General features: G+C 65.0%; 48 protein-coding genes (1 of these 48 running past the window's edge). 26 read left to right on the forward strand and 22 right to left on the reverse strand.

Annotated features, from left to right (window positions below):
- Window positions 1-334: 334 nt before the first annotated feature.
- Entirely contained in the window at window positions 335-1615 is a 1281-nt protein-coding gene (serS, locus tag HSDC_RS00005) for a serine--tRNA ligase (RefSeq protein ID WP_064698594.1), read from the forward strand.
- A 61-nt stretch (window positions 1616-1676) separates the two neighbouring features.
- Here the strand turns inward: serS and queG are convergent, their stop codons facing one another.
- Complete coding sequence (queG, locus tag HSDC_RS00010) at window positions 1677-2786, reverse strand: tRNA epoxyqueuosine(34) reductase QueG (protein ID WP_064697886.1); 1110 nt, start codon at window positions 2784-2786, stop codon at window positions 1677-1679.
- A 105-nt stretch (window positions 2787-2891) separates the two neighbouring features.
- Between queG and HSDC_RS00015 the strand changes: the two genes are divergently transcribed.
- From HSDC_RS00015 to HSDC_RS00065, 11 genes are all read left to right on the forward strand, one after another.
- Window positions 2892-4403: a bifunctional ADP-dependent NAD(P)H-hydrate dehydratase/NAD(P)H-hydrate epimerase gene (locus HSDC_RS00015; protein WP_064697887.1), complete on the forward strand. Its 1512-nt coding sequence runs from the start codon at window positions 2892-2894 to the stop codon at window positions 4401-4403.
- A gap of 2 nt (window positions 4404-4405) precedes the next feature.
- Window positions 4406-4909, forward strand: coding sequence for a tRNA (adenosine(37)-N6)-threonylcarbamoyltransferase complex ATPase subunit type 1 TsaE (gene tsaE / locus HSDC_RS00020; RefSeq protein WP_064698595.1), 504 nt, complete (start codon window positions 4406-4408; stop codon window positions 4907-4909).
- Window positions 4910-4932: 23 nt separating this feature from the next.
- Window positions 4933-6357, forward strand: coding sequence for an N-acetylmuramoyl-L-alanine amidase (locus tag HSDC_RS00025; RefSeq protein WP_064697888.1), 1425 nt, complete (start codon window positions 4933-4935; stop codon window positions 6355-6357).
- Between the two features lie 94 nt (window positions 6358-6451).
- Complete coding sequence (gene mutL / locus HSDC_RS00030) at window positions 6452-8437, forward strand: DNA mismatch repair endonuclease MutL (RefSeq protein WP_064697889.1); 1986 nt, start codon at window positions 6452-6454, stop codon at window positions 8435-8437.
- A 15-nt stretch (window positions 8438-8452) separates the two neighbouring features.
- Window positions 8453-9391: a tRNA (adenosine(37)-N6)-dimethylallyltransferase MiaA gene (gene miaA / locus HSDC_RS00035; protein WP_064697890.1), complete on the forward strand. Its 939-nt coding sequence runs from the start codon at window positions 8453-8455 to the stop codon at window positions 9389-9391.
- 125 nt (window positions 9392-9516) lie between these two features.
- Window positions 9517-9768: an RNA chaperone Hfq gene (gene hfq, locus HSDC_RS00040; protein ID WP_064697891.1), complete on the forward strand. Its 252-nt coding sequence runs from the start codon at window positions 9517-9519 to the stop codon at window positions 9766-9768.
- Between the two features lie 8 nt (window positions 9769-9776).
- Complete coding sequence (hflX, locus tag HSDC_RS00045; RefSeq protein ID WP_064697892.1) at window positions 9777-11093, forward strand: ribosome rescue GTPase HflX; 1317 nt, start codon at window positions 9777-9779, stop codon at window positions 11091-11093.
- 117 nt (window positions 11094-11210) lie between these two features.
- A complete protein-coding gene (gene hflK / locus HSDC_RS00050) occupies window positions 11211-12428 on the forward strand; it encodes an FtsH protease activity modulator HflK (RefSeq protein ID WP_064697893.1) in 1218 nt (405 codons plus the stop codon).
- 1 nt (window position 12429) lies between these two features.
- Window positions 12430-13311 (forward strand): protease modulator HflC, encoded by an 882-nt coding sequence (gene hflC / locus HSDC_RS00055; RefSeq protein ID WP_064697894.1) that lies wholly within the window; start codon window positions 12430-12432, stop codon window positions 13309-13311.
- 223 nt (window positions 13312-13534) lie between these two features.
- A complete protein-coding gene (locus HSDC_RS00060) occupies window positions 13535-14731 on the forward strand; it encodes an ATP phosphoribosyltransferase regulatory subunit (RefSeq protein ID WP_064697895.1) in 1197 nt (398 codons plus the stop codon).
- Between the two features lie 70 nt (window positions 14732-14801).
- Entirely contained in the window at window positions 14802-16097 is a 1296-nt protein-coding gene (locus HSDC_RS00065; RefSeq protein WP_064697896.1) for an adenylosuccinate synthase, read from the forward strand.
- Window positions 16098-16245: 148 nt separating this feature from the next.
- On the opposite strand, the gene HSDC_RS00070 is transcribed toward HSDC_RS00065, so the two are convergent.
- The 12 genes from HSDC_RS00070 to HSDC_RS00120 all read right to left on the reverse strand — a co-directional run bounded on the left by HSDC_RS00070 (window position 16246) and on the right by HSDC_RS00120 (window position 30348).
- On the reverse strand, window positions 16246-17907 hold the full coding sequence (locus HSDC_RS00070; protein WP_064697897.1) for a BCCT family transporter: 1662 nt from the start codon (window positions 17905-17907) through the stop codon (window positions 16246-16248).
- 45 nt (window positions 17908-17952) lie between these two features.
- Window positions 17953-18126, reverse strand: a complete 174-nt coding sequence (locus tag HSDC_RS16805; RefSeq protein ID WP_170862745.1) for a hypothetical protein — start codon at window positions 18124-18126, stop codon at window positions 17953-17955.
- 456 nt (window positions 18127-18582) lie between these two features.
- On the reverse strand, window positions 18583-19455 hold the full coding sequence (locus HSDC_RS00075; protein WP_064697898.1) for a glycine betaine ABC transporter substrate-binding protein: 873 nt from the start codon (window positions 19453-19455) through the stop codon (window positions 18583-18585).
- 84 nt (window positions 19456-19539) lie between these two features.
- Window positions 19540-20373: an ABC transporter permease gene (locus HSDC_RS00080; RefSeq protein WP_064698596.1), complete on the reverse strand. Its 834-nt coding sequence runs from the start codon at window positions 20371-20373 to the stop codon at window positions 19540-19542.
- Window positions 20374-20378: 5 nt separating this feature from the next.
- Window positions 20379-21581, reverse strand: a complete 1203-nt coding sequence (locus HSDC_RS00085) for a quaternary amine ABC transporter ATP-binding protein (RefSeq protein WP_064697899.1) — start codon at window positions 21579-21581, stop codon at window positions 20379-20381.
- Between the two features lie 167 nt (window positions 21582-21748).
- Window positions 21749-22906: a PQQ-dependent sugar dehydrogenase gene (locus HSDC_RS00090; RefSeq protein WP_064697900.1), complete on the reverse strand. Its 1158-nt coding sequence runs from the start codon at window positions 22904-22906 to the stop codon at window positions 21749-21751.
- 60 nt (window positions 22907-22966) lie between these two features.
- Complete coding sequence (locus HSDC_RS00095) at window positions 22967-23842, reverse strand: AEC family transporter (protein ID WP_064697901.1); 876 nt, start codon at window positions 23840-23842, stop codon at window positions 22967-22969.
- A gap of 49 nt (window positions 23843-23891) precedes the next feature.
- Window positions 23892-25943, reverse strand: a complete 2052-nt coding sequence (locus tag HSDC_RS00100; protein WP_064697902.1) for an FUSC family protein — start codon at window positions 25941-25943, stop codon at window positions 23892-23894.
- A 6-nt stretch (window positions 25944-25949) separates the two neighbouring features.
- Entirely contained in the window at window positions 25950-26813 is an 864-nt protein-coding gene (locus tag HSDC_RS00105) for an efflux RND transporter periplasmic adaptor subunit (RefSeq protein WP_064698597.1), read from the reverse strand.
- Window positions 26814-26818: 5 nt separating this feature from the next.
- On the reverse strand, window positions 26819-27037 hold the full coding sequence (locus HSDC_RS00110; RefSeq protein WP_064697903.1) for a DUF1656 domain-containing protein: 219 nt from the start codon (window positions 27035-27037) through the stop codon (window positions 26819-26821).
- 140 nt (window positions 27038-27177) lie between these two features.
- The gene (locus tag HSDC_RS00115; protein ID WP_064697904.1) at window positions 27178-28098 is read right to left on the reverse strand and encodes a LysR family transcriptional regulator; all 921 of its coding nucleotides are present in this window, start codon (window positions 28096-28098) and stop codon (window positions 27178-27180) included.
- A 201-nt stretch (window positions 28099-28299) separates the two neighbouring features.
- Window positions 28300-30348: a TonB-dependent receptor domain-containing protein gene (locus HSDC_RS00120; protein WP_064697905.1), complete on the reverse strand. Its 2049-nt coding sequence runs from the start codon at window positions 30346-30348 to the stop codon at window positions 28300-28302.
- 523 nt (window positions 30349-30871) lie between these two features.
- On the opposite strand from HSDC_RS00120, the gene HSDC_RS00125 reads away from it, so the two are divergent.
- From HSDC_RS00125 to HSDC_RS00145, 5 genes are all read left to right on the forward strand, one after another.
- Complete coding sequence (locus HSDC_RS00125; protein WP_064697906.1) at window positions 30872-31753, forward strand: ABC transporter substrate-binding protein; 882 nt, start codon at window positions 30872-30874, stop codon at window positions 31751-31753.
- Window positions 31754-31829: 76 nt separating this feature from the next.
- On the forward strand, window positions 31830-32765 hold the full coding sequence (locus tag HSDC_RS00130; protein ID WP_064697907.1) for an ABC transporter substrate-binding protein: 936 nt from the start codon (window positions 31830-31832) through the stop codon (window positions 32763-32765).
- Window positions 32762-33769, forward strand: a complete 1008-nt coding sequence (locus tag HSDC_RS00135) for a FecCD family ABC transporter permease (protein ID WP_064697908.1) — start codon at window positions 32762-32764, stop codon at window positions 33767-33769. Before HSDC_RS00130 ends, HSDC_RS00135 begins: the two co-directional genes overlap by 4 nt.
- Before the next feature lie 22 nt (window positions 33770-33791).
- On the forward strand, window positions 33792-34892 hold the full coding sequence (locus tag HSDC_RS00140) for a FecCD family ABC transporter permease (RefSeq protein ID WP_064697909.1): 1101 nt from the start codon (window positions 33792-33794) through the stop codon (window positions 34890-34892).
- 1 nt (window position 34893) lies between these two features.
- Complete coding sequence (locus HSDC_RS00145; protein ID WP_064697910.1) at window positions 34894-35688, forward strand: ABC transporter ATP-binding protein; 795 nt, start codon at window positions 34894-34896, stop codon at window positions 35686-35688.
- 232 nt (window positions 35689-35920) lie between these two features.
- Here the strand turns inward: HSDC_RS00145 and HSDC_RS00150 are convergent, their stop codons facing one another.
- The gene (locus HSDC_RS00150; protein WP_064697911.1) at window positions 35921-36481 is read right to left on the reverse strand and encodes a PRC-barrel domain-containing protein; all 561 of its coding nucleotides are present in this window, start codon (window positions 36479-36481) and stop codon (window positions 35921-35923) included.
- A gap of 181 nt (window positions 36482-36662) precedes the next feature.
- On the opposite strand from HSDC_RS00150, the gene HSDC_RS00155 reads away from it, so the two are divergent.
- Genes HSDC_RS00155 through HSDC_RS00170 form a run of 4 tightly spaced genes read left to right on the forward strand, consistent with a single transcriptional unit; the run spans window position 36663 to window position 40779 of the window.
- The gene (locus HSDC_RS00155) at window positions 36663-37643 is read left to right on the forward strand and encodes a metal ABC transporter solute-binding protein, Zn/Mn family (protein WP_064697912.1); all 981 of its coding nucleotides are present in this window, start codon (window positions 36663-36665) and stop codon (window positions 37641-37643) included.
- A gap of 42 nt (window positions 37644-37685) precedes the next feature.
- A complete protein-coding gene (locus tag HSDC_RS00160; RefSeq protein WP_064697913.1) occupies window positions 37686-38471 on the forward strand; it encodes a metal ABC transporter ATP-binding protein in 786 nt (261 codons plus the stop codon).
- A gap of 2 nt (window positions 38472-38473) precedes the next feature.
- Window positions 38474-39619, forward strand: a complete 1146-nt coding sequence (locus HSDC_RS00165) for a metal ABC transporter permease (RefSeq protein WP_064697914.1) — start codon at window positions 38474-38476, stop codon at window positions 39617-39619.
- Window positions 39619-40779 carry a metal ABC transporter permease gene (locus HSDC_RS00170; RefSeq protein ID WP_064697915.1) on the forward strand — a complete coding sequence of 387 codons (1161 nt, stop codon included), beginning with the start codon at window positions 39619-39621 and terminating at the stop codon, window positions 40777-40779. The genes HSDC_RS00165 and HSDC_RS00170 overlap by 1 nt, the downstream gene beginning before the upstream one ends.
- 12 nt (window positions 40780-40791) lie before the next feature.
- Here the strand turns inward: HSDC_RS00170 and HSDC_RS00175 are convergent, their stop codons facing one another.
- Window positions 40792-41715 (reverse strand): ferredoxin family protein, encoded by a 924-nt coding sequence (locus HSDC_RS00175; RefSeq protein ID WP_064697916.1) that lies wholly within the window; start codon window positions 41713-41715, stop codon window positions 40792-40794.
- On the reverse strand, window positions 41712-42560 hold the full coding sequence (locus tag HSDC_RS00180; RefSeq protein ID WP_064697917.1) for an ABC transporter ATP-binding protein: 849 nt from the start codon (window positions 42558-42560) through the stop codon (window positions 41712-41714). Before HSDC_RS00180 ends, HSDC_RS00175 begins: the two co-directional genes overlap by 4 nt.
- 491 nt (window positions 42561-43051) lie before the next feature.
- Here HSDC_RS00180 and HSDC_RS00185 point away from each other — a divergent pair, with 491 nt between their 5' ends.
- The 5 genes from HSDC_RS00185 (at window position 43052) to HSDC_RS00205 (ending at window position 50846) form a co-directional block, all read left to right on the forward strand.
- A complete protein-coding gene (locus tag HSDC_RS00185) occupies window positions 43052-44863 on the forward strand; it encodes an IucA/IucC family protein (protein WP_064697918.1) in 1812 nt (603 codons plus the stop codon).
- Entirely contained in the window at window positions 44856-46118 is a 1263-nt protein-coding gene (locus tag HSDC_RS00190; protein WP_064697919.1) for a type III PLP-dependent enzyme, read from the forward strand. Before HSDC_RS00185 ends, HSDC_RS00190 begins: the two co-directional genes overlap by 8 nt.
- 44 nt (window positions 46119-46162) lie before the next feature.
- A complete protein-coding gene (locus tag HSDC_RS00195; protein WP_064697920.1) occupies window positions 46163-48052 on the forward strand; it encodes an IucA/IucC family protein in 1890 nt (629 codons plus the stop codon).
- Window positions 48046-48837, forward strand: coding sequence for an HpcH/HpaI aldolase family protein (locus tag HSDC_RS00200; RefSeq protein WP_064697921.1), 792 nt, complete (start codon window positions 48046-48048; stop codon window positions 48835-48837). The genes HSDC_RS00195 and HSDC_RS00200 overlap by 7 nt, the downstream gene beginning before the upstream one ends.
- Before the next feature lie 92 nt (window positions 48838-48929).
- The gene (locus tag HSDC_RS00205) at window positions 48930-50846 is read left to right on the forward strand and encodes an IucA/IucC family protein (RefSeq protein WP_244534388.1); all 1917 of its coding nucleotides are present in this window, start codon (window positions 48930-48932) and stop codon (window positions 50844-50846) included.
- Between the two features lie 71 nt (window positions 50847-50917).
- Here the strand turns inward: HSDC_RS00205 and HSDC_RS00210 are convergent, their stop codons facing one another.
- The 6 genes from HSDC_RS00210 to HSDC_RS00235 form a co-directional block, all read right to left on the reverse strand.
- Window positions 50918-51541, reverse strand: a complete 624-nt coding sequence (locus tag HSDC_RS00210; protein ID WP_064697923.1) for an RraA family protein — start codon at window positions 51539-51541, stop codon at window positions 50918-50920.
- A gap of 53 nt (window positions 51542-51594) precedes the next feature.
- Window positions 51595-52641 (reverse strand): FecCD family ABC transporter permease, encoded by a 1047-nt coding sequence (locus tag HSDC_RS00215; RefSeq protein ID WP_064698598.1) that lies wholly within the window; start codon window positions 52639-52641, stop codon window positions 51595-51597.
- A gap of 5 nt (window positions 52642-52646) precedes the next feature.
- Complete coding sequence (locus HSDC_RS00220) at window positions 52647-53645, reverse strand: FecCD family ABC transporter permease (RefSeq protein ID WP_064697924.1); 999 nt, start codon at window positions 53643-53645, stop codon at window positions 52647-52649.
- Window positions 53639-54703 carry an ABC transporter substrate-binding protein gene (locus HSDC_RS00225; RefSeq protein ID WP_064697925.1) on the reverse strand — a complete coding sequence of 355 codons (1065 nt, stop codon included), beginning with the start codon at window positions 54701-54703 and terminating at the stop codon, window positions 53639-53641. The genes HSDC_RS00220 and HSDC_RS00225 overlap by 7 nt, the downstream gene beginning before the upstream one ends.
- Window positions 54700-56181 (reverse strand): DHA2 family efflux MFS transporter permease subunit, encoded by a 1482-nt coding sequence (locus HSDC_RS00230; protein ID WP_064697926.1) that lies wholly within the window; start codon window positions 56179-56181, stop codon window positions 54700-54702. Before HSDC_RS00230 ends, HSDC_RS00225 begins: the two co-directional genes overlap by 4 nt.
- A gap of 232 nt (window positions 56182-56413) precedes the next feature.
- On the reverse strand, window positions 56414-57671 hold the 3' portion of the coding sequence (locus tag HSDC_RS00235) for a TonB-dependent receptor (RefSeq protein WP_064697927.1). Its footprint extends 914 nt past the window's final position; the window shows 1258 of its 2172 coding nt (coding positions 915-2172); the start codon falls outside the window, past its right edge — the gene reads right to left on this strand; the stop codon is at window positions 56414-56416.

The raw sequence follows: 57671 nt of genomic DNA on the forward strand, positions 1-57671 counted from the left end.
GGAGAGGGGTATAAGAGACAGGGCGTAGTCCGGGGCGATCTCGCCGGCAAAGCCGGCCTCGCGCAGGGCCTCGAGGAAGGCCCGGTAGCGGGCGGCGGCCGGGCCGAGGGAAGCCTCACTGGTGTCCAGTCTTGCGATCATGATGTCGGTATCGGTATTGGCGTCGTTCTGCTGCATCGGCTGGCTTGCCGGGCAGGACGAACGGGGAAGAGGTGGCGCCTACTGTACCGCGACAGGCCCATGAGGCGCATCCCGGGTCGTGGCGCGAGACGGGGCTTTTGCCTACAATGGGCGCCTTGCGTTTGCCGCTTTTTTCATCGACGGACAGGATTCCATGCTCGATCCCAAACTGCTGCGCAGCGACCTCGAGGGCGTCGCTCAACGCCTGGCCAAGCGAGGTTTCGCTCTCGATACCGAACGACTTGCCGCGCTGGAGTCCCGGCGCCGTGAACTGCAGGCCGAGACAGAGCGGTTGCAGAACGAGCGCAACACGCGCTCCAAGTCGATCGGCAAGGCCAAGGCCAATGGAGAGGACATCCAGCCGCTGCTCGCCGAGGTGAGTGACCTCGGCGATCGTCTCGATGCGGCCAAGTCCCGTCTCGCCGAGGTGCAGGCGGAGTGGGACGAGCAGGTCAGCGGCCTGCCCAACCTGCCCCACGAGAGCGTGCCGGAAGGGCAGAGCGAGGACGACAACGTCGAGCTGCATCGCTGGGGGACACCGCGTGCGCTCGATTTCACGGCCCGCGACCATGTCGATCTCGGTGCCCTCAAGGGGGAGCTGGATTTCGATCTGGCGGCCAAGCTCACCGGGGCGCGCTTCGCCGTGATGCGTGGCGCTATCGCACGCCTGCATCGGGCGCTGGTCCAGTTCATGCTGGACAAGCAGACCCTCGAGCACGGCTACGAGGAGTGCTATGTCCCCTACATGGTCAACCGCGACTCGCTCTACGGCACCGGGCAACTGCCCAAGTTCGGCGAGGACCTGTTCCGGCTGGAAGATGAGCGTGGCTATTACCTCATCCCTACGGCCGAGGTGCCGCTGACCAACTTCGCGCGTGACGAGATCATCGAGCACAAGTCGCTGCCGGTGCGCTTGACCGCCCATACGCCGTGCTTTCGCAGCGAGGCGGGCTCGCACGGTCGCGACACCCGCGGGATGATCCGCCAGCATCAGTTCGACAAGGTCGAGATGGTGCAACTGGTCGAGCCATCGACCAGCTATGACGCTCTCGAGGAGATGCGTGGCCACGCCGAGGCGATCCTCCAAGCCCTCGAGCTGCCCTACCGTGTCGTCACGCTCTGTACCGGCGACATGGGGGCCGGTGCCGCCAAGACCTACGACCTGGAAGTCTGGCTGCCGAGCCAGGAGACCTACCGGGAGATCTCCTCGGTGTCCAATTGCGAGGACTTTCAGGCTCGTCGCATGCAGGCGCGCTATCGCCACCCGGACGAGAAGAAGCCGCAGTTGCTGCACACCCTGAATGGCTCCGGACTGGCGGTGGGACGTTGCCTGATCGCGGTGATGGAAAACCACCAGAACGCCGATGGCTCGATCACCATCCCCGAGGCGCTGCGCGCCTACATGGGGGGAATGGAAACGATCAATGTGGCGTAACGCGTAAGAGGCGCCTATCCAGAGCGCCTCGGTCTTGGACGAGGGATGGGGAAGGGCTTTCTCAGGCCTCGACGGCGATCATGTCCGTGCGCTTTGCCCGCTGGCGTGCCAGGGCCCAGCGGACGTGCTCGCGGACCAGGTCGGATGGGTAGGGCAGGCGAGCTCGCAAAGCGGACTCGACGCTCTCGCTCCAGGGCGCGTTGCCCAGCCCCACGGCCAGGTTGCGTAGCCAGCGTTCGTAGCCGATGCGTCGAATGGGGCTGCCCGCGGTCTTGTCGAGAAACTCTTCCTCGCTCCAGGCGAAAAGGCTGACCAGGTCGGCACGGTCAAGATCGTGGCGAGGGGCGAAGTCGCGCTCGCGGCTGGCTCGGGTGAAACGCGTGAAAGGGCAGACCAGCTGGCAGTCGTCGCAACCAAAGACGCGGTTGCCCATGGCGGCGCGGAATTCTTCGGGAATCGCCCCGTGCAGCTCGATGGTGAGATAGGAGATGCAGCGGCGCGAGTCGACGACGCGATCCTCGACGATGGCATCGGTGGGGCAGCCCGTGCGACAGGCGCTGCAGCTGCCGCAATGGGCACCTTCATAGGGCGGGTCCACCGGCAGGGGCAGGTCGGTGTAGAGTTCGCCGAGAAAGAACAGCGAGCCCGCCTTGGGATTGAGGATCATGGCGTTCTTGCCGACCCAGCCAAGGCCCGCCTTGCGGGCCAGGGCACGTTCCATCACCGGCGCCGAGTCGACGAAGGCGCGATAGCCGAACGGGCCGATCTCGTCCTGGATCTGCTTGGCCAGCGTGGCCAGGCGCTTGCGCATCAGCTTGTGGTAGTCGCGGCCTACGGCGTAGCGCGAGACGTAGGCTTTCTCCGGACGGGCCAGCATCCGGGTCGTCTCGACCTCGGGCGGCAGGTAGTCGAGCCGCACGCTGATCACGCGCACCGTGCCGGGCACCAGCTCCTCGGGGCGGGTACGCTTCGTGCCGTGCTTGGCCATGAAGTGCATCTCGCCATGGTGGCCCAGGTCCAGCCAGCGCTGCAGTCGGGCCTCGTCCTCGGCCAGGTCGACATCGGTGATCCCGACTTGCTGGAAACCGAGTTCACGACCCCAGGTCTTGATCGAGTCGGCCAGGGCCTGGAGATCGGGAGATGCGTCGCCTTGAGCAGACGGCTGGGACATGATCGAGCAAACACCACGCAGAATGGCGCCACGACGCTTGGCGTCTGGCGGGGGAAAACGACACACTTCTACATGGTAAAGCATCGTGTGCTGGGGGAATAGCGAATGACACAGGCGCCACCGGAGGATCACAAGGGCCGAGCGCTGTATCGTGCCGAGCAGGTGCGCGAGCTGGACCGGCGCGTCATCGCTTCCGGCGTGGCGGGGTTCGCGCTGATGCAGCGTGCCGCGGCATCGGCCTGGCGATACCTGCGTGAGACCTGGCCGGAGGTGCGCCACCTGAGCGTGCTGTGCGGTGGCGGCAACAACGGGGGCGACGGCCATGTGCTGGCCGCTCTGGCAGCGGCTGAGGGGCTTTCGGTTCAGCGTATCCTCCTCAAGCCCGTGGAGGCGCTCAAGGGGGATGCGCGCCGAGCCGCCGAGATGGCCGATGCCGCCGGCGTCGGTCGTCAGCCATGGCAGGAAGGCATGGTGTTGACCGGCGAGCTGGTGGTGGATGCCGTGCTCGGCACGGGGCTTTCCGGCGAGGTGTGCGGGGCGTCTCGGTCGGCCATTGCGGCCATCAATGCCTGCGGCAAGCCGGTGCTGGCCATCGACATTCCCTCCGGGCTGCATGCCGATACCGGCGCCGAGCTGGGCGAGGCGGTGCACGCCTCCCGGACCGTCACGTTCATCGGCGACAAGCTGGGATTGCACACCGGGCGGGGACCGGCGCGGACCGGCGGTGTGGCCGTTTTTGACCTGGCCGCGCCCCGGGCAGCTTTCGATGGCATGACGCCGGCCGCATGGCGGCTCGATCGGTCGTTGATCGCGTCGAGACTGCTGCCCCGTGAGCGCGATGCCCATAAAGGCGCGGCGGGGCATGCGCTGATCCTGGGGGGCGCACCGGGCATGGGAGGTGCCGGCCTGCTGGCCGCCGAAGCGTGCGCGCGGCTCGGTGCCGGCAAGGTGAGCCTGGCCACCGACCCTGAGCATGTGGTCGCCAGCCTGATACGCCGGCCCGAGGTGATGGCACATGGCGTGCGCGGTCTCGCCGATCTCGGCGAGCTGCCTGGGGCGGCGAATGTTCTGGTCGTCGGGCCGGGACTCGGAAAAGGCAGTTGGGGGCAGGCCATGCTGCAGGGCGCCCTGGCCGCCGGAAAGCCCTTGGTGGTGGACGCCGATGGCCTCAACCTGCTCGCCGAGCGTTTCGCGGAGCAGCGGCGCGATGACTGGATCCTCACCCCGCATCCCGGTGAGGCGGCGCGCCTGCTGGGCATTGCGACCGCCGAGGTGGAGGCGGACCGCCCGGCGGCGGTGCTGGCCTTGCAGCAGCGTCTCGGCGGCGTGGTGGTGCTCAAGGGCGCCGGCAGTCTGGTGGCTGGTCCGGGCGGACTGGCCGTATGCCCCTACGGCAACCCGGGCATGGCGAGCGGCGGCATGGGAGACGCGCTTTCCGGCATGCTGGGGGCCTTGGTGGCCCAAGGGCTCCCGCTGGAGACGGCCGCGCGGCTCGGTGTGCTGGTGCATGCCCTGGCCGCCGACATGGCGGCCCGGCAGGATGGTGAGCGTGGCTTGCTGGCCGGCGATCTGGCATCCTGTGCGCGAATTCTGGTCAACCCAACGATGGACGAATGACGATGCGCTTGCGACTTGCTGACGAAGACCGACAGGTCGCGCTGGGCGAATGCCTCGGTCGGGCGCTGGCCGGCCAGGGGCGGGTTTATCTGGAAGGGGAGCTCGGTGCCGGCAAGACGACGCTGACTCGGGGCATCCTGCGTGCCTATGGTCACCAGGGAGCGGTCAAGAGCCCGACGTATACGCTGGTGGAGCCCTATGAACTGGCGCAGGCACGTGTGCATCATTTCGATCTCTATCGTCTGGGTGACCCGGAAGAGCTGGAATTTATCGGGGGGCGCGACCTGCTCGGCGAAGAGGCGCTTTGCGTGATCGAATGGCCCGCCCGGGGCGAGGGCTGGCTACCCAGGCCCGATCTGTGGGTGCGCCTGAGCCTTCAGCCGCCGGGGCGCCAGGCCTTGCTGTCGGCCGAGACGGCACGTGGCCGCGAGGTTCTCGAACGGTTGGCCGCGGAGTTGGCTCGGCCCGACAGCTGTCTCGCCGGTACGGACGAAGACGTTTCATGAGGAAAAGGATATTGCGTCGTAACATGGCTCGCTGGCTATTGCCGCTGGCGTTGTTGGTGCCGTTGTGTGCCGAGGCCGCCAGTGTCGATAACCTGCGCCTCTGGGCAGCGCCCGACCACTCGCGTCTGGTCTTCGACCTGTCGTCGCCGGCCACGGCGGAGGTCTTCACGCTGGAGGATCCGCGCCGGCTGGTGATCGACCTGCAGGACAGCGAATTCAATGCCGATGCCGATCGGCTGGATCTGTCCGGCAGCGCCATCCGCGAGGTGCGCACCGGCGTGCGCAATGGCGACGACCTGCGGGTGGTGCTGGAACTGTCGCGGGCGGTCGAGCCGCGCCATTTCACCCTGGAGCCCAACGAACAGTATGGCCACCGCCTGGTGGTGGATCTGGAGTATCCCGGCGAGAGTGCCGTGGAGGACCCCATCGATCCCATCGAGGCCAAGATTCGCGAACAGGAGATTGCCGCCGAGCGGGCCCAGGCCGAGGCGGTGGCCGAAGGGCGCGATCCCGACACCGTGACGCCGGCGGCCAAGCAGGCCCAGCCACATCCCAAGCGCGACATCATCATCGCCGTGGATGCCGGCCATGGCGGTGAGGACCCTGGCGCCACCGGTCCCGCCGGTACACGCGAGAAGGACGTCGTGCTGGAAATGGCCAAGCGCCTGTCGCGACTGATCAATGCCACCGAAGGCTTCAAGGCGGTGATGATCCGTGATGGCGACTATTATGTCGGGCTGCGTCAGCGCACGCGCATCGCCAGGGAGCAGAAGGCCGACTTCTTCGTCTCGCTCCACGCCGATGCCTTCAACAGCCCCCGACCACATGGCAGTTCGGTGTTCGCCCTTTCACAGAGCGGCGCGACCTCGGAGACCGCCAAGTGGCTGGCGGCGACGGAGAACCGCTCGGACCTGATCGGCGGCGTGGACGGCAACCTGTCACTGGACGACAAGGACGAGGTGCTGCGCGGCGTGCTGCTCGATCTGACCATGACCGCGACCCTCAACGATTCCTTGACCATCGGAGGGCGCGTGCTGGATCGCATGGGACGTGTCAACGACCTCCACAAGCCGCGAGTGGAGCAGGCGGGTTTCGTGGTGCTCAAGTCACCTGACATTCCCTCGCTGCTGGTGGAGACCGGGTTCATCTCCAATCCCCAGGAGGAACGGCGGCTTCGCGATGGCAGCTACCAGCAGCGCATGATGCAGGCTGTCTTCGGCGGTATTCGCGCCCACTTCGAGCGCAATCCGCCACCGGCCAGCCTGCTGGCCTGGCAGCGCGATCAGGGCCGCGGCGGTGCCGGTGACGAGTATCGTATCCAGCCGGGTGATACCCTGTCGGAGATCGCGGCTCGTCACAATGTGCCGGTCGGCCAGCTGCGGCAGGCCAATGAGCTCAACGGTGATGTCATCCGGGTCGGGCAAGTGCTGAGGATACCGAGTTCTTAAGCTGGAAGTTTAACGAGCGGCGCTTTGCGCCTGGAAGCGCTTCATCGCGATTGACGGGACGTCAAGCGTCCGACTTCCAGCGTCAGGGGGAGTTATGACAGACAGGCAGCATATCCAGGTTCTCGATCCTCGGCTGGCCAACCAGATCGCCGCGGGTGAGGTGGTCGAGCGACCGTCTTCGGTGGTCAAGGAGCTGGTCGAGAATGCCATCGATGCCGGTAGCCGGCGCATCGAGGTGGAGCTGGAGTCTGGTGGGGCACGCCTGATCCGGGTGCGCGATGATGGCGTCGGCATCGGCGAGGAGGATCTGCCGCTGGCCCTGTCGCGTCACGCCACCAGCAAGATCGCGTCGCTGGACGACCTCGAGGGCGTGGCGAGCCTGGGCTTTCGCGGCGAGGCGCTGGCCTCGATCAGTTCGGTGTCGCGCCTGGAGCTGATGTCCAACGTCGAGGACGACCCGACCAGCGGCTGGCGTGTGGTGGTGGAAGGGCGCCGCATGGAGCCTCGGGTCACGCCCTCGCCGCACCCGCGCGGTACCTCGGTGACGGTGCGCGACCTGTTCTTCAATACGCCGGCGCGTCGCAAGTTCCTGCGTACCGAGAAGACCGAGTTCGGTCACGTGGAAGAGGCCTTCCGTCGCCAGGCCCTGTCGCGACTGGATCTCGGCTGGGTGCTGCGACACAACCAGAAGACTATCCACCAGTTGAGTCCCGGCGGTGACCTGGTCGGCCACGAGCGTCGCCTGCAGGCCCTGCTCGGCAAGGCCTTCCTGGAAAACGCCCTGCACCTGGACATCGAAACCGGTGGCTTGCGCCTGTGGGGCTGGGTCGGCCTGCCGACCCATTCCCGGGCCCAGGCCGACCAGCAGTACTTCTTCGTCAATGGCCGGGTGGTCCGCGACCGGCTGGTGGCCCATGCCATTCGGCAGGCATATCGTGACGTCCTCTTCCACGGTCGCCATCCCGTGTTCGTGCTGTACCTGGAGGTCGACCCGGCGGTGGTGGATGTCAACGTGCATCCGACCAAGCATGAAGTGCGGTTCCGTGATGGCCGCATGGTGCACGACTTCTTGTTTTCCAGCCTGCACCGGGCGCTCGGCGAGGCGCGCGCCGGCCAACCGGGCGACGGGACGGTTGCGAAAGAGTCCCCGGCCGGGAAAGGCGCGTCAGACGCGGTGGCGCCATCGTCCAATGAAGTGGCCGAGCCTGCGGGGCGCTGGCAGCAGCAGCCCATGGCGCTGCATGGCCGCGACGAGGGAGGCGAACAGAAGGTGACTCCGGACCGGGTGCGCGCCTTCATGGAAGGCTATCGTGCCCTGCATCCGGAACACGAGGAAAGCCTGCTGACCCCTCAGGCATCCGCGCCGGGAGCAGGCGGCAATGCCGCCGAGGTGGCCCTGGCCGAACGCGAGGCATCGCCCGCGGCGGCGACATCCAGCCCGGCTCCCGCCCCGGCGATGCCGGAGGACGATGCCACCCGAGCGCCGCCCCTGGGCTATGCCGTGGCCCAGTTGCACGGCATCTACATTCTTTCTCAGACCGAGCGTGGCCTGGTGGTGGTGGACATGCATGCCGCCCATGAGCGTATCGTCTACGAGCGCATGAAGGCGCAGGTGCATGGAGACACCGGTGACGGGGGAGGCCTGCAGGCCCAACCGTTGCTGGTGCCGGTGTCCCTGGCGGCCAGTGCCGCCGAGGTGGCCACCGCCGAGGCCGAACGCGACGCCTTCTCGCGACTGGGCGTGGAACTCGACGTGGCCGGTCCGGAAACGTTGCTGGTACGTCAGGTGCCGGCCCTGCTGGTGGACGCCGATGTCGAGTTGCTGGTGCGCGACATGCTCGGCGACCTCGAGCGTTACGGACGTTCCGACCGGCTCGAGGCCCATATCAATGAATTGCTGTCGACCATGGCCTGCCACGGTAGCGTGCGGGCCAACCGCCAATTGACGACGGCGGAAATGAACGCGCTGCTGCGTGACATGGAACGTACCGAGCGCAGCGGCCAGTGCAACCATGGTCGTCCCACCTGGACCGAGATGAGCCTCAAGGAATTGGACCGCCTTTTCCTGCGAGGGCAGTGATCCGACGGAGTTTTCATGAGTGACACCCGCCCGCCGGCCATCTTCCTGATGGGGCCGACTGCCGTGGGCAAGACCGACATGGCCATCGCCCTGCATGAACGCTTGGGATGCGAGCTGATCAGCGTCGACTCGGCGATGGTCTATCGCGGCATGGACATCGGCAGTGCCAAACCGTCAGCCAGCGAACTGGCGCGGGCCCCGCACCGTCTGATCGATATCCGCGATCCCGCCGACCCCTATTCGGCGGCGGCGTTTCGCGAGGATGCGCGCCGCGAGATGCGTCGTATCACCGATGCCGGTCGCGTTCCCTTGCTGGTCGGTGGGACCATGATGTACTACCAGCGTCTCTGGGTCGGCGAGCCCAATCTGCCCTCCGGCGATCCGACGATTCGCGCTGAACTGGATCGGGAAGTCGAGCAGCGCGGGCTGGCCGAGCTGCATGAGGAGCTGGCGCGCATCGATCCGCGCGCGGCCCGGCGCATTCATCCCAACGACCCCCAGCGCCTGACCCGGGCACTTGAGGTCTATCGAATCAGTGGACGTTCGCTCACCGAGCACTGGGATGAGCAGCAACCGGAAACCTTCCCTTGGCGTGTGCTGTCGATAGGACTCGCTCCGGCCGATCGGAGTGTGCTGCACTCACGGATAGCGGCACGTTTCGATGCCATGCTCGAGGCAGGTTTTCTCGATGAGGTGGCTGGCCTGATGGCACGAGACGACCTGCATGCGAGACTACCCGCGATGAAGAGCGTGGGGTATCGTCAGGCTTGGGAGTACCTGCAAGGACAGGGCGACCGAGAGACGTTGCGACGCCGGGGCATTGTCGCCACGCGGCAGCTGGCCAAGCGCCAGTTGACCTGGATGCGTGGTTGGCCTGACCTGCATTGGGTTGACATTCTGGCCGGCGAGCCACTCGATCATGTCTTGAAATTGGTGCGCGAATTCAGCAGTTAGCGTAAGATGAGCGTTCCATGAGACCGGTTGATCGGGCTCCACCGGGCAAGAGTGCCACCTCGGGAAAAGAGGTGGGCACCCAATAACACTATCAATCCCATAAGAGACAATTTAGGGAGAGCAACATGTCCAAAGGACAGTCCCTTCAAGATCCATACCTGAACGTACTGCGCAAGGAGCGCATTCCGGTGTCGATCTTCCTGGTCAACGGCATCAAGCTGCAAGGCCAGATCGAGTCCTTCGACCAATTCGTCATCCTGCTGCGAAACACGGTCAGCCAGATGGTCTACAAGCATGCCATCTCCACGGTGGTGCCGTCGCGCAATGTGCGTCTGCCGGCGACTGACGTGCCCGCGCAGCCGGAAAGCAACGCGTGAGGTATTGATTGTTTTTCGAACGTCCCGACGCCGGTGAGACGGCGGTACTCGTCCATGTGGACTTCCAGGACGAAAGCGAGCGTGAGGATTCCGGAGAATTTCTCGAGCTCGTGCGCTCGGCCGGCGCGGAGCCGGCCACGCTGCTGACCGGCAGTCGAGGCCGGCCCGATCCGCGTTTCTTCATCGGTTCGGGCAAGGTGGAAGAAGTCCGCGAAGCGCTGGCTGTCCACAAGGCCGAGCTGGTGATCTTCAATCATGCTCTCAGTCCTTCCCAGGAGCGTAATGTCGAGCAGGCGCTCAAGTGTCGTGTGCTCGATCGCACGGGACTTATTCTCGACATCTTCGCTCAGCGGGCACGGACCCACGAGGGCAAGTTGCAGGTGGAACTGGCCCAACTGGAGTACATGTCGACCCGGCTGGTACGCGGCTGGACCCACCTGGAACGACAGAAGGGTGGCATCGGCCTGCGCGGTCCGGGCGAAACCCAGCTCGAGACCGACCGTCGCCTGTTGCGTGGCCGCATCAAGGCGATTCACAAGCGCCTGGACAAGGTGCGTAGCCAGCGTGGCCAGAACCGCCGTGCCCGCTCGCGAGCCGAGATCCCCAGCGTGTCGCTGGTCGGCTATACCAATGCCGGCAAGTCGACGCTGTTCAATGCTCTGACCGAGTCGCGGGTCTATGCGGCGGACCAGCTGTTCGCTACCCTCGATCCTACCTTGAGACGTCTCGAGGTCGAGGATGTGGGGCCGGTCGTGCTGGCCGACACCGTGGGCTTTATCCGGCACCTGCCGCACAAGCTGGTGGAAGCCTTCCAGGCGACGCTCCAGGAAGCCGCCGAGGCGAGCCTGCTGGTTCATGTGATCGACGCCGCGGACCCGGACCGCGACCTGAACGTGAATCAAGTCAACGAGGTGCTGGATGAGATCGGCGCGCTGGACGTGCCGACGCTCAAGGTGATGAACAAGGTCGACCTGTTCGACAGTGCGCCGCGTATCGAGCGCAATGCCGATGGGCGGCCCGAGTCGGTGTGGTTGTCGGCCCGGGATGGCCGAGGCCTGGAGTTGTTCGAGCAGGCCCTCTCGGAGTGTCTGGCCGACGATATCATCGACTTCGACATCACCCTGACGCCTGTCCAGGGCAAGCTGCGGGCTGGCCTGCACGAACTGGGTGCGGTACGCGAGGAGCGCTTCGACGAGCAGGGACGTACCCTGCTCGAGATACGGCTGCCGCGACGTGATTTCCTGCAATTGATGGCACGTCTCGGCGAGAGCGCCAACGATTACCTGCCGGAGGAATTGCAGGAAGGTCCCGTATGGGAGCAATGAGTCGCCTTCGGGCGTCGGCCGGCGTTGCCAACACCGGTCGGCGCTACAAGGATCGCAACGATGCCCGTCGCGACGCTCCGGTGCGCGACGGTATGCAACGCAGAGTGGAGACGACGTATGGCCTGGAATGAGCCCGGTGGCGGCAACCAGCATGACCCCTGGAGTGGTGGGGGCCGCCGTGGTGGCAACGGCGGTGGCGGCAAGGGGGGCGGCAACCAGGGCCCCCCGGACCTCGATGAGGCCCTGAAGAAATTTCAGAACAAGCTCAACAGCATGTTGGGCGGTCGTGGCAAGCGCGGCGGCAATGGTGGAGGCTCGGGCGGTGGCAAGCCTCGCAACACCTTTGCGTTGCCGGGCCTGCTGCTGATCGTGGCACTGGCTATCTGGGCGGCTTCGGGCTTCTATCTGGTCGATCAGTCGGAGCGCGGGGTCGTGCTGCGTTTCGGCAAGTACCAGGAAACCGTGACACCGGGCTTGCAGTGGAATCCGCCGCTGATCGATGACGTCCACATGGTCAATGTGACGCGGGTACGCTCGATCACCCAGACGCAGTCGATGCTGACCCAGGACGAGAACATCGTTTCCGTCGAGATATCGGCCCAGTACCAGGTTGCCGATCCTCGCGGCTATGTGCTCAACGTGCGCGATCCCGAGCTCAGCCTGGAGAACGCGCTGGACTCCGCCCTTCGCCACGTGGTGGGGGGAACCGACATGATCGATATCCTGACGTCGGGACGCGAGATCCTCGGCAGCTCGGTCAACAGTCGTCTGCAGTCCTACCTGGACAGCTATGGCACCGGCATCATGCTGCAGACATTGAACGTCGAGTCCACCTCGCCGCCCGATGCCGTGCAGGATGCCTTCGATGATGTCATCCGCGCCCGCGAGGATCGCCAGCGCACCATCAACCAGGCCATGGCCTATGCCAATGCCGTGATTCCCGCGGCCCAGGGCCAGGCTCAGCGTATCGTCGAGCAGGGGCAGGGGTATCGCGAATCGGTGGTGGCCGAGGCGCGAGGCCAGGCCAACCGCTTCAACGCTCTCTTGACCCAGTATCAGGATGCCCCGGCGATCATGCGTGAGCGCCTCTACCTGGATACCCTCTCCGAGGTCTACAGTGGCACGCCGAAGGTGATGGTCGACGTCACCGAGCAGAGCCCGCTGATGGTCCTGCCGATGGATCGCCTCAAGCGCAGTGACAGCGGCAGCAAGTCGAGCGATGGCGAGACGCAGCTGGATCCGCAGTTGCTCGAACGCCTGCAAAGCATCCAGTCATCGTCCAGCCCGAGCAGCAGCAACAGCAGCAGCAACGGAATTCGCAGGGAGGGTCGCTGAAATGATCAATAATCGTTCCCTGCTCATCGTCGGCGGCCTGGCCGCGGTCGCCTGGCTGGCCAGCAGCAGCCTGTATGTGGTCGACGAAACCGAGCGTGCGGTGAAGCTGCGTTTCGGCGAGATCATCGAGGAGAACATCCAGCCGGGACTGCACTTCAAGATCCCGATCACCCAGACGATCCGCAAGTTCGATACCCGGGTGCTGACGCTGGATACCGATGCCAGCCGCTATCTGACGCTGGAGCAGAAGGCGGTGATCGTCGATTCCTACGTCAAGTGGCAGGTGGTCAATCCGACCCGCTACTACGAGGCGACCGCCGGCGACGAGATGCAGGCCGTGCGCCTGATCCAGCCCCGGGTCGACGAGAGCCTGCGTAACGAGTTCGGTCGCCTGAACCTGCAGCAGATCATCTCCGAGAAACGCGATGAGTTGATGACCGGGCCTACCCAGGAGCTCGACGAGCTGATGCGCGAGGAGCTCGGGGTGGCCATCCTCGACATTCGCGTCAAGCGCATCGACCTGCCCGAGGATGTTTCCTCGGCGGTATATGATCGCATGCGCTCGGAGCGTGAGCGTGAGGCGCGAGAATGGCGTGCACAGGGCCAGGAAGAAGCCGAACGCATTCGTGCCAACGCCGACCGGCGCCGCCAGGTGCTGCTGGCCCAGGCCCAGGAGCGTTCCGAAACCCTGCGCGGCGAGGGGGATGCCGAAGCGGCAGCGATCTTCTCGCAGGCCTATGGCAAGGACGAGGAGTTCTTCTCCTTCTGGCGCAGTCTCGATGCCTATCGCGATAGCTTCCAGGGTGACGGCGACATGCTGGTGCTGGATCCCTCCAGCGACTTCTTCCAGTATCTCAAGAGCCCGACGCCGACCGACGACTGAGTTGGCCGGCCGGGGAGAGCCCAGGAGGGCGCCGGTGCCGTCGGGCATCGGCGCCAGGGTTCATCCCGACGCCAAACGTGATAGAATCGGTAAACCGGGCGTGGCCCGGTTTTTTTGTGGCCTCTCCACTCCCGGCGAGCTTTCTCCGGCATCCCGCCATGCTTAGTTCCGCCATGCCGTGAGGCTTGCCACAGGCCAACCACTGTCTTGCAGGAAGAACGACATGACCATTGCTGACCGCTGGCTCTTGCCCGACGGCATGGACGAAGTGCTGCCGCCTCAGGCCAGCCGCATGGAGGAATTGCGCCGGGCGCTGCTCGACCTCTATCACTGCTGGGGGTACGACCAGGTGATGCCGCCCCCTGTGGAATTCCTCGACTCCCTGCTGACCGGAACCGGCACCGAGCTGGATCTGCAGACTTTCAAGCTCACCGATCAGATGACGGGGCGCATGATGGGAGCCAGCGCCGATGTGACTCCCCAGGTGGCGCGCATGGACGCCCATTCCCTCAAGCGGCAGGGACCCGTGCGGCTGTGTTATTGCACCAATGTGTTGCGCGCCAAGGCCGACCAGTATCAGGGCGGACGCAGCCCTGTTCAGGTGGGGGTGGAGCTCTTCGGCCATGCCGGGCTGGAGGCCGATCTCGAGATCCTGCGTCTGGCGTTGACCAGCCTGTCCGTTGCCGGTGCCGGCGAGGTTCACCTGGCGCTGGGACACATCGGCATCTATCGTAGCCTGGTGGAGGCGGCGGAGCTGTCACCGGAGCAGGAACGCCTGGTGTTCGAGGCGCTCGAGCTGAAGTCGCCGGGCGAACTGGCGACTCGGGTCGAAGCCTGTGTCGACGATCCGGCACTGGCAGAGATGTTCCGTGACCTGGTGACCTTGCACGGTGGCCCCGAGGTACTCGACGAAGCCCGGGAAGCGTTTGCCGAAGCGCCCCAGGCGGTAGGAGCAGCCCTCGATCAGCTACGGGCGCTGTATCGTGGCGTGGTCGCCGAACACCCTGAGGTCGAGCTCTATTTCGATCTGGCCGAGTTGCGGGGATACCAATATCACACCGGCATGATGTTCTCCGCCTATGTGCCGGGTTACGGCCAGGCCCTGGCCAAGGGCGGACGTTATGACGACACCGGACGTGCCTTCGGGCGTGCCCGGCCGGCCACCGGCTTTTCCCTGGAGCTCAAGCTGCTGGCCACCCTGACGCCGAAGGAGCCCCGCGATGGCGGTATCTGGGCACCGAGCGAAGGCGACGGGCTGAGCGAGGTCGTGAGGGACCTGCGCCAGCAGGGAGAGCGGGTCGTCCAGGCGCTGCCGGGGCAGCGGACCGGCCCCGAACAACATCATTGTCAGCGACATCTGGTGCCGGCCGATGGCGGCTGGCGGGTGGAGGCGCTGCCAGCCTCCGATGACTCGGCCTGATGAGGCCAGGTGAGCCGTTTTATTCGACTCCGGCCGATCGCCGGCGCGCAGCAACGAGAGACGAGACACTATGGGCAAGAACGTAGTCGTACTGGGGACCCAGTGGGGTGACGAGGGCAAGGGCAAGGTGGTCGACCTGCTGACCGAATCTGCCAATGCCGTGGTGCGTTTCCAGGGGGGGCACAATGCGGGCCATACCCTGGTCATCGATGGCGAGAAGACGGTCCTGCACCTGATTCCCTCCGGCATCCTGAGAGACGACAAGACCTGTGTGATCGGCAATGGCGTGGTGCTGTCACCGGAAGCGCTGATCGAGGAAATCCGCGAGCTGGAGGCCAAGGGCGTGCCGGTGCGCGAGCGGTTGCGCCTGTCGCCGGCCTGTCCCTTGATCCTGCCGTATCATGTGCGGCTCGATCAGGCGCGGGAGAAGGCCCGTGGCGTGGCCAAGATCGGCACCACCGGCCGGGGGATCGGCCCAGCCTACGAGGACAAGGTGGCGCGTCGAGGGCTGCGTCTCGGCGACATGCTGCACCGTGAGCGTTTCGCCTCCAAGCTCGGCGAGGTGCTGGACTACCACAATTTCGTGCTGACCAAGTACCATGGCGAGCCGGCGGTGGATTTCCAGCAGGTCCTCGACGATGCCATGCGCATGGCCGACGATCTGCGCGACATGGTCTGTGACACCGTCAGCTTGGTCCACGATATGCGCAAGGCCGATGAGAACATCCTCTTCGAAGGGGCCCAGGGCTCGTTGCTGGATATCGACCACGGCACCTATCCCTTCGTGACCAGCTCCAACACCACAGCGGGCGGCACCGCGACCGGTTCCGGCGTGGGGCCGCTGTATCTCGACTATGTGCTGGGCATCACCAAGGCTTACACCACGCGGGTCGGTTCCGGTCCTTTCCCGACCGAGCTGTTCGACGAGCATGGGCGTCATCTGGCCGAGAAGGGGCACGAGTTCGGGGCCACCACCGGTCGCGCTCGCCGTTGCGGCTGGTTCGATGCCGTGGCGCTGCGCCATGCCGTGCAGATCAACTCGGTGTCGGGGCTCTGCCTCACCAAGCTGGACGTGCTCGACGGCCTGGAAAACATCCGCGTCTGTGTCGGCTACCGTAGCAAGGACGGCGATGTTCTCGATGCGCCGGTGGATTCCGAGGGCTATGAAGCCATCGAGCCGGTCTACGAGGACCTGCCGGGCTGGAACGAATCGACGATCGGCGTGAAGAGCGTCGAGGGGCTGCCCGCCAATGCTCGCGCCTACATCCGTTTCCTCGAGGAACAGGTGGGCACGCCCATCGACATCATCTCGACCGGGCCGGATCGCAACGAGACCATCGTGCTGCGTAACCCCTTCGCCGAGTAAGCCAGCCGTCCTTTCGGACGCATCTCGTAGAACCTGAACGCCGCCCATCGGAGCTTCCGGTGGGCGGCGTTGTCGTTCCAGGGCCGGAAACGCGATCGCCCCGCGGGAAGCGGGGCGATCCGGCGTAGAGGGCCTTGTTACGGGCCGATCAGACGCTCTTGGGCTCGCTCATCAGCCCCTTGACGATGGCGTAGCAGGCCACCAGGAGCACGATGGTGAAGGGCAGGCCGGTGGTGATCACCGCGGTCTGCAGGGCCGTCAGGCCGCCACCCAGCAGCAGGGCGATGGCGATGGCCCCCTCGATGAGGCACCAGAACACGCGCTGGGAACGGGGCGCGTCGACCTTGCCGCCGGCGGTGATGGAGTCGATCACTAGCGAACCGGAGTCCGAGGAGGTGATGAAGAACACCATCACCAGCACGATGCCGACGAAGGAGGTGATACTGGTCAGCGGAAGCTGGCCGAGCATCTCGAACAGTTGCAGTTCCAGCGCCGCGTTCTTCACGCCTTCGAAGCCGTCGGTGACGTACTGATCGATGGCGGTGCCACCGAAGGCGGTCATCCACAGTACCGAGACCACGGAGGGCACCAGCAGCACGGCGATCAGGAACTCACGGACGGTGCGGCCACGGCTGACCCGCGCGATGAACATGCCGACGAAGGGCGACCAGGAAATCCACCAGGCCCAGTAGAAGGCCGTCCAGCCTTGGCTGAAGTTGGCATCCTCGCGGCCGAAGGGCATGGACAGGGCCGGCAGGTTGACGATGTAGGCCACCAGGTTCTCGAAGAAGCCCGTGGCGATCATCAGGGTCGGCCCGACGACGATCACGAACATCAGCAGCAGGAAGGCCAGTGCCATGTTGATCTGCGACAGCCGCTGCACGCCCTTGTCGACCCCCAGCATCACGGACCCCAGGGCCACGACCGTGATGCCCATGATCAGCAGCACCATGGTGGCATTGGTGTCGGGGATGCCGAACAGGTAGCCAAGCCCCGCCGAGGCTTGGGAAGCACCGAGACCCAGCGAAGTGGCCAGCCCGAAGAGGGTGGCGAATACCGCTAGGATGTCGATGACATGGCCCGGCCAGCCCCAGACGCGCTCACCCAGAACCGGGTAGAAGATCGAGCGCATGGTCAGCGGCAGACCCTTGTTGAAGGAGAACAGGGCCAGGGCCAGGGCAACCACGGCGTAGATCCCCCAGGGGTGCAGGCCCCAGTGGAAGATGGTCGCGGCCATGCCCAGCGAGATGGCGCCTTGCTGGTCGCCGGCGGCAGCACCCAAGGGGGCCCAGTCGGTTCGCACGCCGTTCTCCACCGTGGTGCCGCCCATGGCGGTACCGAAGTGGGTGATCGGCTCGGAGACGCCGTAGAACATCAGGCCGATGCCCATCCCGGCGGCGAACAGCATGGCGAACCAGCCCGCGTAGCTGAAGTCCGGCGTGGCATGGGCGCCACCGATCCGTACCTTGCCCATGGGGGTGAAGATCAGAACGATGGCAAGGATCACGAAGATATTGGCGGCCAGCAGGAAGAACCAGGACAGGTTGCCGGTCAGCACATCGAAGATGGCGTTGAAGAGCGGCTCGACCTCGTTCTGCATGGCCAGGGTGATGATCACGAAGAACAGGATCACCAGCGAGGAGATGGTGAAGACCTTGCCATGAAGGTCCATGTCCACCCCGAACTTGGTCGCGGTGATGTTGTCCTGCCCGATCACGTAATCGGTATCGATGAGGTTGGCGGGTCCGTCCGGGGCGGGAATGCCCTCGGATCCCGCGTTGGCCTCGTGGGCTTTATCGTCGTTCGTCACGGGACTTCTCCTTGTTGGCGTCGATGAACGGTGGGAAGCAAGGTGTCAGGCGTGCGAATGGAGCATGCCTGACACCTCGACAAGCGTGGCGATACGGTCGTCAAGCGAGAGGCCGGTTCGGCGGCGGGAACCGGAGAGAGGCGTCACCCGGTCGGTGCCGATCTCGTCGGTGCGTTCCCCCAGAGCCAGATCCCTGGGCACCATGATCCGCTTGAACATGCTGGGTACTCCTCCCTGATGTTTCGCTCGTTGATGACACGACAAGTGTGGCCGTTTGAAGATGATTGCGTAGGGCATCACTTTCAACGGACTGTTTCGCCACGAATCGTTGCATACCGTACATCATCTCACGCGAATCGTCTGCGCTTGGCGACACATCCGGGCGGGGATGGCTATGTCATGTCGCAATCATCGCTGCCTGAGCGATCATTCGATGAGTGATCCTGCTTCCAGGCTTCAATTTATTGCGTTTCTTCATCGCTGTCACTGCCATGGCGCGATATTCGAGCAGGGTGACCGCCGGGATGACTCTGGTTCCGTGCGTGCTCTGTTGTTGCCCCGGTAAGCGTCATGAAAGTAAACGTCATGAAAAAAGGAGGCACCGACAGGTGCCTCCCTTCCACGATGGCGACCGCATGTGAGATCGCTCGCCGGGAGCCCGCGAGGGACTCGAGCTCACGACTCGGGCAGCCACTCCTGCACGACGTCCTGATTCTCCTCGACCCACTGCTTGGCGTTCTCGTACGGGTCGGAGCCTTCTTCCTGGTTCATCAGCATGACTTCGCCCATCTGCTCGGGCGTCCACTCGAAGGCATCAAGGATGGCGTAGGCCTCGGGCATGTCCTCCTTCAGCCCCTGACGCACGATGGTGTTGATGTGCTCGGCACCGCCATAGACGTTCTTGGGATCATCCAGATACTTGAGCTCCCAGCGGGCGAACATCCAGTGTGGCGTCCAGCCGGTCACCACGATGTCCTCTTCGTTCTGGATGGCCGACTGAAGGGCGGCGGTCATGGTGGCGCCGCTGCCGCTACGCAGGGTGAGGTCCAGGCCGTACTCGTCGACGACGTCCTCGCTCAGGCTCATCAGGCCGGCGCCCGGGTCGATGCCGATGATCTCGCCATCGAAAGTGTCGGCATTGGCGTTGAGCTCATCGATGGAATCGACGTCGGTATATTCGGGCACGACGAGACCGAGCTTGGTGCCTTCCAGGTTCGGGCCGAGATTTTCGACCTTGTCGCCCACACGCTCCAGATAATCGGCGTGAGTCGTGGGCAGCCAGGCGGCAACGATGGCGTCCGAATCGCCAGTGGAGACGGCCTGCCACATGGCGGCGGCGGACAGCGACGTCATCTCGACGTCGTAACCGGCCTGCTCCAGGACGGCACGAATCACGTTGGTGGAGGCGACTTCCGAGGACCATTCGACATATCCAAGCTCTACCGTCCCCTTGTCCTGAGCCTGGACGCTACCTGCAGCGAGAGCGGTACCGGCAGCCAGCGCGAGGCCAGCGATTCTGAGGCTGTGACGCATGGGTTGCTTGGTCATCTGAATTGCCTTTGTTGGAGATGTCCCTAGAGCATGCAGACCCGGGCGCCGGTATGCAACCGTGCGCCCGGGACATGCGTGGCCTCAGGATTTGCGTTGCTTGCGCAACGACTGGGTGACGCGATCGAGGATCATGGCCAGGATGACCACCGCGATGCCGGCCTCGAAGCCATCGCCGGGCCGCAGGCGCTGGATGGCGCGCCAGACTTCGCTGCCCAGGCCATCGGCGCCGATCATGGCCGCGATCACCACCATGGAGAGCGCCAGCATGATCGTCTGGTTGATGCCGGCCATGATCGTGGGCAACGACATCGGCAGCTGGACCTTGATCAGCTTCTGGCTGCGGGTAGCGCCATAGGCGTCGGCCGCCTCGACCAGTTCCACCGGCACTTGGCGGATACCCAGGGTGGTGAAGCGGATGGCCGGGGGCATGGAAAAGATGACGGTGGCGAAGATCGCCGACACCGAGCCGATGCCGAAGAACGGGATGGCCGGGATCAGATAGACGAAGGCCGGCATGGTCTGCATGAAGTCCAGTACCGGCATGATGGTGCGATAGAGGCGCTCGGAGAGGGCGGCGGCGATGCCGACCGGCAAGGCGATGACGACGGCCACCAGGGTGGCGATCACCACCAGGGTCAAGGTCTCGATCATCGGATCCCATAGGCCCAGGTTCCAGATCAGTGCCAGGCCGATGGCGGCACCGATGGCCAGACGAGAATTGGCCAGCCACCAGCAAAGCGCGACGATGATCGCCAGCAGGGACCAGTCGGGCAACCACATCAGGGCATCGTTGAGGCCATCGATACCGGTCTGCGTGACTCGGGAGATGCCGCGGGTCACGATGGAATATTCACTGGTCAGCCAGTTCAGGCCACCTTCGATCCAGTCGCCCAGCGGAATGCGCGGAATGTCGATAGCCATCAATCTTCTCCTGCCTGTGCGAGTTCATCCAGGACGGCGCCCTTGACCACCACACCCTGGAGCACCTTGTCATCGTCCACCACGGCGATGGGGAAGCGATTCTCGCTGAACATGGCGAACAGGTTGTGCAGTGGCTCTTCCCGCGTCACGCTGCGGAAGTCCTGGGTCATGGCGTCGGTGACCCTGGCCTTGCCCTGTTCCAGCGCTTCGCTTGCGGCATCGGCGTCGATCAGGCCGATCAGGCGGCGTTCGCGGTCGAGGATGTAGATGGAGTCGAGGCTGTGCTCGCGCATCTTGCGCAGCGCGGTACGTGGCCCATCACTGTCACGCACCGTGGAACGAACCTTGCGCATGGCACTTTCGGCGGTGAGGATGCGCGACTTGTCGACCCCCTCGATGAAGCGACGCACATAGTCGTCCGCCGGCTTGGTGAGAATTTCCTCGGGCGTGCCGATCTGCACCACTTCACCGTCTTTGAGCAGTACGATGCGATCGCCGATGGTCAGCGCCTCGTCGAGATCGTGGGTGATGAAGACCGTGGTCTTCTGCATGCGGTGCTGCAGGGCCAGCAGTTCCTGCTGCATGTCGCCGCGGATCAGCGGGTCCAGCGCCGAGAAGGCCTCGTCCATCAACAGTACGGTGGCGTCGTTGGCCAGGGCGCGCGCCAGGCCGACACGCTGCTGCATGCCGCCGGAGAGCTGATTGGGATAGGCATCCTCCCAGCCGTCCAGGCCGACCTGCTTGAGGGAATTGTCGGCCGCTTCCCGGCGCTTGGCCGGGTCGACGCCTCGCACCTCGAGGCCGAACTCGGCGTTCTGGCGCACGGTACGATTGGGGAAGAGGGCGAAGTTCTGGAACACCATGGAGAAGTGGCGACGGCGGCATTCCAGCAGTTCCTTCTCCTTGAGGTCGGGAATGTTCTCGCCGTCGATGACGATCTCGCCCTCGGTGGGCTCGATCAGTCGGTTGAGGCAGCGAATCAGGGTCGACTTGCCCGATCCGGAAAGCCCCATGATCACCAGAAGTTCACCCTCATGGACATCGAAATCGATGTTGGAGAGGCCCAGGGTCTGGCCGGTCTTGTCGAGGATCTCGGGCCGCTTCAGGCCCTGGTCGCGCAATTCGAGCGCCTTCTTCGGCTGGCTGCCGAAGACCTTGCTGAGGTTGCGGACCCGAATCTTGACGTTTCGGTTGTCACTCATTGCTGTGCCTTAGTGGTTCCTGGCCGTGGGCGCGGATGCCATGGCCGGTGCCAGGTTGGGATAAGGGGTCGCATCAGGATGCCAACGGCGTTTGTTGGCGCGCACGAGGCGGCACACCCTAGCGTCGCTTGAATGATGATTCAAATTCGCAGGGCGGCCACGAACGCTCAGGAAGCGCAGGATGCGGGGCTTCCCGTTGCCGGTGTCATCGGTAACAGCCGAAAGAGGCTACCGTCGGAGGCATCATTGAGCAAGTACAGGGTACCGTCGGCTCCCTGGTGGACATCGCGGATCCGACCGATCTCGCCGTCGAGAATCACTTCGCGCTCCGCTACGGTGTCATCTTCCAGGGAGAGCCGGATCAACTGCTCGCTGGCGAGTCCGCCTGCCATCAGGTTGCCGTGCCAGCCGGGGAAGACATCGCCGGTGATGTCGGTCAGTCCGGAGGGCGCGAAACGCCCCTCGAAGACATGCACCGGATCGCGCATGCCCGGGGCACTGTTCTTGCCGAGTGGTTGATTGGTGGCATAGTCGCGGCCCAAAGTGACTTCCGGCCAGCCGTAGTTCTCGCCTGCGACGAGCCGGTTGAGTTCATCGCCCGTGCGCGGGCCATGTTCCGTCGACCAGGGCGTGCCATCTTCGGCGGTGACCAGGCCCTGGGGATTGCGATGCCCCAGACTGAAGATCTCGTCATCGATCTGGGGGGCATCGATGAAGGGATTGTCAGCGGGTACCGTTCCCTCGGCGGTCAGGCGCAAGATGCTGCCGGCATGGTCACGGCCGTCCTGGGCGCGTTCAGGGTCGACACCGCGATCGCCGATGCTCATCAGCAGAGTGCCGTCGTCGAGCCAGGCCAGCCGCGAGCCATAGTGGCGCCCTGGCGTCGAAAAACGGTCCTGGGTGAAGAGACGTTCGATGTTCTCGAGGTGTCCTTTAGCAAGCCGGGCGCGGGAGAGGCTGGTGGCGGTGCCGTCATCACCGGCTCGACTCCAGGTGAAATAGACCCAGTCGTGTTCGCCGTCGCCGTATTGGGGATGCAGCACGATATCGAGCAGGCCGCCCTGGCCTCGGGTCGAGACATCGGGGATTCCCGTCACTCGGGTGATGTCGCCTTCTGGGGTCACCAACTTGAGCCGGCCCGGTCGCTCGCTGACGAGAAAGCGACCATCGGGCAAGGTGGCCAGGCCCCAGGGATGTTCCAGCCCAGACGCGACGCGCTCGAGGCATAACGTCAGATGGCGTGTGGTGATGGATGAATCGGCCTGGGCCGTCAGGCTGGCGGTCAGTAGCAGCCCCGCGACCGATCGGGATGTCAACGCAAGCATCCAGCCTCCTGGGTGGCTTGAAGAACCTGTCCAGTATAGGCGGTTACTGCGTTGGTCGTGTTACATCAGGATCGCCAGCAGGATCGGCAGATAGATCAGCGACAGCAGTGTCGAGCAGAACACCAGGCTGGCCACGTATTCCGGCTCACGCTGGGAGCGTTGGGCGAACAGATAGTTGAACACCGCCACCGGCATGCTCATCTGCAGGATCAGGATGCCGTGCGCCATGGGCGGTAGTGCCAGCAGGCTACCGATGCCCCAGGCTGCCAGGGCGGCCAACGGGATGCGGAGCAGGCTGAAGCCGATGCCCGAGCGCAGGCTGCGGACTTGAATGCTGGCCAACGAAACGCCCAGGGTGATCAGCATCAAGGGGACGGTGAAGCCGGAGATCAAGTCGACACTGTTGTCCAGCCAGAGCGGCAGCTCGGTATCGGTGAGCAACAAGGTCAAGGCGATCAGGATGGCGTAGACGGTCGGAGTCTTGGCCAGCGACTTAAGTGGGTTGCCGCGGCTGGCAAGCATCGTGCCCAGGGTGAACTGGAACAGCGACACGGTGACCATCACGGTGATGCCAAAGACGAAGCCTGCTTCGCCGAAGGCGTAGAGCACCACCGGCAGCCCCATGTTGCCGGTATTGGGATACATCGACGGGGCTAGAATGACGCGCCAGTCCTTGCGCAACAGGCGCGCCAGGACGAAGGCCACGCCGGCCATGCTCACGATCACCAGGGCCGCGGCCAGCATGGTGCGTCCGAAGCTGCTGGCATCGATATCGGCGCCGGAGAGCGAGGCGATGACCAAAGCCGGCGTGCCGATGTTGAAGACAAGGCGAGTCACGAAGGCGACGGGATAGTCGTGGCCGAGGCGAATCCAGGTGAAACCGAGACCGGCTCCGGCCAGCACGGGCGCCATCACGGCGAAGAGTTCGGCGAACAAGGGTCATCCTCCATGCAGCGGGATGTCGGACTAGGGCATACGTCAGCCATCAGGCCGGGCCGGCCAGTGCCGAGTGCGGCGTGTGCGAGTCGCGGGCCCGCTCGGCCTGGCGTTGCAGCGACAGGTCCAGTCGTTCCACCAGCCCAGCGAGCAAGGCGCGGCGTCGCTCGCTGAGCGACGGCTGGTCGTGCAACGCATCGATCAGGGCATCGCCCGCTCGGCGTACGTCATCGGAGGCATGGCCCTTGGCGCTGGCGGCATAGGCCTGGGCCAGCGCGGCAAAGAAATCCCGTTGCGCGCGACGCAGGTTCGACCCGGTCAGGTCGTCGAGCCGGCGACGTAGCTGCAGGCAGGCGTAACCGATATCCAGGCCCGTCAATCCCAGGGTGAACAGGTGCCGCTGATCCTCGGGCAGCATGTCGTCGTGCTTGGCCAGATGCAGCAGGCGATCGGCCATGCTGCCGATGAAGCGGGTTTCCGCCTCGTGGATGGGGCGATTCGGCAGGTGCCTGAGGTCGCGGACGATGGCGCCGACCAGACGCTTCTTGCGCAGGGTGGGCCCGAAACCGGGAATCAGCCGGAAGCCGCTCACCACCGTGGCCAGCCCGATCATCACGGCGATGGCCCGATTGATGAAGCTGTCGAAGGAAAAGTCCATGCCGTTGCCGGGCATGGTCAGCAGGATATTGCCGATGGTGAAAGCCAGGCAGTAGCCCATCAGGCGTGGATTGGCCGCGCCCAGCAGCCCCAGAAAAAGGGGCGGGAGAAAGATCATTGCCAGCATCGGGAAGCCGCTGGCCTGGGCGAGCAGCACATGGCCGAACAGGAAGGCGCTGGGGATGGCGGCCAGCATGCCCTTGGCGAACATCATGCAGACCATGACGGGGTTGTCGCGACTGGCGAAGAAGGCCGAGAACAACGTGCCCAGCAGCATGGCCACCTGACCGTTGTTCCAGGCAGTGGCTATCCAGAAGCTGGCGAGGGTGGCGAAGATGATACCGGCGCGCACGGCATTCAGTCCCGCAGCCAGGTGATCGCGGTGCCAGGCCAGGGCCGCGCCGCGCAGGCGCTTGCGACCGGGGTGGGAAATGGCGTCGCGGGCATCGAGCATCACCAGGGCGTGGCCGAGCGCCTCGCGTAGCCCGATGATGACCCTTAGCTGCAAGGGCGAGGCGTTCTCGTCGGGGCATTCCAGGACGCGATGGCGCAGTTCATGCAGGCGACGGTGGGCCTGGCCGACGCCGCTGGCCTCCGCGGACAGGCGAAACCCCTCGGCAATCTCGTCGGCCAGGGTGTGGATGGCAGGGTCGAGCCGGTCGCCATAGTGATGCAGCAGTTGCTGCAGGGCGTGCAGGGTTGCCATCAGACGCAGGGTGTGTCGTGTCAGCACATGGCTGGCGCGGATGCGTCCTGTTCCTTCGGGGTCCTCGTAGCGTGCGGCCTGGCTGTCGATCTCGAGTTGCGTGAGTGGCTCCAGGCTGCCGGTGAGGGTGGTCTGCAACTCACCGAGATCGGAGGAGTCCGTCAGGCGTCGGGCAGCGTGCTGGAAGGCCTGGTTGACGACCTCGTCGGCCTGCTGCCCGAGGTGATCGCGGACCTTGATTGGCCATAGCAATGAGCTGACCAGGGTGGCGCAGAGGGCGCCCAGTGCCAGTTCGGAGAGCCGCGCGACGGCGATGCCGAAGATGCCGCTGGGCTGGGAGGCACCGATGACCACGATCAGCATGGCCGTGACGGCACCCATGATGCAGCCATAGGAGGCATTGTTGCGCAGCAGGGAGCTGCCATAGGTGCACAGCATGATCCATAGCGTCAGGACCACCAGGGCGGGGACCGGGGCCTGGACGAAGAGCCCCATGATGACGATGCCGGCGGCGCAGCCGATCACCGTGCCGATGATCTGGCTCAGTCCCTTCTCGACCACCATGCCGCTCATCGGACGAATCTGCAGGAAGGCCGCCGAGATCAATGCCCAGTAGGGGCGTTCCAGGTCGCACCACAGTGCGATGTACAGTGCCAGCAGCATGGCCAGGGTCGCCTTGACGGCGAACTTGACGGCCTGGGAACTGGGGGTCAGGTAGGCTTGCAGCCAGGGCGACATGCGCCGTTACTCCGCGTTCTCGATGATGCGTACGGTGGCCGTCATGCCGGCGCTGAGGGTGACGTCCTCGGGAACCTCGTCGAGCTCGATGCGCACCGGGATGCGCTGGGCGAGCCGTACCCAACTGAAGGTGGGCTGTACCTGGGGAAGCAATTGATTGTTGGTCGAAGTGTTGCTGTCGGCAATGCCGCGCCCGATGCTGGCGACATGGCCGTCCAGTTCGATGTCGCCACTCATCAGGGTGATCCGGGCTGGATCGCCGACCTGGATGTGGGGTGTCTTGGTTTCCTCGAAATAGCCGGTGACATAGAAGGAATCCGCCTTGACCAGCGCCATTACCGGATTGCCGGCATTGACGTAATTGCCCTCGGCAAGCTGCAAGTTGAGCACGTGCCCATCGGCAGGAGCCTGCACGGTCGTGCGTTCCAGGTCGATCTGTGCGCTGTGCAGTGCACTCTGCGCCTGTCCCAGCTGCGCGGCGGCGACGCGGCTGTTGATCTGTGCCGTTTCCTGGCTTTCGGCGCTGATCGCCTGACGGCTCAAGTGGCTACGGCGCGAGGCCTCGTGTTGGCTCAGCTCCAGTTCGGCTTTTCGCTGCTGGACCATGGCCTGGGCCTTTTCCTGGGCTGCCTGATAGCGGGTATCGTCGATGCGGAACAGTATCTCGCCCTTGGCCACGGTCTGATTGTCACTGATCGGCAGCGCGACGACGCGACCCGACACGTCCGGGGCGATGGTCACGACATCGGCGCGGACCCGGCCATCGCGGGTCCAGGGCGTGTAGAGATAGTAGTGCCAGAGCCAGAAGCCGGCAGCGATGGCCACGGCGACGATGATCAGGGTGACGAGGCTGCGGAGGAAGGTGCGCATCATGTTCAGAGGGTCCCCACGGCGGCTGAAGACAGGTAGGCGATGGCTGCGGTGCAGATGACAAACAGGGCGGTGTCGAACCATGCCTCGAACCAGAGCCGTGTCGAGCCGACCAGGCGGTGCAGGATGGACCGAATCAGTAGTGCGCAGACCAGCCCCAGCAGGGCGTAAATCAGCATGGGAGACAGGTAGATCCCTCCCGCGGCGATTTCGCGAAGGCCCATGGTTGTCCCTGTTCAGTCGCTAGCGAAGTGCCTCATGGTAGCAATTTTCGGCGTCCCGGGCACGACAGGCCCCTCCTCGGGTCCTCGATGCGGATAGTGTCCGGTCTCGCTTGGCAGCAGTATCGGGAGGGATGAGCGCGTCAGCAAGCGTGCCCTCGGGGACTGTGTTGCCATTCGGTCGGACAGGCGCCGCGCAGAAATTCGAGCAATGCCGATATCTTGCGTGGCTGGTGGCCGTGGGCATAGAGCAGGTTGACGGGAGTGGGCGGAATCTGCCAGTCGGGCAGACAGCGTTCGAGCTGACCGGGATGGGCCGCATTACGTCGTTCGGCCATCCAGTTGGGCATCACGCCGAGCCCTTGCCCGCGCGCGATGGCATCGGATTGCAGCACCAGACGATTGACCCGCAGCCGCGATCCAGGCGGACGTATATCGGCCTGGCCCTGGTGCGGATGACGTAATATCAGGCCGTGCTCGGCCTCGCCGAGCAGGTCGATCCAGTCATAGCGTTCCAGTTCATGGGGATGTGTCGGGCGACCATGCCTGGCCAGATAATCGGGATGTGCATACAGCCCGCATGACAACAGCGCCAGTGTCTCCTGACGCAGGCCGACCTCGCCGGTCTCGCCGAACCAGACCACGACCGACTGCGGTTCCAGGCATTCGGGCAGGTTCTCGCGAATCATCAGGCTGACATGCACGCCGGGGTAGCGTTTCATGAACGTCTCGATGGCCTGGGCAATCCAGGAACGCCCGAGGGCATCGTGCACCTCGAGGGTCAAGCTGCCGCTGATCTCTTCGCGCAGCTCTTCCAGTGCCTTATGCCCCTGGTCGGTCAGGTCGAGAATGCGCAGGCAATAGTCATGGAAGACACGGCCCGCTTCAGTGGGCAGCAACCGGTTGGATTGGCGGCGCATCAGCGGCTGGCCGAGCCGGGTCTCCAACTGCTGGATACGGCGACTCAAGGTCGATTTCGCCACGCCCAGCCGGCGTGCGCTGAGTGTCAGGCTGCCGCTGTCCATGACGTCGGCGAAGGCGACCAGTTCATCGGCATCGTGCATGGTGCTAGGCCCCGGCAACAGTAGATAGCAGGCTATTGTGCCAGATTATCATGCAGATAAAAATCATTGCTTTTTGTATTCATCCTTGAGGTCGCAGGCCGGGAACCGGACACAAAAAACCCCGGCCTAAGCCGGGGAACAAGGGATCGAAACACGTCGCGCTAGGCAGGAATGCCGAGTGCCCTCGGCGACGGCGTGGTCTCAGAAATCCACGGTCAGTCCGAGGTTGACCTGGCGGCCGTCCAGCACCACGCCATAGTCGTCGCTGGTCACTTCCTTGTCGGCGATGTTGTATATGCCGGCCTTCACGCGGGCATTCTCGTTGAGGTCATAGACCAGCCCGGTGTCGATGAAGCCATAGCCTGGTGTGCCATCGCTCATGCTGTTGCGGCTCAGGTAGTCGCTGGTCTCGCCGCGATAGTTGCCCTGCACCCAGAGGTCGAGGCGTTCGCTGGCCTTCCAGTCAAGCGCGACATTGACCATGTGCTCGGGCGTCTTGTTCAGCGGCTCTCCCTTGAATTCGCCGCTCTTCTGCTCGGAGTCGGTGTAGGTGTAGCTGGAGCTCAGCCCCAGGCGCGGCGTGATGTCGTAGTCCAGCGTCAACTCCACGCCCTGCATCTCGGCTTTTGCGATATTGCGGTAAGTGCTGACGAAGTAGTAGTCGGTGCCGGCGTAGTTGCACTCGCGGTACGAGGGGTCGGAGAAGCCTTCGCTGGGCCCCTGGCAAAGCCTTTCCTCGGAGATCTTGTCATCGAACTGGGTGTGGAAGAGCATCGCGCTGGCGGTGAGATCGCTCTGCGCGCTATCGAACACGAAGCCCAGCTCATAGTTGGTGCTGGTCTCCGGGTCCAGCTCCTCGTTGCCGATGATCACGGCGCTACCGCGACCGGTCGGTCGCCCGAACCCTTCGGTGGCGGCTGCCAGGCCAGGTTGCTTGTAGCCAGTGGAGACGCCTCCCTTGAAGGTCCACTGCGGATCGAGATGGTAGTTGGCATAGACGCGCGGCGAGAAGTGGCCGCCGAACTTTTCGTCGTCGTCGTAACGCAGACCAGTGGTCACGTTGAGGTCGTCGGTGACGCTCCATTCCATCTCGACGAACAGTGCCCCGATCCAGCGGTCGACGCTGTTCACGGCGCCGGGCACATTGGCGTCCAGCAGGCCGTTGGTATCGTCGGTGAAGTCCTCCAGCTTGTACTGACCGCCGAAGGTCAGCATGTGGTCGCCCCAGAAGTAGGTGGTCTGGTTATTGAAGGTCGTGACTTCCTCGCGCTTCTCGTCGCTTGTGTCCAGAACGCGTTCGGAAACATCGTGGCGCAGGTAGGTGTCGGTCAGAAAGGCGCCGTAGCTGCCCTTGTGGCCGATCGTGTAGACGTCCTTGTCGTAGCGAGTGGTGTTCGAGGTGTTGGGATTGCCGCGATAATCGAGCAGGCCGATGCTCTTGCCCGGCGTATGGGTGTATTCCTTGGTCGACGAGGTGTAGCCCAGGGTGTACTCATTCTGGCTGTCGGGGGTCAGGGTGAATTCTGCGCCACCCTGGCGGGTATCGCTGTCGGGCGTGCTCTCGGCGTTGTCGTCCCCGCCGATGAAGTCGCTTTCTTCGGTGCCGATCCAGCTGCCATGCACCCTGACGCCCAGCAATCCCTCGATCAGCGGGCCGCCGGTGACGAAACTGACCTGCTGGCCATCGTTGTTGATGTCGTTGAGGGAGTGGGTGTACTCCGTGGTCACCGAGCCCGACCACTCATCCGTGGTCTTCTTGGTGATGATGTTGATGACCCCGCCCATGGCACTGGAACCATACAGCGAAGACATGGGGCCGCGAATCACCTCGACGCGATCGATCATCGAGATCGGGGGCAGGCCGATCTGCTTGCCGCCGTCGGTGCCGTTGGTGTTGACCGAGCGTCCGTCGGAGATCGGGCGACCGTCGACCAGATAGAGTGTGTAGCTGCTGTCCATGCCCCGGATGCTGATGTCCTTGGAGCCACCCCCGCCCGTGACATAGACGCCGGGGATGTTGTCCATCGCATCGGTGATGTCGGAGTAGGATTGCTTGTTCAACTCCTCGCCGCTGATGACCGAGATACTGGCCGGCGCATCGGAAAGTACCTGTTCATAGCCGGACGCCGTGACCACGACCGGTTCCAGCTCGGCGGCCTCGTCGGCCAGTGCCGAACCGCTGGCACAGGCGGTGGCGATGCCGAGAGCCAATGCCGTGCGGGTGAAGGGAAGGGGAGATGAATCCTGCATGTTCCTTTTGCTCCTTGCTCTGAGGAAACACTGCGTGAGCGCCTGGGCGAGTCAGTCGTTGTCGTATGACGCCAGCCCGGGGAATACCCGGAGAGTCCATTCTGTAGAGGGACCCAAGACGCGCCAGGCGAGGCCGTGCACGGCGCTGCGATGGCCGCGGAAGGCTCGCTTGATCTGTTGTCATGCCCGGCTTTGGTTCAAAACGCCTTGCGCCTTTCGACGCGCGGCCATCTATTCAGCATTTCCCCGAAATGTGTGATGGGGGAGAGATCCGATTGCGTTGTTCTGATGGGCCGCCACGTGGGGCGGGATTGCATCGGGCAAAAACGATAAGGATTCGCATTTGCTTTGGGAAGTGCTATTCATGGAATATGTCGTTGCGTGGATGACAACTGCATACGGGAAGGATCCACCGTCTTGAGTTGCGTTGACTGCAACTCAGCGTTGCGCTCAACGAGGCGCCCGGCATGGTAATGTTCGGCTCTTCATAGGATTGATTCGCATTATTTTCCAGGAGTTTTCGATGAGAGGTTCCGGATGGACTCTGCCTGCGGCTGCGCTGCTGGTATCGACGTTGCCCCTGGCGGCTCAGGCGGATTCGACTGCGGCCGATGAGGGGCCGTCTCTGGTCAGCTTCGACTGGGGAGCTGCGGACACCCTGGAAGCCCTGGGGCTCGAGTCGCATCTCGTCGGCCTGCCGCATCAGGCCGCGCCGGGCTATATGGCGCACCTGCTGGAAGGGCGAGCCGACGTGGGCGGACTCAAGTCGCCGGACCTCGATGCCATCGAGGCGCTCTCGCCCGGCCTGATTCTGATCACCGGGCGCCAGTCGGCCGTGCAGGAAGACCTGCAAGCCGTGGCCGAGACGCGTGACGTCACTCTCGCCGAGGGCGACTACCTGGAGGCGTTGAGCGACAAGGTGAAGGGCCTGGCCGCGCTGTATGGCGCCGAGGTCCAGGCGGAAGAACGGCTCGAGGCGCTGCATGCCGATATCGAGTCGGCACGCGAGAGCCTGGCCGACGCCGTCGATGCCGTGGTGGTCACGCACAACGATGGTCACTACTCCCTGCGCCAGGAACCCGTGGTCAGCGAGCTGTTGCAGATCGACCAGCCAGAGGTTCCGGAGAGCGTCGAACCCGTCAGCCATGGCAGCCGCACCTTCTATCCGGTGACGCCGGATGTGCTGGCCGAGATGTCGCCGGATGTGGTCTTCGTCGTCGACCGCAGCGCGGCCATCGGGGAGACGCCGCTCGAGGCCTCGACCTTGCAGGAGGGCTTGGCCCGTGCCGGCGCCGAAGCCACCCGCGTCGAAGTGCTGTCCCCGGGACTCTGGTATCTCTCCGGTGATGGTTTGCAGAGCGTGCGGGCCCAGATGGACGAGATTACCCAGGCACTGACGCCCTGACACGAGAACCTCGAGATCAACCAACACCGGAGCCGTCTTGCCGTCTCGGCAGTGCCCGGTGAGATGAGGAGACGCCATGCTCTTTTCTCTGCGCAAGACTTCCCCCCTGATGGGGGCCTGCCTGGCCACGGTGCTGGCCTTGGCCACTGGTTCGGCTCAGGCCAGAACCCTCGATACCGCCCATGGCGAGGTTGAGGTCGACGGCCAGCCATCGCGTGTCGTCACGCTCTATGAAGGTGCGCTGGATGCCGCCCTGGCGGCTGGCGTCACGCCGCTGGCGGCCGTGGCCACGCGGGGTGGCCAGGGTGTTGCCGGCTACCTGAGTGATCGGGTGCCGGACATCGCCATGGTCGGCACCAGTCGGGAGCTCAACCTCGAGGCGATCGCCGCCCAGAACCCGGATCTGATCCTTGCCTCGCCCTATCTGAGCGATGAACAGTACGCGCTGGTGTCGCAGCTGGCACCCACCGTGGTGCCCGAGAGCGAAGGCTTCACGCCGAATGGCTGGAAAAACGAGGCGCGCCTGTATGGTGAAGCGCTGGGTCACGCCGAAGAGGTAGAAGAGGCCATCGAGGCCGTGGAAACTCGCGCCGCCGATCTCGCCGAGCGTCTGGATAGCCAAGGCACGACCACGTCGCTGGTGCGCTGGATGCCACAAGGGCCGCTGGTGATGTCGACCGAGCTGTTCTCCACCGGCCTGCTCGAAGCGACCGGTTTCGATGTCACCGACGCTGATCTGGTCAAGGAGGGGCGGCCCCATAGTGATCCACTGAGCCTGGAGAACCTGGGCGAGGTCGATACGGATCTGCTGTTCATGGCCACGCTCAATGAAGATGGGCGTGAAGCACTGGATGCCGCGCGCCAGTCGCCGGCCTTCTCGCGGCTCGAGGTGGCCAAGCGCGATCAGGTGATTCCGGTGGATGGTCAGCTCTGGACCAGTGCTTCCGGCCCCCTGGCCGCTCAGGCCGTGCTCGATGATATCGAGACGGCGCTGTCGTCCGACGAACGATGATTGCAAGCGCCGAACGCAGGCGTCTGGCCGGCCAGGGGGTGACCCTGGCCGGCTTGCTGTTGCTGACCTGTCTGGCCAGCTTGCTATGGGGAGCCGGAGATGTCGGGGCGGAGCGCGCCCTGGCCGTGCTGGCGGGACACGGTGACGAGGAAGCGCGTTTCGTGGTCGGAACCCTGCGCGGTTCGCGTACCCTGGTCGGCCTGGCCGTGGGTATGGCGCTGGGCGTGGCCGGCGCGCTCCTGCAGGCGGTATCGCGCAACCCGCTGGCCGAGCCGGGGTTACTGGGGGTCAGCGCTGGGGCGGCCTTCGCGGTGGCCATTGCCCTGTTGCTGGGCACCTCGGCGGCTACGCTGCGAGTCGGTGTGGCACAGCTTGGCGCCTTGCTGGGGTGTCTCTGCGTGCTGGGCGTGGCGCGCTTTCGCGGCCTCGGCAACGATCCGGTGCGTCTGGTCCTGGCTGGCGCGGCTTTCACGGGGCTGCTGTCGGCGCTGACCACTCTGCTGTTGCTGTTCGATCAACGTGCTGCCGACGAGATACGCTTCTGGGTGGTCGGCAGTTTGTCCGGCCGGCGGCTGGAGGATCTGCTGGCAGTACTGCCGAGCCTCGCCGTGGCGGCTGCCATCACCCTGGTCATCGCTCGCCCCCTGGCGGCGTTGGCGCTGGGCGAACGACTCGCCGCCGGACTTGGTCATCATCCCGGTCGGGTTCGTTTGCTAGTGATCCTGGTGGTGGCGCTGCTGGTGGGCGGTGCGACCGCCATCGCCGGCCCCATCGCCTTTGTCGGCTTGGTCGTTCCTTTCGCGGCGCGGGCCCTGGCCGGGCCGGACATCCGCCGCAGCCTCTGGCTGTGCCTGTTGCTGGGGCCTTTGATGGTGATCATCGCCGATGTCATCTCGCGACGCCTGGTGGCGCCCTCGGAGCTGCCGCTCGGTGTGCTGACCGCGCTGTGTGGCGCACCGGTGCTGATCGCCGTGGTGAGACGTCGGCGACTTCCGATGCTGTAATTGCCAATGCTATAGGGAACGCATGAGTCTGCTGGTTCAATCGTCATCGTCCCGGTTGGGGCGGACCAGGCCCGAGGATGCCGTTGCGCCGCCCCGGGGGACCCGACGCCTGGCCTGGAGAGGGCTCAGCATTCTGCTGGACCGACAAACCCTGAGGGCCAATCTGTTGTTGCTGGCCTTGGTGCTGGCAGCGTCGCTGGCGTATCTCTGCCTTGGCGAGCAGATACTCTCGCCGGCTGACGTGCTGGCCGCCTTGCAGGGCACCGGGGATGGCCTGTCGACCTTCGTGGTCGACGCGCTGCGCCTGCCGCGCCTCGGGGCGGCGCTCGCGACCGGTGCTGCTTTCGCCCTGGCGGGTTGTCTGATGCAGACCCTGGCCGCCAATCGCCTGGCCACACCGGGCATCATCGGCATCGACAATGGGGCCACGGCGTTCGCCGTGGCTTCAGTGGTGGGGCTTGGTGTCGGCCTGGCGCCGCCGGCCATGGCGCTGGCCGGTGCCGCTACCGCCACGGCGCTGACTTTCGGGCTGGCGCTCGGGGGCGGAACGCAGGGCTACCGGTTCATCGTCGCCGGCATCGGGGTGGGGGCGGTGTTCGGTGCCCTGACCAATCTGTTGCTGGCGCGGGTTGCCATCGATGTGGCCAATGCCGCCTATCCCTGGACGGTGGGGTCGCTGAGCGCCCGGCCTGCAGGTGCGGTCTGGACCCTGGCCGTCGGCCTGGCGATCGGCTTGCCGGTGGCGATGGCCCTGGGCCGTTCCCTGAGCCTGATGGGCTTTTCCGAGTCCGTGGCGCGTAGCCTGGGCACGCGCTTGGGACGCCGCCGTGCCCAGGTGTTGAGTACCTCGGTCGTGCTGACGGGGCTGGCCGTGGCCGTGGCAGGGCCTGTGGGGATGGTGGGCCTGCTCGGTCCGGAGCTGGCCCGGCACCTGGCCTCGAAGCGCAGCGTGCCGGTGCTGGCATCGGCGCTGTCCGGCGCCCTGATCATGGTGCTGGCCGATCTCGCCGGCCGCCTGATGCTGTCGCCACTCGAGATTCCGGTGGGTATCGTCACCGCTGTGGTTGGCGGCCCCTGGCTGTTGTGGATCCTGATTCGTCCCCGTTCACATGGAGTCGCTTGAGATGAATGTCGCCGCTTGTTCCCTTGAAGCGCGGGAACTGACGCTCGCCCATGATCGAACGCCGGTCGTCGTCGATCTGGACGTGCGCCTGCCGGCCGGCCAGGTGACCGCCATCGTCGGACCGAACGGGTGCGGCAAGTCGACCCTGCTGGCGGGGCTGGCGCGTTTGCATTCGCCGCAGAGTGGCCATGTGCTGCTCGATGGCAATGACATCGTCCGGCTGCCAGCCCGGGAGCTGGCCCGGCGGCTGGCGTTGCTGCCCCAGGAGGCCCGGGCACCGGAAGGGCTGACCGTTGCCGAGCTGATCGGTTTTGGCCGCCAGCCGCACCAGAGCTGGTTGCGTCAGTGGTCGGCGGAAGACCGGCGGGTGGTGGACGAGGCGCTGGCGGCGGCGGACCTGCATGCGCTGGCCGATCGTCCGCTGGAGTCGCTTTCCGGCGGGCAGCGCCAGCGTGCCTGGATCGCCATGATCATCGCTCAGCAGACATCGCTGTTGCTGCTCGACGAGCCCACCTCGGCGCTGGACCTGGGGCATCAACTGGAGGTCTTCGAACTGGTGCGGCACTTGGCCGATGAGGGGCGAACCCTGGCGATGGTGCTGCACGATCTGCCCATTGCCTGTCGTTATGCCGATCATCTGGTGGCGATGCGTGAGGGCAGGGTAGTGGCGGCAGGCCCGCCGGGGGAGGTGGTCACGCGGGAGCTGGTACGCGAGCTCTACGGCGTGGACTGCGTTCTGATGCATGACCCGCAGAGCGGGGCGCCGATATTGACGGGATTGCGCCGGATTCGCTGAGGGCAACACGGCTCTGCGGCCCGTCCAAAGACGGTTCAAATGCGCTCTTGGCGATGTTATGCGCGGTGCGCCTTGTGCTTCACGATACGCGGCGATTTATGCAGCGCTTTGCTGGGTACTGGCCGAGAGGTGTCAATACGCGTCGAGTTGCCGGGCAGGGCCGGCGTGGCATGACGTCAATATCGATTCGAGGGCCCGGCCAGCGGCCGGGCCCGGATGGTGAGGGCGTGGGTTACTGGGCGGCGTCGTCGGCTGCCTGCTGGGTCTCCTCGCCAACGGATTCCAGGACGTTACCGGCCTTGTCGAGCGCATCGCTGGTGGCCGAACGGGTGGTTTCCCAGGCGCTGGCGGCGCCTTCCTTGGTCTCCTCCCAGGCCTGCTGGAGGTTGTCCTTGGCCTGGTTCCACCAGGTGTTGGTGTACTCAGGCTGCTCCCCGAGAGCCTGGGCATCGAGGTCGAGATGGACGCTGTACTCGATGTTGTCGAGACTCTCGCCGTTGTGGGTCTCTACGGTGAAGTGCTCGGCGCCGACCACGTACTGCTTGTCGCCCAGGTCGAACAGGTCGCCGGTATCGATGACCAGCGCATGGACGCGCATGTCGTTGTCGAGCAGCACGTCTTCCACGTCACCGATGGCCTGGTCGCTGTCGGACTTGGCATAGACATCGGCGTCGAGCAGCTCCTCGGTGGAGTAGAGGCCCTGCGGCGCGGCCATGGCGCTGGCTGACAGCAGCAGGCCGGTACCGAGCAGGACAGGGCGAAGCGCGGTGTTGAGAAGGGTACGTGAGGTCATTAGGGTCTCTCCTTGATCCTGGGTGTCGAGAGGACGACACCGTCATGTGGCATTGTCGAGGGAAGTTCCGCCCTGGCGACCTCTATAACGTTATATATCGCACCGATTGATGCAACTGCTTTTACTCGGATGCATGGCCAATGCTATACCTGCGTGCTCTCGATTACGCATGGAGGATGCAATGACAAGACAACTGATGGCGGCGGGGCTCTCGATGGTGCTGGCTTTCGCCGCCGCCCCTGCCATGGCACAGCAATCGACGCCGCTGAAGGCGGTGGCCACCACCGGCATGGTGGGGGATGTGGTCGGTCAGGTCGGCGGTGAATGCGTCGACGTCACGACCTTGATGGGCCCGGGGGTCGACCCGCACCTCTATCAGGCCAGTGCCCGTGATGTTGCCACTTTCCAGCAGGCCGAGATGATCTTCTACTCCGGCTATTCCCTGGAAGGGCAGCTCGGTGATGTCCTCGAGCGTTTTGCCGAGACCAAGCCGACGATCGCGGTGGCCCCTTCATCCATCGATACCGAGAACCTGATCACCGTTCAGGATGTCTACGGCATCGATCCTCACCTGTGGATGGATGCTTCCCTCTGGTCGCAGATCGTGCCGACGGTCGCCGAGACCTTGAGCGAGGCCCGGCCCGACTGCGAGTCGCGCATCCAGGAGAACGCGTCGCGCTATAGCGCCCAGCTCGAGGCCCTGCATCAATGGGTGAAGGAGAGCATCGCCTCGATCCCCGAACAGCAGCGCATCCTGGTCACCGCGCATGATGCCTTCAACTACTTCGGTCGTGCCTACGATATCGAGGTGGCCGGTATTCAGGGCATCAGTACCTCCACTGAAACCGGTGTGGCGGATATCCGCGAGATGGCACAGGTCGTCGTGGATCGTGAAGTGCCTTCGGTGTTCATCGAGAGCACCATCAATCCCCGTACCGTGCAGGCCGTCATCGAGGCCGCGCGCGAGAAGGGCCAGGAAGTGTCCATTGGCGGGCAGCTCTATTCGGATGCCATGGGAGAGGCAGGCACGGCCGATGGCACCTACATCGGCATGCTGTATCGTAATACCCGGCATATCGTCGAGGCGCTCGGCGGTGAGACGCCGGTGCTGCCCGAAGCCCTCGACGCCTGGGCGGCGCACTGGGACATCGCTTCCTCGTGAGTCCCCACATCCAACCGTTTTGCTCGAGAGTTCGCTTCGCCCATGACGACGCCGTTACATGAACCGGATCTTGCCCTCCACGTCGAGGATCTGACCGTCAGCTACCATAGCAAGCCGGTGCTGTGGGACATCGACTTCGACGTGCCGCCCGGCGTGATGGCGGCCATCGTCGGTCCGAACGGCGCCGGCAAGAGCACCCTGATCAAGAGCGTGCTGGGCCTGGTGCCTTCGGTGGCGGGGCACGTCACCCTGTTCGGTCGGCCCTATCGGGCGCGTCGCCGGCGGGTGGGCTATGTGCCGCAGCGCTCCAGTGTCGACTGGGACTTTCCGACCACGGCGCTGGACGTGGTCACCATGGGCCTCTATGGCCGGCTCGGCTGGCTCAGGCGACCGGGGCGACGTGAGCGTCGGGAGGCCATGCAGGCACTGGAGATGGTCGGCATGCAGGCATTCGCCGATCGCCAGATCAGCCAGCTATCGGGCGGACAGCAGCAGCGAATCTTCCTGGCGCGGGCGTTGGTGCAGCAGGCCGATGTCTATTTCCTCGACGAGCCCATGGCGGGGGTCGATGCCACCACCGAACGGGCCATCGTGGATATTCTTCGACGCCTGCGCGATGACGGCAAGACGGTGATCGTCGTGCACCATGACCTGCAGACGGTGCGCAGCTACTTCGACTGGCTGCTGATCCTCAATGTCCGGGTCATCGCCCAGGGCCATGTGGAAGACGTCTATACCGCCGAGAACCTGCGCCGCGCCTACGGCGGGCAGATCGCCCTGCTCGACGAGGCGGCCTTCATGCCCGCTGACAAGGCCGCGGGGACGTGACGATGTCGCTGCTTGGCTTGTTGCATGACTACACCATCCAGAACGTGGCCATCGGCGCGGCGCTGCTGGGGCTGATCAGCGGCGTGCTCGGCAGTTTCGCCGTGCTGCGCAAGCAGAGCCTGCTCGGTGACACCATGTCCCATGCGGCTCTGCCGGGGGTCTGCATCGGCTTCATCGTCGCCGGTGCCCGGGAGATGGGCATCATTCTGCTGGGGGCGCTGACCACCGGGGCGCTGGCCGCGCTGGTGATGCTGCTGCTGACCCGCAACAGCCGACTCAAGACCGATGCCGGGCTGGGCATCACGCTGAGCACCTCCTTCGCTCTGGGGGTCGTGCTGCTGACTCACATCCAGAACATGAACAATGCTGCCCAGGGCGGTCTCGACGCCTTCCTGTTCGGCCAGGCCGCGGCGACCCTGCGCGGCGACCTGTGGATCATGGGCGGCATCACCGTCGCCGCTCTGGCCCTGGTGATCGCGCTGTGGAAGGAATTCAAGCTGGTATCCTTCGACCCCGAGTTCGCCGCTTCGCTCGGCATGCCGGTGATGTGGCTCGAGGTGATCCTGACGGTGATGATTGCCCTGGCCGTGGTGGTCGGGCTGCAGATGGTCGGCGTGGTGCTGATGGCGGCGATGATCATCGCGCCGGCGGTGGCGGCTCGGCAATGGAGTCATCGGCTCGAGGGCATGGTGATGCTGGCCGCCGTGATCGGTGTGTCGGGCGGGGTGTTCGGCGCCGTGCTGAGTGCCCTGTCACGGGGGTTGGCCACGGGGCCGCTGATCATTCTCAGTGTTTCCAGCGTGGTGATGGTGTCGTTGCTGCTGGCACCGGGCAGGGGATTCGTCTGGGAGGGCGTGCGGCTGTGGCGTGGCCGGCGCCGGCTGCGTTACCAGCAGGTGCTGACCACGCTTTATCGGCTTGCGGTGCATCATGCCGATCCGGTGTTTCGCTCCGAGCAAGGCATGCTGGATACCTATCACGGGCATCGTACCCGAGCGGCATTGCGCCAGTTGCAGAAGCGCGGCCTGGTCGAGTGGCGCTCGGCCCCGCCCGATGAACCCGGCGGGGCCAAGCATTGGGTGTTGACGGCGTCGGGCTTCGAGGAGGCCAAGCGCATCCTCGACTCCCTCGGACAGGAGGAACGCTGATGCTGGCTTCGCTGTTCGACAATGCGGCCCTGATGATCATGCTGGTCGGCGCCCTGGTAGGCATCGCCTCTTCGCTGGTGGGCACCTTCCTGGTGCTGCGCGGCGTCAGCATGCTGTCCGACGCCATCGGCCACTCCATCGTCTTCGGTATCGTCGTCGTCTGGCTGCTGACCCACCAGCAGAGCGGTCCGGTGCAGATCGTCGGTGCCGCCCTGACGGGCCTGCTCACCGTCTTTCTCACCGAGTTGCTGGTCAGCACGCGGCGAGTCAAGAAGGATGCGGCCATCGGGTTGGTGTTTCCGGTGCTGTTCTCGGCGGGGGTGCTGCTGCTCAACCTCTATGCGCGGGACGTGCATATCGATACCCACACGGTGCTGCTCGGCGAGATCGGTTTCGTGTGGCTCGATACCCTGACCATCGGCGATTACCGCGTTCCCCAGGCGCTGTTGTGGATGGGGGCGATGACGCTGATCAACGGGGCCTTCGTCACGCTCTTCTACAAGGAGCTCAAGATCGCCACCTTCGACGAGGCGCTGGCCAAGGCGCTGGGACTGGCTCCTGGCGTGCTGTTCTATCTCTTGTTGCTCCTGACCAGCGGTACCGCCGTGGCGGCCTTCGATGCGGTGGGCGCGGTGCTTTTCGTGGCCTTCGTCATCGTGCCGCCTTCGGCAGCGTATCTGCTGACGGACCGCCTGTGGATGATGTTCGTCTATGGTGCCCTGGTCTCGATCGCCTCCAGCGTTTCGGGCTACTTCCTGGCCGTGGCCTGGAACGTTTCCATCGGCGGCATGATGGCGGTGATGACCGGTGTCTTTTTGCTGCTGGCCTTCCTGGTCGGGCCGCGCTACGGAATGGTCGCCCAGGTGCTGCGACGTCGCGGCCAGCGTCGGGTCAACGAGATCCGCACCCTGGCGGTGCATCTCTACAACCATGAGGACGGGCCGGAGCAGTGGGTGGAGAATGTCACCCAGGCGTTGCGCGAACACTTGCTATGGGATGGCGCCAAGGCGAACCGGGTGGTCGAGCGGAGCTGTGCTGCCGGTCTGATCGAACGCCGGGGCGAGACGCTCGTGCTTACCGCCGCTGGTCGCGAGATGGCCAGGGAGATTCTCGAGCCGACGCGCAATGGCACGGGGTCCTTGACGACGACGGTGTCCTGAGTCGCCCCACGATCATGCCAGGGCCGGCGTGCCCTCCCGGACTTCGACGGCGCGCCATACCCAGCTCGGTGAAGGGCCGTTCGGCAGATCGGCACAGGTGTCGTAACGCATCAACTCCAGTGCGTGACAGCGGATGGTCAGCTTTCCCTCCTGACGTCCGGTGTGCCATGTGACCACGAGGTCGCGATCCGTCTCGTCGGCTTCCGCAGCGTTGTCCTCGACCCTGACGTCTGCCTCCAGGCCTTGCGCTGCCAGCCACTCTAGAGCGGCGACCTGAGCGCACTGTTGGTGCGGCGTGAGTCGGGAGTCGCCGCGATAACAGGGCAGGTAAGGTCGGCCGCGTGCCTCGCTTTCCAGCAACGGCAGGACGTCGTCGTCTCCGATGCGCCCATACTTGCGCAGTTGCGGCAGCAGCAGGGCGCTGGCTGCCAGCCGGCAGCCGCCTAGATGGGTACTCTCCCAGACCTCGAAGGGCAGGTTGCGTTGGCGTACCGCCTCGGCCAGGGCCTTGTAGGTGGCGAAGCCGAACTTGGCGCAACACTTGTCCTTCTTGCCGTGGGTGCAGCACAGCACCAGTGAGCGCTCCACCGTTTCGGGCTGCCAGGCGGCCAGGTCATCTCCGCGCCGCAGGGCGGCGATGAAGTCGCCGAGTGTGTCGCGGGGGATGTCGAAGGCCTGACGCTCGGGCATCAGGAACACGCGGTGGTGCCGTTCGGACTGCTCTCGTCGGTGGATCAGATTGACGCGTCGCCCTTCGTCGGGCAGGGCATGCAGGGCTGTCAGGAGTGCCTCGGGCATGTCGCTGGCCTGGCGCAGGTTGCGTTGCCATTTGGAACGAGGCCAGCTGAGCAGCAGGTTGCGTTCGGGATGGGTGCCGCTACCGACCAGCGGGTCGTCGATGGCGCGGCTTTCCACGGCGCAGAAGCGTTGGTTCATGGCGCGATCCGTTCGCTGGGTGTCGGGGATGGCGCGGGGGCGCGCATGCCTGGCGTGGGCACGCAGACCAGGCGCCGGGAATGCGGATCGTGGATGACGTTGGCATCGAGATCGAAGACTGCCTTGAGATTGGCAGCGGTGAAGACATCCCGAGGCGCGCCCTGGTGGAGAATGGCGCCGTCTCGCATCATCACCAGGGTGTCGGCGTAGGCGGCGGCCAGGTTGAGATCGTGCAGGACCACCAGCAGGGTTCGGCCATGCTCATGGGCCAGGCGGGACAGTAGTTCGAGCAGGTCGACCTGGACTTTCAGGTCGAGGAAGGTGGTGGGCTCATCGAGCAGGATCAGGTTCGTTTCCTGAGCCAGCACCATGGCAATCCAGCAACGTTGCCGTTGACCGCCGGAAAGTGCGTCGACGCTGCGCTCGGCGTAGTCCGTGACATCGGTATAGGCCATCGCCTCGCGCACGGCGCGGGCATCCTCTTCGGCATTCTGTCGCCATAGGCGCTGGTGAGGGAAGCGGCCCATGGCGACCAGTTGTCTGACCGTGAGGCCCTCCGGCGCGGCAGGGCCCTGAGGCAGAATGCCCAGGCGCTGCGCCACCTCCCGTGTGTTGCAACGATGGATGTCTTGACCATCGAGGCAGACGCGGCCGGCGCTGGGACGCAGGGTGCGCGCCAGCGTCTTCAACAGCGTCGATTTCCCGCTGCCGTTCGGGCCCAGCAGCACCGTCAGCTTGCCTTCGGCCACCGCCAGGTCGACGCCGTCCAGCACGCGTCGGGATTCATACCCGGCACACAGGGCTTCACCGGTCAGTCGCGGTGGCTTGGCGGATGTCGAATGCATGGGGCCCATCGATGTAGAAGCTGGGTCGGTGACATTAAGACAAAGAGTTCTCATTTTCAATGAATGAGGCGCCTCCGCGAGTCCTTCCCGAACGATGAGATACCAGCATATAGCGAACGGATCGTTCGAATCTCATGGACATCATTAATCTCAACGATTAGGGTAATCATTCTCATTTGCACGGTGCGCCTCGCAATATGTGGCTGATCATGCGGCATATGGGGTTCCGATCACCGTCGGTGCGGGGCCGCCACACGTAGGGACAGGGAGCCTTTCCGGCAGGCAAGCGAGGCTCTCGCGAGCTCGATCGACACAACAAGCACAACCATCCAATACAACTTCGCAACGTGACTAGCGAGGGACGCGCTAACTGGCCTGCCAGCGGGCAGCCGAGACTGGCGGCGGAGCCTCTCCGACGAGGGGCCGCGCCGACGGCACGGCAGACAGCATGGCAGGGGGTTTTTACAGGACGGCATTCTTGCGGAGGCCATATGAGCTATGCCCGTTTCTCTCGCTTACCCGGCGAGACGAGCCGACATGCATCCACGCATGCGTTGCTGAATTGCATCATCAAGGAAGTGGCCATTCCCCATGACACCTTGACTTATCGATGGCCGGTCCGGCGGGAGGGGCTGCCGGAGCGTCTGCATGGCACGCCTTTGTTGATCGAGTGGTCGGCATCATTGTCGTTGTTCGTGATGGTGGATCGGCGCTCGGTGATCGGCAGCCATTTCTATCTTTCCGATGTCTACCTGCGGGCATCGGCGGCCACCGGCTGGCATGTCCCCGAGATGGCGGAGTTGATCGACTCCCTGCTGGCGCACTGCCAGTGGCATGACGGCACGCTCAATCAGGAGCTTCGCGATCAGGTCGTGCAAAGTCAGGAGGTCATGACGACGATCGTCGCGCATGCCGTCGACCATCCCGGACGTCATCCATTGACGGATTATCGTCGGAGCGAGCAGGGGCTATGGTTCGGTCATCCCAATCACCCCACGCCCAAGGCCAGGCAATGGCCGCCTCACCTGTTGCAGGACAGGCCCGCCTATGCCCCGGAATTCAATGCGACCACGGCCCTGCACCAGTTTTCCTTCCCTGTGGAGGGGCTGAGCGTTCAGGCCAATCGGCTGACTGACCGGGATGTGCTGTTGAATGTGGCCGACCAGACCCATGCCGAGGGTAACGAGCGCAGGGTGCTCAGCATGCACCCGGTGCAGGCCGATCTCTTTCGGCGGGATCCCCGGGTGGCGGAGTTGATTCGCCACGGCATCATCGGCGATCTCGGGCAGAGCGGCTGGTCTGCCGCGCCCACCGCTTCCATGCGCACCTGGTATATCGAGGGCCATCCCTGGTTCCTCAAGGGATCGCTCAATGTGCGCATCACCAATTGCGTACGCAAGAACGCCTGGTACGAGCTGGAGAGCACGTTGGTCATCGACCGCATCATGCACCGGCTCGCCCGGATGAAGGACTCGGTGCTGGAGGCGCTGTGCGTGGCCCAGGAACCGGCCACGGTGCACTGGGCGCCAACCGAGGGCGACGATGACATGAAGCGCTGGTTCCGGGAGCAGACCGGTGTGATCCTGCGGGAAAACTTCTGTCAGCGATTCGCGCCCGAACACTGCTTGCTCAGCGCGACGCTGTTCGCCCGCGATACCCAGTTGGCGCCTCTGGTGTTGTCCTTCATCGGCGGTTCGACGCACGGCGAGGGCGAACAGGCACTGCCGTCGGAGCGCCGCGTTCGCCAGTGGTTCCAGACCTATCTGCGCACACTGGTGGCGCCGGTCATGGGGCTGTTCTTCCGCCATGGCATCGTCATGGAACCTCATCTGCAGAATTGCGTGCTGATCCACGACGAGGGCATGCCCTGGAAGATGCTGCTGCGTGACTTCGAAGGGGTCAAGTTGACCGACGACAAGGGCGTGGACTGGCTCGCGGGGGAGTCTCTGCATCCCCGCGTCAGGGAGTCGATGACCTACCGCCGCGAGCAGGGGTGGAACCGAATCGCCTATTGCCTGCTTGTCAACCATGTCGCCGAGGCGATCCTGGCGCTGAGCTGGCAGCGCCCCGAACTGGGCGACGCTCTGTGGCAGGACACCCTGGACGAGTTGCGGCGCGTGCGACAGACCCTGGACATGCCGGCCCCTGAGCTGGATGCGCTGCTCGAGGGTGGTGACCTGCCCTGCAAGACCAACTTCAAGCTACGGCTCATGGCTCAGGCGGACCGACAGGCCGAGTACGTAGCGCTGCCCAGTCCCTGGCAGGTCGCCCGGACGGTGGACAGGGAGGTGGCTTATGGCTGAGCACTTTCGGATTCCCGGGCACATCCTCGATGCCATCGAGGCGCATCGACAGGCATGCCGCGATCCCATGGCGGCGTTCTTCTATGACCTGCCGGCGCTCGCGGCGCAGGGCAGTGCCATGAAGGCGGCATTGCCATCGGGCGTCGAGCTCTACTACGCGATCAAGGCCAACAGCGAGGCGGCCATCATCGATACGCTGGCGCCCGTGGTGGATGGGCTCGAGCTGTCGTCCGGTGGCGAGATCGAGCGTGCCTGCGCCTGTTCGACGCCGCGCCCCTGGGTGCTTTCCGGACCGGGCAAGCTCGACGCCGACATGCGTGAGGCCATGAGCCGAGGTGTCGAGGCTTTCCATGTCGAAAGTCTCGGCGAAGTGGCTCGCCTGCAGGCGATCGCGGCATCGCTGGGGCACGTGCAGCCCGTGCTCGTGCGCATCAATCCCTCGCTGCCCGCGGATTTCTCCAGCCGCCTGAGGATGGCCGGTACCGCCACGCCTTTCGGTATCGATGAGGCGCAGTTGGCAGATGCCGTGCAAGCGGTGGATGAGGCCTCGAACCTGACGCTCGTCGGCTTTCACGTGCATGCCATGTCGCACCAGAAATGCGAGCAGCGACACCAGCGGCTCCTGGCATTCTATCTGGAGCGCTGGCCCGAGTGGCGCGCGCTGGCCCGCCATCCGGAGCAGGTGCTCCAGCTCAACGTGGGGGGCGGGATCGGCGTGAACTATCTCCAGCCGTCCGAGCAGTTCGACTGGCCTGGCCTGTGCCGTGCCCTGGAGCGATGCCTGTCGACCATGCATGAGCCGCCGTTGGTGCGCTTCGAGATCGGCCGTTTTCTCTCGGCCTTCTGTGGCTACTACGCGGTCGAGGTACTCGATACCAAGGTCAGCCATGGGGAAGGCTTTCTCGTCTGTCGGGGCGGCACGCACCAGTTTCGCCTGCCCGCGGCCCAGGGGCACGACCACCCGGTCATCCATTTGCCGCGCGATCCTCGGCGGTCGCGTGAGGGGGAGCGCCGGGCCTGGACCGTGGTGGGGCAGCTCTGTACTCCGAAGGATGTGTTGAGCCGCCAGCAGGCGCTGCAAGGGGTCGAGGTGGGAGACCTGCTGGTGCTGCCGTTGGCCGGCGCCTATGGCTACAACATCTCTCACGCGGATTTCCTGTGCCACCCACGTCCCGATCAGATCTTCGTCTCCGCAAGCCGCGAGGGCAGTGTCCCCGAGACGAGGGCTCAACGGCGCGCCGAGCCGGTGAGCTGACCGAGAGGGTCGCCGTTCCATTTATCAGGTTTTGAAGGTACATCATGTCATCTCTTGAACGTGTTCTGCCGCAGGACGCGGCAACGCTGGGCGATGCCCCGGGATCCGTCTCCACGCCTTTCGCTTCCCCGGAGCACTGGCGGCATCACGGCCGCATCGAGCAGCGTGTCATCGGCCAGCTGTTGCAGACCCTGCTCTATGAAGACGTGCTCCCCTACGAGGTCGCCGGCGAGCCGTCATTCGGTATCTCCGGTGCCACCTCGTTCTCTCTGACCCTGGGCGTGCGCCACTATCGGGTGAGCGGCTGGCAATGCCACAGTTTCCGGCTGATTCGTCTCGAGCATTCCACGCTGACGGTCGAGGACCATGAGGGCACCCCGGCGCCATTGAGCCTGCAGCACTTCCTCGAGGACCTCGAAGCGGCGTTGGGGGATGCCGCGATTCAGCCCGGCTTCGTCAACGAACTGACGCAGACGCTGATCAAGGACGTGCAGTCATCCGCCTGGCCGGTGCCCTATCGAGAGATACCGCAGACGTTGGATGCCGATGCCCTGGAGCAGTACTTCACCGACGCGCACAGCTATCATCCCTGCTACAAGTCACGGCTCGGCTTTTCCCTGCGGGACAACCAGCGTTATGGGCCGGAGTTCGCGCAGCCGCTGCGGGTTTGGTGGCTTGCCGTGCCGGCCCGCCTGGCGCACCAGGGAGCGGTCAGCGGAATGGCGCTGGCCGATCGGGTCGCAGAGGATGCCGGGCCGCGAGTGCTGGCGAGTCTGGATGACTACTTGGCGCGACGGCGGCTGGCGCGAGACGAGGTCGTGCTGATGCCAGTGCACCCCTGGCAGTGGGAAAACGCGCTGGTGCCCGCGCTCTACCCGGAGCTGGCCAGCGGCGAGATCGCCTTGCTGGGCGAGGGCGAGACGACCTATACCGCTCAGCAGTCGATCCGCACCCTGGCCCCGCAGGATACGGACAAGCCGTATCTCAAGCTGGCGATGAGCATCACCAATACGTCCAGCACGCGCATCCTGGCGCGCCATACCGTGACCAACGCGCCCGTCATTACCCAGTGGCTTCAGCGGCTCATCGACACGGACGCGACCGCCAGGGCGGCGGGGTTCGTGATCCTGGGCGAGGTGGCCGGCGTGGCGCTGGACGAGCGCGCCTTTCCCGAGTCCCGATACAACGATGTCTATGGCAAGGTCGGTGCCATCTGGCGGCAGAACGTCAGTGCATTCCTGCAGGACGGCGAGCGGGCCGTGCTCTTCAATGGGCTGAGCCAGTTCACGCGAGATGCCCAGGGGGAACCCGTCGCTCCCTTCATCGCCCCCTGGGTGGAGCGTCATGGGCTGGAAGCCTGGACTCGGCAGCTCGTGCAGGTCGCCACCTTGCCGATCATCCACATGCTGTTCGCCGAGGGGGTGGGGATGGAGTCCCATGGCCAGAATATCGTGGTCATCCACCGCGACGGCTGGCCGCTCAGGGTGGCGTTGAAGGACTTCCATGACGGCGTGCGCTTCAGTACGTCGCATCTGGCACGGCCTGAGCTGGCTCCTGTCCTGGAGCCCGTGCCCGAGCGCCATGCCGCCCTCAACCGCAATTCCTTCATCGTCACCGATGACCTGGAGGCGGTGCGCGACTATTCCTGTGATGCCTTCTTCTTCATTGCCCTGGCGGAGATGGCCGTCTTCCTGCATCGGCACTTCGGCCTGGAAGAGTCGCGTTTCTGGGCCATGACGGCGGATGTGATCAAGGCCTATCAAGAGGCGCACCCGCAGCACGGCGAGCGCTACCGCCGCTTCGATGTCTTCGCTCCCCGGTGGGAGGTGGAGGCCCTGACCCGTCGTCGTCTCTTCGGCGATGACGATCCCCAGATCAAGCATGTGCCCAACCCGCTGGCGGCCTTTGCGCCGGAGGAGGCGGTGTCATGCTGAGGGCCAATCGACTGAAGCGGGCGCTGGCCGAGGGGCGGGAAGTCCACGGTGTCATGGCCTCCCTGCCCACGGCGGCCTCCATCGAACTGATCGCGGAGGCGGGCTTCGACTTTGTGGTGATCGATACCGAACACGTGCTGATCAACCCGGAAACCGTCGAGCATATGATCCGTACCGCCGAGAGCTACCGGCTGACGCCGCTGGTCCGGGTCGCGGATGCCGACCCCAAGATGCTGCTGCGCCTGCTCGACGGGGGCGCCCAGGGCATCGTGCTGCCCAACGTGGAAGACCCTGAGACCCTTGAGCGGGCCGTGGCCGCGTGCAAGTACGCCCCGGAAGGCGAGCGCAGCCTCAATGCCGGGCGTCCCGGTGCCTTCGGCAAGGCCTCCCTGGCGGAATACGTCGTGCAGGCGAATCGGGAGATCATGGTGGTCGCCATGATCGAGAGCCGCCAGGGGGTGGCACGGATCGAGGCGATTTGCGACGTGCCGGGCCTCGACATGGTGCTGGAGGGGGCGGCGGACCTGTCCCAGTCCCTGGGCGTAACCTGGCAGCCCGGCCATCCTGATGTCGTCCAGGCGCTGGAGACGGTCCAGCGCACGGCGAGCGAACGGGGCCTTCCCTACTGCGCTTTCCTGCGTCAGCCGGACGCCAAGGCCCGGTGGCAGGCGCGTGGCGTCAGCACCTTCATGCTGGGCGATGAGCGTGGCATCGCCTTTCGTGCCCTGCAGAAGGCGCTCGACGAGGCCAGGGGCACCGAGCAGCAAGAGGTCTCTCCCTCATGAGTTCACCGATGATGCACTTTCCCCTTTCTGATCATCGAGCGAGCCATGTGCCCTCGCTCGACCGTACTGATACCGTTTCGGAGTTCACGACCATGGAATCTTTCAATGCCCAACATCATGCGCAGGCGCAGATCATGCAGTCATTGGTGGATGGTCTGCTGATAGAGGGCATGCTGGACGATCTCGGCGCGGTCTGGCAGGACGCCTCCGAGGTCGACGACAGGGTTGCCCGCCTGCCGGTGTTCCAGGCCCATGGTGGGCAACCCTCGCGCTGGTTCTGGAGCTGGCCCCAGGGTCGGCATCAACGTGTGGTCATGTTGCTGCAGCCCGGTATTGCCCAGGTGTGGGAAAAGGTGCCTCGGACCCCGGTGATCGTGGTGGATGACGAGAGTGGGGAGTGGGCGTCACTCGATCCGGTTGCCTTCATGCGTCGTGTCTTCGGTGCCATGGCGGAAGGCGACGATCAGGCCCTGGGGCAGGGGCAGCAAGTGTTTCTCGAGGCGCTTGCCGATAGCCTCTGGCAGGCGGAACGTTCGGTGGAGCACCGGGTGGCGACACGGGACTTGCTGCGCCGTGATACGGCCGAGCATTTCGCGATCATGGAGCAGTGGGCGTCGTTGCTCGACCGACCCTTCCATCCCACGGCGAAGGCCAAGCAGGGGCTCAGCGAGGACGAGTATCGCGCCTACATGGCAGAGTTCGATGCGCCCATCACGCTGCGCTGGGTCGCGATGGCCCGCGACCGGGTGATGACCGGTGCCGGAGTCGACGAGGCGTGTCCGGCGCCGATGGCCTGGCTCGTCGGTGATGAGGACCGTCAAGCGCTGGAGCGGGAGATGAGCTCACGGGACTTGGCTCGGACACACATCGCCATTCCCGTGCATCCCTGGCAGCACGAGCATGCGCTGCCCCATTGGTTGGAAGCGGCCTTCGCGGCGGGCGACTGCGTCTCGCTGGAGACGGTCACGGCTCCCTGGCTGGCGACGTCCTCGCTTCGCTCCTTGGCACCGACCATGGCGAGTCCGCATTACCTTAAGCTGCCGATGGCCATCCATTCCCTGGGAGCGTCGCGTTACCTGCCGGCGGTCAAGATGTTCAATGGCGATCTCAGCGCCCGCCTGCTGCACCAGGCCAGGGAGAAGGATGCCTGGCTCGCCGAGGGGCTCTACCTGTGCGACGAAGGCAAGTGGTGGGCCTACATGCCGGAGGAGGCGACGCTGTTCGACGAAGCGCCGCGGCACTTGTCCGCCATGGTGCGCAGTTATCCTCGAGCCTTGCTGGAGGACCCGAACGTACGCCTGGTGCCCATGGCCACCCTGGGAACGCCGCTGCCGGGCGGCGAGCACCATGTGTTCGACGACTGGCTGGCACAGCGTGGGATGACGGCCGGCCCCGACGCGATTCGGGTGCTGTTGGGCGAGCTGAGCGATACCTTCTTCGATATCAACCTGCGCATGTTCCGGCTCGGCATGCTGGCCGAAGTGCATGGCCAGAATGCCGTTCTGGTGTTCAGGGAAGGACGGTGCGAGGGATTGCTGCTGCGCGACCATGACTCGCTGAGAATCAATGTCGCGCGCCTGGAGCGGCACGGCATGCAGGACCCGTGCTACTGCATCAAGCCCGGCCACGCCAACACCCTGTACCACGACAGTCTCGAGGCCCTGCTGTTCTGGCTTCAGACCCTGGCCATACAGGTCAACCTGAGGGCGATCATCGAGACGCTGGCGGAGCATTACGCCTTGCCGGTTCGTGATCTCTGGCGAGAGGTGGCGGCTCGTCTTGCGGCCCGGATCGAGGCGATTCCCTTCGACGATCACGACCGCGAGATGCTCAAGGAGGCGCTCTTCGAGAGGACACAATGGCCTTACAAGCGCCTCATCACGCCGATCATCGAGCGCGCCGGGGGACCGGGCAGCATGCCCTTCGGTACCAGCTCGACCTGCAATCCGTTCATCCGCGCAGGCCTGCCGGATGTGGCCATGCCAGCCGAGGCGCTGAGCGAGGCCTGAGACGAACGGCGCCCGATACGACCCACACCGCCCGACATGCCATCGGGCGGTGTTTTTCTATGGGGGTGTTGTCAGCGGAACCACTCGGGGAATTCGGCCTCGATGGCGTGTCGCTTTTCCTCCTCCTGTGCCTGCTTTTCCTCCGCAGCGCTGGCCAGCGCGTCGGCACGGTGCGGCGGAATGACGAAGAGCCCATCGTCGTCGCCTACCACCAGGTCGCCGGGATTGATCGTGACGCCGTCGATGGCAACCGGGGTATTGATCTCACCTTCCAGCTCCAGCGCTCTGGTGGTCAGTGGGCTGGTCGAACGAGCGTAGATGGGCAGGTTCAGCCGGGACAGGGCGTCCCAATCGGTGATCGCGCCGTTGGTGACGACCCCCGCAAGCTGCTTGCGCAAGGCGGCGTAGGCCCGGAACTCACCCCAGCAAGCACGATGCTGGTCGCCGGAGACATCGATTACCAGTACATCGCCCGGGCAGGCCATCTTCAGCGCCTCGCGAATGATGCTACCGTCGATGTGGGGAATCCTGACCGTCACGGCCGTGCCGAGAAGCCGGATAGGACGATGCAGTGGCGTGAGCGAGGCAATGGCGCCGAAGTCAGTGAAGTGTCCTAGGGTGGAGGTGGCGAGCGTTCGGTAGCGTTGCCGTTGCTGTGCCGTGAGGGTGTCCTGGCGGGGGGCGATATGAAACATGGGCTTTCCCTGGTCGTGCCATGAAGTGAATGGAGCGATGATGGCCGGCCGATTCAGTGACGGCGGCCACGGGAGCGATGCAGTAGATAGACGAAAAAGGGCGCGCCGATTCCCGAGACGAAGATGCCGGCGGGCAGGTCTTTGGGCAGGAAGGCCACGCGGCCGAGCAGATCGGCATAGAGCACAATCAGGGCGCCGACCAGGGCGGCGGCGGGCACCAGTCGGGCGAAGCCACGTCCCACCAAGCGAGCCGCGATATGCGGGGCGATCAGGCCCACGAAGCTGAGTCCGCCGGCGAAGGCCACGGCCGCGCCCGCCAGAGCCACGCTGCAGGCCATCAACACCAGGCGGCTGCGCAGGAGGCTCACGCCCAGCCCCTGGGCAACCGCGTCGCCCAGCGCCATGGCATCCATGTGCCGCGCCTGGGACAGGCACAGGGGAACGGCGACCAGCAGCCAGGGCAGCAGGCCGAACACGTCTTGCCACTGGGCGGCGTAGAGGCTGCCGGTCAGCCACACATAGGCGGCCATGGCCGACGCATCGTCGCTGATCACGATCAGCAGGGTGGTCACAGCCCCCATGGCGGCGGAGAGGCCGATGCCGACCAGCACCATGCGCGAGGGCGTGATGCCGCCTTTCCAGGCCAGCAGGAACACCAGCATGGCGGAAAGCAGCGCGCCGACGAGTGCGGCAGCCGGCAGCCAGTGGATGCTCAGGCCGGTGCCAAAGAGTGCCAGGAAGGCGACGGCGGTCATGGCGGCACCGCTGGTGATGCCGATCACATCCGGCGAGGCCAGCGGGTTGCGCACGATGCCTTGCAGGATGGCGCCGGCCACGGCCAGAGCCGCGCCCACCAGCACGGCCAGCACGATGCGCGGCAGGCGCAGCTCCCAGATGATGAAGGCAATGTCGCTGTCCTGTGGCGTGGCCAGCGCATCCAATACGTTCACGAACGGCGTGGGGAAACTGCCGAGGCCGAGCGACACGCCCATGCTGGCGAGCAAGACCAGCAGGAGCAAGATGGTGACGCCCAGGTCGCGGAACCGACGGGCCTCGAGGGAACGCTCGCCCTGGTGTTTCAGGGAAGGAGAGGCGGTCATGGTCATCAGGCCTGCTTCCTGCGCGCCAGATAAATGAAGAAAGGCGTGCCGATCAGGGCGGTCATCACGCCAACCGGAACATCCTGAGGGGCCATCAGGAAGCGCGATGCCACATCGGCCAGCAGCAGCAGGCTCGCGCCCAGCAGGGCGCAGGCCGGTAGCAGCCAGCGGTGGTCGACGCCGAAGATCCCGCGCGCCATGTGCGGCACGATGAGCCCGACGAAGCCGATCATGCCGGCCAGCGCGACTGAGCTTCCGGCCAGCAGGATCACCGCCAGGCCGAGCAGCAGCTTGATGGTACCGGCACGCATGCCCAGGCCTTCGGCCATGTCGTCGCCCAGCAACAGGGCATTGGCATGCCTGACGAGCAGGGTGCACAGCAGCAGGGCGATACCGAACAGCGGCAGCAGCGGCACTACCAGCGAGAGTTCCCTCCCGGACACGGAGCCGGCCAGCCAGTACAGCACGCTCTCGAAGCTCTGGCGGTCGATGATCAGCAGGCCCTGGCTGAAGGAAACGAACATGGCCGTGACGGCCACGCCGGCCAGGACGACCCGCAACGGCGAGAGCTCACCCTGACGGCCGCGACTCAGCATCATCACCAGGCAAGCGGCGACGAGCCCGCCCAGCAGTGCTGCCCAGACATAGTCGGCCGGTGCGTGGAGGGGCAGCAGCGAGACCGCGATCACCACGAAGAACATGGCCCCCGCGTTGATCCCCAGGATACCTGGCGAGGCCAGTGGATTGCGGGTCATGGTCTGCATCAGGGCGCCGGCGATGGCCAGGCTCGCGCCGACAAGAGCGGCGATGACCGCCCGGGGCAGGCGCTCCGTGACGATGATGATATGAGCGACCCGTGAGGGATCGTAGTGCATCAGGGCCTGGGCGAAGGTCGGCGGGGCGATCTCCGTGGTGCCCAGCATGACGCTTGCCGCGAAGGCCGCCGCGACCAGCATCATGCCCACCAGCAGCCCTGCGATTCGTGACAAACGACAACTCAGCATGCGGCTGGCTCCTCGCCCCTGGGGGATGCCACGGCGGTATCGCCGGCGCATGTCGTGGCCGCGGCGTCTGAGGATGCCGCGCCGGCCGAGCTATCTGGCGAAGGGGCCGTGTGCCCGGGGTGGGGCGCCAGTCCGTAATGACGGTAGAGGTCGTCCAGCATGGCGTTGGCGGCCAGGATGCCGCCGCCCATGATCCAGTTCACGGCATCCACCTCGAAGACGCGCGCGTTTTGCACGGCATCCAGCCGCTGCCAGAGCGGGTGGGCGGTCCAGTGCCGATAGTTCTGGATGATGGCGGGGTCATCCGGTTCCAGCAGCACGAAGATCACGTCGGCATTGATGACCGGGATGTTCTCCTCGCTGGTCAGCTTCATGCCCCACCCTTGATCCTGGACGGATGCCGGCTGCTCGAAGCCCAGCTCATCGAGGATGGAGCCGGCGAAGCCTGTGGAATAGAGACGCACATGGTCGCTCTTGAAGCGTACCACGGCGGCCTTCTGGGGCCAGTCGTCGCCCAGACGGTCGGCGATCTTGCGGCGAAAGTCCGCCACGCGCTCGTCCCAGTCCCGCAGTAAGGTGCGGGCGCGGGACTCTCGTCCCGTGGCCTCGGCCATCAGCGACAGGGTGGCCTTGAAGTCGAAGACGGTGCTGGTGGCGACCGTCGGCGCGATCTTCTCCAGCAGCGGCTTGACCCGCTCATGGCGGAAGCGCGTGGCCACGATCAGGTCGGGATCCAGCCAGGCCACCTTCTCCAGGTTGGGTTGGGTCTCCAGGCCGACGTGCTCCACACCATCCAGCGCATCACGCAGGTAGCGATACATGGGCTGCTCCAGCCAGGAGTCGACAACGCCGACCGGCCTGATGCCGAGCGCCACCGCGCTGTCCGTCGCTCCCTGATAGAGGGTGACGACACGCTGCGGTTTGGCGGGGACGAGGGTGTCGCCGAAGGCATTGACGACGCTGTGCCCGTCACGGGCATCGGCGGCGGCCCCCAGCGGTACGAGGGATGCCAGCAGCGTTGCCCGCCATAGGCGCCGGATCCTGGCGCGAGTCTTCATTCCGGCCTCCTGGGGGATGCGGTCTTCAGGGAATGCCCGGGTGCGTGGACGGGCGCTGACGCCTCGCTGGGCGATGGTGGATCCCGTCGCGTCACGGCGCGACCGAGCCGCCAGGTCAATGGCAGGCAGAGCACGGCGATGGCCGCCAGGGCCAGGAAGGCGTGGTGGAGGGCGGCAGCGCTCGCCTCGGTGTAGGGGATGCCCTGCTGCAACGCAGCCTGCACGGCCGTGTCGTAGTGAATGGACAGCGCGACGATACCGAGCGACGAGACCAGACGCCGGGACATGTTGTTCATGGCCGAGGCCTGGGCGACCTGTGACTCGGGCAGGTCACGCATGCCCACCGTGGTGGAGGGCAGGTAGGCGCAGCCGAGGCCGAGACCGCGCAGGCCCATCCAGGCACCGATCATCCACACCGGCGTGGCCTCCGTCAGGGTGGCGAGCCCGAGCAGGCTGGCCATGGTGATCAACAGTCCGGCGCCGATGCAGCATTGCGGCGGGTAGCGGTCGATCAGGCGCCCCGCGATGGGCGAGCAGGCGGAGGCGGCCAGCGCGGTGGCCAGGAACACCAGCCCCGTGGTCAGCGGGCCGAAGCCCAGCGCATTCTGCATCCACAGTGGCACCAGCAGGATGCAGCCGAACAGGATGATCGACTGCAGGCAGGCCAGGATGACGCTGAAGCGATACCCCGGGTGGGCAAACAGGGAGAGATCGAGCAGCGGCGTATCGGCGCCTCGCTCGACGCGCACGAACCACAACAGCGCCAGAAGCCCGGCGGTCAGCGGGAGCAGGGCTCGGAAGTCCAGCAGGTTCGCCAGGGTGTCCACCTGACCGAGCGAGAACAATACCGCACCCATGCCCAGGGAGATCAGCGTGAAGCCGGGCAGGTCGAAGCGGCGCCGCCGATTGGCAGCTTCCACCGACAGGTACCGATAGCCACACAGCAGCCCCAGCAGTGCGAACGGCATGTTCATCAGGAACAGCGCCCGCCAGTGGCTGATCTCGAGCAACAGCCCGCCGACGCTCGGGCCGATGGCCGGGGCGATCATCACCGCAAAGCCCCATATCCCGCTGGCACGACCTCGCTGGTCGGCCGGATAGGCCGAGAAGATCAACGACAGCGACAGGGGAATCATCAGCCCCGCGGCCACGCCCTGCAGCCCGCGAGCGAGGATGATACCGGCTAGGCTCTGCGCCAGGGCGCCGAGCGTGGAACCGGCCAGAAAGCCCCACAGGCCGAGCAGATAGATGCGCTTGCGGCCGAAGCGGTCGGCCAGATAGCCGGTGAGCGGCATGGTCATGCCCATGGCGATCATGAACAGGGTCACCACCCAGCTGACATCCGTGGCACTGGCCTCGAAGGTCGTCATCAGTTCGGCCACGGCCAGATTCAGGGCGCTGTTGTTGAGGCTGACGGTAAAGGTCCCCAGCAGCACACTGATCAGCACCTTTCCGCCATGCCCGGGAGCATTCGGCATGGACTCTCACTCAGCGGGGGCAAAGAAGACGTTGGCCTAGCGGAACGCCACGGCGACGTGCGTCATGGGGGCAGGATGATGACATGGCACAACATCAAATGCAAAACGTTATCAATTGCGAGGAGGAACGACGCATGAGGTGGTATCCCTCGGTGGCATCCGTGGTGCCAGGGCCAAAAAAAGCGGCGCCCTGGGGCGCCGCTCTAAAAGCCAGCCTATCGGATGGAGTGTCTCAGAAGTCGAGCTGGTAGCTCAGGGTGAGGGTACGACCCCGACCCTTGAAGTACAGATCGTCTTCAAGCGTGGGCGACTGAGGGAACGACTGCGAGTAGTAGGTGAAGTAGTCCTCGTCGGTGAGGTTCTCGATACCCAGGCTGGCCCGGCCCACTGGCAGGCGATAGGCCAGGGAGGCATCGAGCAGGCCATAGCCGTCGAACTCGATCTCCGGGTCATCGAAGCTGCGGTCGAAGTAATGGCTGTACTGCAGGTGAGTGGACAGCTTGTCGTTCCAGGCCGCGCTCCAGGCCAGCTTGAGGGTGTCCGGTGCCAGGTCGCGACCCGTCAGCTTGGTATCGACGCTGCCATCGCCGTCGGTGTCGGATTCGCCCTCGGCGTGGGTATAGGTGAGCCGCAGCTTGTGGGCGTCATTCAGGCGCGCCTCGCCGGTGACCTCGACGCCCTGGATCTCGGTCTTTTCCCGCTGGACACGATAGTTGCCCTGGTCATCGGGCTGGATGCGCTGGCCGAGGTCGGAATTCGACTCGTAGTAGCTCAGCTCGAGCCCGTAGCGATCCCAGTCGAAGCGCGCGCCGATCTCGCGGTTGTCGGTGACGATGGGCGAGAGGTCGATCAGGTCGTCGACGTCCTGGCCTGGCGTGCTCACGCCACGCAGCACGCGGCCCACGTCGGGCATGCCGAAGCCTTCGGAGTAGTTGGCGTAGAGTTGGGCCCAGTCGGTGGCCTGATAGACGATGCCGGCGTTGAACAGCGTCTCGTCGAACTCGGGGGTACCGCCGTTGACCGAGACCAGGTCGTTCTCGACGCTCGTGCTGCGATCCACGGTCGAGTAGTCGTCGACGTTCAGTTCGGCATGCTCCTGGCGGACCCCGGCATGCAGGCTCAGCGACTTGGTCAGGTCGTAGTCGCCCTGCAGGAAGGCCGCCACGTTGCGAAACTGGCTTTCCGGGACATAGTTGCGGTCGGTGTTCACCAGCACCTGCTGGGTCTCGTCCTGCAGCAGGTCGAGGCCTGTGGTCAGGGTCAGGCGGTCGTTCAGCAGGCCGTCGCGGCTCAGGGTGAATTTGGCGCCCACCTTGTCGGACTCGTTGCGCGTGTGGTCATACCGGGTATTGCCGGCGTCGTCCTGGTAGGGGAAGGAGCCAAGGCCGGTGGCGCCGAACTGAGCGCGGAATCGCTGGGTATAGAGCTGGGCATCGACGTTGTTGCCAAACCAGTCGGCATGGGAGTACGACAGCCGGGCCGTGGTGGCT

Origin of the sequence: Halomonas caseinilytica (assembly GCF_001662285.1) — a bacterium.
GTDB lineage: Bacteria > Pseudomonadota > Gammaproteobacteria > Pseudomonadales > Halomonadaceae > Halomonas > Halomonas caseinilytica.

What these genes read in the sequence shown, in the direction of transcription:
- HSDC_RS00015 (WP_064697887.1), top strand. Translation starts at nt 2,892, where the DNA reads ATGACACAGGCGCCACCGGAGGATCACAAGGGCCGAGCGCTGTATCGT.
- HSDC_RS00130 (WP_064697907.1), top strand. Translation starts at nt 31,830, where the DNA reads ATGCTCTTTTCTCTGCGCAAGACTTCCCCCCTGATGGGGGCCTGCCTG.
- HSDC_RS00120 (WP_064697905.1), bottom strand. Translation starts at nt 30,348, where the DNA reads ATGCAGGATTCATCTCCCCTTCCCTTCACCCGCACGGCATTGGCTCTC.
- mutL (WP_064697889.1), top strand. Translation starts at nt 6,452, where the DNA reads ATGACAGACAGGCAGCATATCCAGGTTCTCGATCCTCGGCTGGCCAAC.
- HSDC_RS00220 (WP_064697924.1), bottom strand. Translation starts at nt 53,645, where the DNA reads ATGCTGAGTTGTCGTTTGTCACGAATCGCAGGGCTGCTGGTGGGCATG.
- HSDC_RS00140 (WP_064697909.1), top strand. Translation starts at nt 33,792, where the DNA reads ATGAGTCTGCTGGTTCAATCGTCATCGTCCCGGTTGGGGCGGACCAGG.
- HSDC_RS00110 (WP_064697903.1), bottom strand. Translation starts at nt 27,037, where the DNA reads ATGGGCCTTCGCGAAATCGCCGCGGGAGGGATCTACCTGTCTCCCATG.
- serS (WP_064698594.1), top strand. Translation starts at nt 335, where the DNA reads ATGCTCGATCCCAAACTGCTGCGCAGCGACCTCGAGGGCGTCGCTCAA.
- HSDC_RS16805 (WP_170862745.1), bottom strand. Translation starts at nt 18,126, where the DNA reads ATGTTCAAGCGGATCATGGTGCCCAGGGATCTGGCTCTGGGGGAACGC.
- HSDC_RS00150 (WP_064697911.1), bottom strand. Translation starts at nt 36,481, where the DNA reads ATGACCTCACGTACCCTTCTCAACACCGCGCTTCGCCCTGTCCTGCTC.
- HSDC_RS00215 (WP_064698598.1), bottom strand. Translation starts at nt 52,641, where the DNA reads ATGACCGCCTCTCCTTCCCTGAAACACCAGGGCGAGCGTTCCCTCGAG.
- HSDC_RS00125 (WP_064697906.1), top strand. Translation starts at nt 30,872, where the DNA reads ATGAGAGGTTCCGGATGGACTCTGCCTGCGGCTGCGCTGCTGGTATCG.
- HSDC_RS00200 (WP_064697921.1), top strand. Translation starts at nt 48,046, where the DNA reads ATGCTGAGGGCCAATCGACTGAAGCGGGCGCTGGCCGAGGGGCGGGAA.
- HSDC_RS00085 (WP_064697899.1), bottom strand. Translation starts at nt 21,581, where the DNA reads ATGAGTGACAACCGAAACGTCAAGATTCGGGTCCGCAACCTCAGCAAG.
- HSDC_RS00105 (WP_064698597.1), bottom strand. Translation starts at nt 26,813, where the DNA reads ATGCGCACCTTCCTCCGCAGCCTCGTCACCCTGATCATCGTCGCCGTG.
- HSDC_RS00145 (WP_064697910.1), top strand. Translation starts at nt 34,894, where the DNA reads ATGAATGTCGCCGCTTGTTCCCTTGAAGCGCGGGAACTGACGCTCGCC.
- HSDC_RS00165 (WP_064697914.1), top strand. Translation starts at nt 38,474, where the DNA reads ATGTCGCTGCTTGGCTTGTTGCATGACTACACCATCCAGAACGTGGCC.
- HSDC_RS00065 (WP_064697896.1), top strand. Translation starts at nt 14,802, where the DNA reads ATGGGCAAGAACGTAGTCGTACTGGGGACCCAGTGGGGTGACGAGGGC.
- HSDC_RS00230 (WP_064697926.1), bottom strand. Translation starts at nt 56,181, where the DNA reads ATGCCGAATGCTCCCGGGCATGGCGGAAAGGTGCTGATCAGTGTGCTG.
- hfq (WP_064697891.1), top strand. Translation starts at nt 9,517, where the DNA reads ATGTCCAAAGGACAGTCCCTTCAAGATCCATACCTGAACGTACTGCGC.
- hflC (WP_064697894.1), top strand. Translation starts at nt 12,430, where the DNA reads ATGATCAATAATCGTTCCCTGCTCATCGTCGGCGGCCTGGCCGCGGTC.
- queG (WP_064697886.1), bottom strand. Translation starts at nt 2,786, where the DNA reads ATGTCCCAGCCGTCTGCTCAAGGCGACGCATCTCCCGATCTCCAGGCC.
- hflK (WP_064697893.1), top strand. Translation starts at nt 11,211, where the DNA reads ATGGCCTGGAATGAGCCCGGTGGCGGCAACCAGCATGACCCCTGGAGT.
- HSDC_RS00100 (WP_064697902.1), bottom strand. Translation starts at nt 25,943, where the DNA reads ATGTCGCCCTGGCTGCAAGCCTACCTGACCCCCAGTTCCCAGGCCGTC.
- HSDC_RS00025 (WP_064697888.1), top strand. Translation starts at nt 4,933, where the DNA reads ATGGCTCGCTGGCTATTGCCGCTGGCGTTGTTGGTGCCGTTGTGTGCC.
- HSDC_RS00205 (WP_244534388.1), top strand. Translation starts at nt 48,930, where the DNA reads ATGGAATCTTTCAATGCCCAACATCATGCGCAGGCGCAGATCATGCAG.
- miaA (WP_064697890.1), top strand. Translation starts at nt 8,453, where the DNA reads ATGAGTGACACCCGCCCGCCGGCCATCTTCCTGATGGGGCCGACTGCC.
- HSDC_RS00060 (WP_064697895.1), top strand. Translation starts at nt 13,535, where the DNA reads ATGACCATTGCTGACCGCTGGCTCTTGCCCGACGGCATGGACGAAGTG.
- HSDC_RS00090 (WP_064697900.1), bottom strand. Translation starts at nt 22,906, where the DNA reads ATGCTTGCGTTGACATCCCGATCGGTCGCGGGGCTGCTACTGACCGCC.
- HSDC_RS00225 (WP_064697925.1), bottom strand. Translation starts at nt 54,703, where the DNA reads ATGAAGACTCGCGCCAGGATCCGGCGCCTATGGCGGGCAACGCTGCTG.
- HSDC_RS00135 (WP_064697908.1), top strand. Translation starts at nt 32,762, where the DNA reads ATGATTGCAAGCGCCGAACGCAGGCGTCTGGCCGGCCAGGGGGTGACC.
- HSDC_RS00210 (WP_064697923.1), bottom strand. Translation starts at nt 51,541, where the DNA reads ATGTTTCATATCGCCCCCCGCCAGGACACCCTCACGGCACAGCAACGG.
- HSDC_RS00075 (WP_064697898.1), bottom strand. Translation starts at nt 19,455, where the DNA reads ATGACCAAGCAACCCATGCGTCACAGCCTCAGAATCGCTGGCCTCGCG.
- HSDC_RS00155 (WP_064697912.1), top strand. Translation starts at nt 36,663, where the DNA reads ATGACAAGACAACTGATGGCGGCGGGGCTCTCGATGGTGCTGGCTTTC.
- HSDC_RS00185 (WP_064697918.1), top strand. Translation starts at nt 43,052, where the DNA reads ATGAGCTATGCCCGTTTCTCTCGCTTACCCGGCGAGACGAGCCGACAT.
- HSDC_RS00175 (WP_064697916.1), bottom strand. Translation starts at nt 41,715, where the DNA reads ATGAACCAACGCTTCTGCGCCGTGGAAAGCCGCGCCATCGACGACCCG.
- HSDC_RS00195 (WP_064697920.1), top strand. Translation starts at nt 46,163, where the DNA reads ATGTCATCTCTTGAACGTGTTCTGCCGCAGGACGCGGCAACGCTGGGC.
- HSDC_RS00115 (WP_064697904.1), bottom strand. Translation starts at nt 28,098, where the DNA reads ATGCACGATGCCGATGAACTGGTCGCCTTCGCCGACGTCATGGACAGC.
- HSDC_RS00180 (WP_064697917.1), bottom strand. Translation starts at nt 42,560, where the DNA reads ATGCATTCGACATCCGCCAAGCCACCGCGACTGACCGGTGAAGCCCTG.
- tsaE (WP_064698595.1), top strand. Translation starts at nt 4,406, where the DNA reads ATGCGCTTGCGACTTGCTGACGAAGACCGACAGGTCGCGCTGGGCGAA.
- HSDC_RS00190 (WP_064697919.1), top strand. Translation starts at nt 44,856, where the DNA reads ATGGCTGAGCACTTTCGGATTCCCGGGCACATCCTCGATGCCATCGAG.
- HSDC_RS00170 (WP_064697915.1), top strand. Translation starts at nt 39,619, where the DNA reads ATGCTGGCTTCGCTGTTCGACAATGCGGCCCTGATGATCATGCTGGTC.
- HSDC_RS00160 (WP_064697913.1), top strand. Translation starts at nt 37,686, where the DNA reads ATGACGACGCCGTTACATGAACCGGATCTTGCCCTCCACGTCGAGGAT.